General features: G+C 37.8%; 45 protein-coding genes, 1 tRNA gene and 1 pseudogene (1 of these 47 running past the window's edge). 12 read left to right on the top strand and 35 right to left on the bottom strand.

Annotated features, from left to right (window positions below):
* Positions 1–1,357: the 3' portion of a DEAD/DEAH box helicase gene (locus tag ACFIK0_RS06435; protein ID WP_273790690.1), read on the top strand. It extends 47 nt beyond the left edge of the window; 1,357 of the gene's 1,404 nt are visible here — the last part of the coding sequence; its start codon lies beyond the left edge, outside the window; the stop codon is at positions 1,355–1,357.
* Between the two features lie 59 nt (positions 1,358–1,416).
* Here the strand turns inward: ACFIK0_RS06435 and gltX (ACFIK0_RS06430) are convergent, their stop codons facing one another.
* The 7 genes from gltX (ACFIK0_RS06430) to ACFIK0_RS06400 all read right to left on the bottom strand — a co-directional run bounded on the left by gltX (ACFIK0_RS06430) (position 1,417) and on the right by ACFIK0_RS06400 (position 11,752).
* Positions 1,417–2,790 (bottom strand): glutamate--tRNA ligase, encoded by a 1,374-nt coding sequence (gene gltX, locus ACFIK0_RS06430; RefSeq protein ID WP_273790689.1) that lies wholly within the window; start codon positions 2,788–2,790, stop codon positions 1,417–1,419.
* Between the two features lie 10 nt (positions 2,791–2,800).
* The gene (locus ACFIK0_RS06425) at positions 2,801–4,462 is read right to left on the bottom strand and encodes an NAD+ synthase (protein ID WP_375663671.1); all 1,662 of its coding nucleotides are present in this window, start codon (positions 4,460–4,462) and stop codon (positions 2,801–2,803) included.
* Positions 4,463–4,586: 124 nt separating this feature from the next.
* Positions 4,587–5,966 (bottom strand): class II 3-deoxy-7-phosphoheptulonate synthase, encoded by a 1,380-nt coding sequence (locus tag ACFIK0_RS06420; protein WP_273790687.1) that lies wholly within the window; start codon positions 5,964–5,966, stop codon positions 4,587–4,589.
* Positions 5,967–6,034: 68 nt separating this feature from the next.
* Positions 6,035–7,426, bottom strand: a complete 1,392-nt coding sequence (gene gor / locus ACFIK0_RS06415) for a glutathione-disulfide reductase (RefSeq protein WP_273790686.1) — start codon at positions 7,424–7,426, stop codon at positions 6,035–6,037.
* Between the two features lie 203 nt (positions 7,427–7,629).
* On the bottom strand, positions 7,630–8,199 hold the full coding sequence (locus ACFIK0_RS06410) for a DUF2059 domain-containing protein (RefSeq protein WP_273790685.1): 570 nt from the start codon (positions 8,197–8,199) through the stop codon (positions 7,630–7,632).
* 107 nt (positions 8,200–8,306) lie between these two features.
* Positions 8,307–9,011: a ribose-5-phosphate isomerase RpiA gene (gene rpiA / locus ACFIK0_RS06405; protein WP_273790684.1), complete on the bottom strand. Its 705-nt coding sequence runs from the start codon at positions 9,009–9,011 to the stop codon at positions 8,307–8,309.
* Positions 9,012–9,493: 482 nt separating this feature from the next.
* Positions 9,494–11,752, bottom strand: coding sequence for a ComEC/Rec2 family competence protein (locus ACFIK0_RS06400; RefSeq protein WP_375663670.1), 2,259 nt, complete (start codon positions 11,750–11,752; stop codon positions 9,494–9,496).
* Positions 11,753–11,863: 111 nt separating this feature from the next.
* Between ACFIK0_RS06400 and gltX (ACFIK0_RS06395) the strand changes: the two genes are divergently transcribed.
* From gltX (ACFIK0_RS06395) to ACFIK0_RS06365, 7 genes are all read left to right on the top strand, one after another.
* Positions 11,864–13,294, top strand: a complete 1,431-nt coding sequence (gene gltX / locus ACFIK0_RS06395; protein WP_375663669.1) for a glutamate--tRNA ligase — start codon at positions 11,864–11,866, stop codon at positions 13,292–13,294.
* 262 nt (positions 13,295–13,556) lie between these two features.
* A complete protein-coding gene (gene gltA / locus ACFIK0_RS06390; RefSeq protein WP_273790681.1) occupies positions 13,557–14,852 on the top strand; it encodes a citrate synthase in 1,296 nt (431 codons plus the stop codon).
* 733 nt (positions 14,853–15,585) lie between these two features.
* Positions 15,586–16,338 carry a transporter substrate-binding domain-containing protein gene (locus ACFIK0_RS06385; protein WP_375631230.1) on the top strand — a complete coding sequence of 251 codons (753 nt, stop codon included), beginning with the start codon at positions 15,586–15,588 and terminating at the stop codon, positions 16,336–16,338.
* A 339-nt stretch (positions 16,339–16,677) separates the two neighbouring features.
* Positions 16,678–17,430 carry a transporter substrate-binding domain-containing protein gene (locus ACFIK0_RS06380; protein ID WP_375663668.1) on the top strand — a complete coding sequence of 251 codons (753 nt, stop codon included), beginning with the start codon at positions 16,678–16,680 and terminating at the stop codon, positions 17,428–17,430.
* A gap of 79 nt (positions 17,431–17,509) precedes the next feature.
* Positions 17,510–18,232, top strand: a complete 723-nt coding sequence (locus ACFIK0_RS06375; RefSeq protein WP_273790678.1) for an ABC transporter permease — start codon at positions 17,510–17,512, stop codon at positions 18,230–18,232.
* Positions 18,229–18,936 (top strand): ABC transporter permease, encoded by a 708-nt coding sequence (locus ACFIK0_RS06370; RefSeq protein WP_273790677.1) that lies wholly within the window; start codon positions 18,229–18,231, stop codon positions 18,934–18,936. The genes ACFIK0_RS06375 and ACFIK0_RS06370 overlap by 4 nt, the downstream gene beginning before the upstream one ends.
* A 79-nt stretch (positions 18,937–19,015) precedes the next feature.
* Positions 19,016–19,789, top strand: a complete 774-nt coding sequence (locus ACFIK0_RS06365; RefSeq protein WP_273790676.1) for an amino acid ABC transporter ATP-binding protein — start codon at positions 19,016–19,018, stop codon at positions 19,787–19,789.
* Positions 19,790–19,819: 30 nt separating this feature from the next.
* Here the strand turns inward: ACFIK0_RS06365 and lpxB are convergent, their stop codons facing one another.
* The 13 genes from lpxB to ACFIK0_RS06300 all read right to left on the bottom strand — a co-directional run bounded on the left by lpxB (position 19,820) and on the right by ACFIK0_RS06300 (position 33,901).
* Positions 19,820–21,007: a lipid-A-disaccharide synthase gene (gene lpxB / locus ACFIK0_RS06360; protein ID WP_375631233.1), complete on the bottom strand. Its 1,188-nt coding sequence runs from the start codon at positions 21,005–21,007 to the stop codon at positions 19,820–19,822.
* A complete protein-coding gene (locus ACFIK0_RS06355; RefSeq protein WP_375643547.1) occupies positions 21,000–21,872 on the bottom strand; it encodes an LpxI family protein in 873 nt (290 codons plus the stop codon). The genes lpxB and ACFIK0_RS06355 overlap by 8 nt, the downstream gene beginning before the upstream one ends.
* Positions 21,873–21,874: 2 nt before the next feature.
* Positions 21,875–22,699, bottom strand: a complete 825-nt coding sequence (gene lpxA / locus ACFIK0_RS06350; RefSeq protein ID WP_375663667.1) for an acyl-ACP--UDP-N-acetylglucosamine O-acyltransferase — start codon at positions 22,697–22,699, stop codon at positions 21,875–21,877.
* Between the two features lie 24 nt (positions 22,700–22,723).
* Positions 22,724–23,191, bottom strand: coding sequence for a 3-hydroxyacyl-ACP dehydratase FabZ (gene fabZ / locus ACFIK0_RS06345; RefSeq protein ID WP_273790672.1), 468 nt, complete (start codon positions 23,189–23,191; stop codon positions 22,724–22,726).
* A gap of 1 nt (position 23,192) precedes the next feature.
* On the bottom strand, positions 23,193–24,239 hold the full coding sequence (lpxD, locus tag ACFIK0_RS06340; protein WP_375663666.1) for a UDP-3-O-(3-hydroxymyristoyl)glucosamine N-acyltransferase: 1,047 nt from the start codon (positions 24,237–24,239) through the stop codon (positions 23,193–23,195).
* Between the two features lie 65 nt (positions 24,240–24,304).
* Positions 24,305–26,701: an outer membrane protein assembly factor BamA gene (gene bamA / locus ACFIK0_RS06335; protein WP_273790670.1), complete on the bottom strand. Its 2,397-nt coding sequence runs from the start codon at positions 26,699–26,701 to the stop codon at positions 24,305–24,307.
* 211 nt (positions 26,702–26,912) lie between these two features.
* Positions 26,913–28,061 (bottom strand): RIP metalloprotease, encoded by a 1,149-nt coding sequence (locus ACFIK0_RS06330; protein WP_375660834.1) that lies wholly within the window; start codon positions 28,059–28,061, stop codon positions 26,913–26,915.
* 15 nt (positions 28,062–28,076) lie between these two features.
* Complete coding sequence (locus ACFIK0_RS06325) at positions 28,077–28,892, bottom strand: phosphatidate cytidylyltransferase (protein WP_273790668.1); 816 nt, start codon at positions 28,890–28,892, stop codon at positions 28,077–28,079.
* A gap of 724 nt (positions 28,893–29,616) precedes the next feature.
* Positions 29,617–30,177 carry a ribosome recycling factor gene (frr, locus tag ACFIK0_RS06320; protein WP_273790667.1) on the bottom strand — a complete coding sequence of 187 codons (561 nt, stop codon included), beginning with the start codon at positions 30,175–30,177 and terminating at the stop codon, positions 29,617–29,619.
* Positions 30,178–30,214: 37 nt separating this feature from the next.
* The gene (gene pyrH / locus ACFIK0_RS06315; RefSeq protein ID WP_273790666.1) at positions 30,215–30,934 is read right to left on the bottom strand and encodes a UMP kinase; all 720 of its coding nucleotides are present in this window, start codon (positions 30,932–30,934) and stop codon (positions 30,215–30,217) included.
* A gap of 157 nt (positions 30,935–31,091) precedes the next feature.
* On the bottom strand, positions 31,092–32,015 hold the full coding sequence (tsf, locus tag ACFIK0_RS06310) for a translation elongation factor Ts (RefSeq protein WP_375660093.1): 924 nt from the start codon (positions 32,013–32,015) through the stop codon (positions 31,092–31,094).
* Positions 32,016–32,117: 102 nt separating this feature from the next.
* The gene (rpsB, locus tag ACFIK0_RS06305; protein WP_273788135.1) at positions 32,118–32,897 is read right to left on the bottom strand and encodes a 30S ribosomal protein S2; all 780 of its coding nucleotides are present in this window, start codon (positions 32,895–32,897) and stop codon (positions 32,118–32,120) included.
* Between the two features lie 167 nt (positions 32,898–33,064).
* Positions 33,065–33,901 carry a cell envelope integrity EipB family protein gene (locus ACFIK0_RS06300; RefSeq protein ID WP_273790664.1) on the bottom strand — a complete coding sequence of 279 codons (837 nt, stop codon included), beginning with the start codon at positions 33,899–33,901 and terminating at the stop codon, positions 33,065–33,067.
* Between the two features lie 145 nt (positions 33,902–34,046).
* On the opposite strand from ACFIK0_RS06300, the gene ACFIK0_RS06295 reads away from it, so the two are divergent.
* A complete protein-coding gene (locus ACFIK0_RS06295; protein WP_375607219.1) occupies positions 34,047–34,508 on the top strand; it encodes a RidA family protein in 462 nt (153 codons plus the stop codon).
* Between the two features lie 134 nt (positions 34,509–34,642).
* Positions 34,643–35,065, top strand: a complete 423-nt coding sequence (locus ACFIK0_RS06290; RefSeq protein WP_375631236.1) for an HIT family protein — start codon at positions 34,643–34,645, stop codon at positions 35,063–35,065.
* A 7-nt stretch (positions 35,066–35,072) separates the two neighbouring features.
* On the opposite strand, the gene clpA is transcribed toward ACFIK0_RS06290, so the two are convergent.
* Both clpA and clpS read right to left on the bottom strand, forming a co-directional pair.
* On the bottom strand, positions 35,073–37,424 hold the full coding sequence (gene clpA / locus ACFIK0_RS06285; protein ID WP_375663665.1) for an ATP-dependent Clp protease ATP-binding subunit ClpA: 2,352 nt from the start codon (positions 37,422–37,424) through the stop codon (positions 35,073–35,075).
* A gap of 6 nt (positions 37,425–37,430) precedes the next feature.
* Positions 37,431–37,802, bottom strand: coding sequence for an ATP-dependent Clp protease adapter ClpS (gene clpS / locus ACFIK0_RS06280; protein WP_375663675.1), 372 nt, complete (start codon positions 37,800–37,802; stop codon positions 37,431–37,433).
* 235 nt (positions 37,803–38,037) lie between these two features.
* Here clpS and ACFIK0_RS06275 point away from each other — a divergent pair, with 235 nt between their 5' ends.
* Together ACFIK0_RS06275 and ACFIK0_RS06270 are read left to right on the top strand one after the other, a co-directional pair.
* The gene (locus tag ACFIK0_RS06275) at positions 38,038–39,387 is read left to right on the top strand and encodes a D-alanyl-D-alanine carboxypeptidase (protein WP_375637729.1); all 1,350 of its coding nucleotides are present in this window, start codon (positions 38,038–38,040) and stop codon (positions 39,385–39,387) included.
* Between the two features lie 32 nt (positions 39,388–39,419).
* Entirely contained in the window at positions 39,420–39,698 is a 279-nt protein-coding gene (locus ACFIK0_RS06270) for a hypothetical protein (RefSeq protein WP_273790659.1), read from the top strand.
* A gap of 1,798 nt (positions 39,699–41,496) precedes the next feature.
* On the opposite strand, the gene ACFIK0_RS06265 is transcribed toward ACFIK0_RS06270, so the two are convergent.
* The 13 genes and pseudogenes from ACFIK0_RS06265 to ACFIK0_RS06205 all read right to left on the bottom strand — a co-directional run.
* Positions 41,497–42,888: an L-serine ammonia-lyase gene (locus ACFIK0_RS06265; RefSeq protein ID WP_375631239.1), complete on the bottom strand. Its 1,392-nt coding sequence runs from the start codon at positions 42,886–42,888 to the stop codon at positions 41,497–41,499.
* A 341-nt stretch (positions 42,889–43,229) separates the two neighbouring features.
* Positions 43,230–43,919: a nitroreductase gene (locus ACFIK0_RS06260; RefSeq protein WP_375631245.1), complete on the bottom strand. Its 690-nt coding sequence runs from the start codon at positions 43,917–43,919 to the stop codon at positions 43,230–43,232.
* Between the two features lie 206 nt (positions 43,920–44,125).
* Positions 44,126–44,512: a MerR family DNA-binding transcriptional regulator gene (locus tag ACFIK0_RS06255; protein WP_375663664.1), complete on the bottom strand. Its 387-nt coding sequence runs from the start codon at positions 44,510–44,512 to the stop codon at positions 44,126–44,128.
* A 545-nt stretch (positions 44,513–45,057) separates the two neighbouring features.
* On the bottom strand, positions 45,058–49,269 hold the full coding sequence (rpoC, locus tag ACFIK0_RS06250) for a DNA-directed RNA polymerase subunit beta' (protein WP_375663663.1): 4,212 nt from the start codon (positions 49,267–49,269) through the stop codon (positions 45,058–45,060).
* A 172-nt stretch (positions 49,270–49,441) separates the two neighbouring features.
* Positions 49,442–53,590, bottom strand: a complete 4,149-nt coding sequence (gene rpoB, locus ACFIK0_RS06245; protein WP_375663662.1) for a DNA-directed RNA polymerase subunit beta — start codon at positions 53,588–53,590, stop codon at positions 49,442–49,444.
* A gap of 289 nt (positions 53,591–53,879) precedes the next feature.
* Positions 53,880–54,251 carry a 50S ribosomal protein L7/L12 gene (gene rplL, locus ACFIK0_RS06240; RefSeq protein WP_273790654.1) on the bottom strand — a complete coding sequence of 124 codons (372 nt, stop codon included), beginning with the start codon at positions 54,249–54,251 and terminating at the stop codon, positions 53,880–53,882.
* A 101-nt stretch (positions 54,252–54,352) separates the two neighbouring features.
* Entirely contained in the window at positions 54,353–54,871 is a 519-nt protein-coding gene (rplJ, locus tag ACFIK0_RS06235; RefSeq protein WP_012755027.1) for a 50S ribosomal protein L10, read from the bottom strand.
* 361 nt (positions 54,872–55,232) lie between these two features.
* Positions 55,233–55,937 (bottom strand): 50S ribosomal protein L1, encoded by a 705-nt coding sequence (rplA, locus tag ACFIK0_RS06230; RefSeq protein ID WP_375631242.1) that lies wholly within the window; start codon positions 55,935–55,937, stop codon positions 55,233–55,235.
* A 4-nt stretch (positions 55,938–55,941) separates the two neighbouring features.
* A complete protein-coding gene (rplK, locus tag ACFIK0_RS06225) occupies positions 55,942–56,370 on the bottom strand; it encodes a 50S ribosomal protein L11 (protein ID WP_273723157.1) in 429 nt (142 codons plus the stop codon).
* A 149-nt stretch (positions 56,371–56,519) separates the two neighbouring features.
* On the bottom strand, positions 56,520–57,050 hold the full coding sequence (gene nusG / locus ACFIK0_RS06220; protein WP_273790740.1) for a transcription termination/antitermination protein NusG: 531 nt from the start codon (positions 57,048–57,050) through the stop codon (positions 56,520–56,522).
* A gap of 20 nt (positions 57,051–57,070) precedes the next feature.
* Positions 57,071–57,283, bottom strand: coding sequence for a preprotein translocase subunit SecE (gene secE / locus ACFIK0_RS06215; RefSeq protein ID WP_273790652.1), 213 nt, complete (start codon positions 57,281–57,283; stop codon positions 57,071–57,073).
* 200 nt (positions 57,284–57,483) lie between these two features.
* Positions 57,484–57,559, bottom strand: a tRNA-Trp gene (locus ACFIK0_RS06210).
* 47 nt (positions 57,560–57,606) lie between these two features.
* Positions 57,607–57,671, bottom strand: a pseudogene (locus ACFIK0_RS06205) (elongation factor Tu); the annotation flags it as partial.

Genomic DNA, 57,671 nt, shown 5'->3' with positions numbered 1-57,671 from the left:
GGTTATTAATGCGGTGAAATCAGCGGGGTATACAGCTCCAACACCTATTCAAAGCGAAACAATTCCGCATGTCCTTCAAAGAAAAGACGTTTTAGGAATCGCCCAAACGGGAACAGGTAAAACTGCCTCTTTCGTATTGCCTATGCTCACTCTCCTTGAAAAAGGTCGTGCAAGAGCACGAATGCCCCGTACGCTCATCTTAGAACCAACAAGAGAAATTGCAGCTCAAGTTGAAGAAAATTTCGATAAATACGGAATAAATCATCGTTTAAATGTTGCTCTTTTGATTGGTGGAGTTTCTTTTGAACTCCAAGATCGCAAACTTGAACGGGGAGCTGATGTTCTTATAGCAACACCAGGGCGCCTTCTTGATCATTGCGAGCGCGGTAAACTGCTCCTGATGGGCGTTGAAATCCTTGTGATTGATGAAGCTGATCGCATGTTGGATATGGGCTTTATTCCTGATATTGAACGCATCTGTAAGCTAACTCCTTTTACGCGTCAAACTTTGTTCTTTTCTGCAACAATGGCGCCAGAAATTACAAAACTAACGAAACAATTTTTACATTCTCCTGTATCTGTTGAAGTTACAAAAGCATCCTCAACTGCAACCACAATTACACAGCGGCTTGTCAAATCTGGAAATAAATCATGGGATAAAAGAGCGGTTTTACGAGAGCTTATCCAAAATGAAGGTGCAGAGCTTCAAAATGCAATCATTTTCTGTAATCGAAAGAGAGATATCTCTGAACTTTTTAGATCGCTCATCAAACATAACTTTAATGTAGGGGCACTTCATGGAGATATGGACCAATATTCGCGCATGAACACCCTAGCTGATTTTAAAAATAATAAACTTACACTTCTTGTTGCTTCTGATGTTGCTGCCCGTGGACTCGATATTCCAGCTGTAAGTCATGTATTTAACTATGATGTTCCTACACATGCTGAAGACTATATCCATCGAATTGGTCGTACAGGGCGTGCAAATCGCAGCGGAAAAGCTTTTACAATTGTCACAAAAGCTGATCAAAAATATATCAATGCCATCGAAGAAATGAGTAATGAAAAAATTGAATGGCTCAATGGAGATCTCTCAACTTTAATAGCTGATGATCAAACAGAAGATATTGTTGTAAAGAAAAAATCTTCAAAACCATCAAAGAAAACTGCTCCAAAAGAGCCTGTTGTTCACACTAAAAAATCTGTAGAAGAGAATAAAACAGAATATATCAAAAATGCAAATAATAAGGAGAAGCCATCTGAGCAACAACGCTCACGAAAAAATAAGAATTACACACCCATTGGATTTGGTGATGATATTCCTGCTTTCATGCTTATAAAAACGTGTAAATAAACCCGTTCTTTACTCTCTTTAAGAGTGAAATGAACGAAATACTTTTAAAAAATCCGCTCTTATTTCCTAGAGAGCCTTTCCGTTACCTTTTCACGCCCTAAAAGCTGCAAAATTTTTCCCATTTCAGGTCCATGATCCATGCCCGTAAGTGCCTGACGTAATGGCATAAATAAAGCTTTTCCTTTTCGACCTGTTTTTTCTTTTAATGCTGTTGTCCAAATTTTCCAACTTTCCTCATTCAAAGCACCTTCAGGTAAGAAATCGAGTGATTGGTGCACAAAAGCACGATCCTCTAGTGCTACTGTATCAAAATTCTGTTCATCATGAATGATTTTCCACCAAAAAACAGCATCATTGACTTTATTAATATTGCTTCTTATCGCGTTCCAGAAATATTCCGCCTTATCTCCCTCAATAGAAAGTTTTTTAAGGCGCATTTTTACTTCCTCATAGGTTAACTCATGGACAAGATGACTATTCAAAGCAAGAAGATCAGCAATATCAAATTTTGCAACGGATCTTGACGTATCTTGGAGATTAAAATGCTCTAAAAGCGCAGCTTGATTGGGATAGGGATGCACATTTTGCGATGTCCCAATCAAAACGGCAAGGCATTGAACAGCTATAGATTCAAATCCTTCTTCCCGTAGAGAACGAATAGAAAGATCATTATTACGTTTTGAAAATCCTTTTCCTAAAACTGTCGCCAATAAATTGGTATGAGCAAAAACCGGTAATTCTGCATTAAGAGCTTTAAAAAGAGCAATTTGAGCGCCTGTATTTGTAATATGATCATCCCCACGAATAATATGCGTAATAGCCATATCTACATCATCAACAATAGACGGCAATGTATAAAGATAGGTTCCATCTTCACGAATAAGAACAGGATCTGAAAGAGAAGCTAAATCAATCGTCTGCTTTCCCTTTATTGCATCATTCCAGCAAACTTCTGTTCGCTTTGTGTGTAAAGGATCACTTTCAAAATTAGGAAGAAGAAAACGCCAATGGGGTTTACGACCTTGTGATTCAAAGTTTTTTCTCTCTTCTGTTGTCAACTTCAATGCTGCACGGTCATAAACAGGAGGCAATTTGCGTGAAAGCTGGATTTTACGACGCCGCTCTAATTCCTCTGTTGTCTCATAACAAGGATAAAGAAGACCACGTTGTTTGAGAATTTCTGCCACTTCATCATATCGATTAAATCGCTTGGATTGGTAATAAATTGCATCTGGTTGAATACCAAGCCATTCAAGGTCAACAGCAATAGCATCGATATATTCTTGTTTAGAACGTTCAATATCTGTATCATCATAGCGTAAAATAAATTCTCCCTTATACGCTTGCGCATAAAGCCAGTTGAAAAGCGCAATACGGATATTGCCAATATGAATATAACCTGTTGGAGAGGGAGCAAAACGAACTTTAACCATAAAATAATACTCAATTTTTATCGCGAAAATGATTGACTATGGGATAGCGACGATCGCGTCCGAAATTTTTGTAACTGATTTTTACACCAGGCGCAGATTGACGCCTTTTATATTCGGCACCATAAAGAAGCTGTTCAACTTTCGCAACAGTTTCTCGTGAATGTCCACGTTTAACAATATCACAAATACTCATGTCATTTTCTACAAGAGATTGTAAGATATCATCTAGAATAGGATAAGGCGGAAGAGAATCTTCATCTTTTTGATTTTCTCGCAGCTCTGCAGAAGGCGCTTTTTCTATAATATTGGATGGAATGACAATCCCTTCTGGTCCTCTTAAATTGTGCAAGTGATTTTTATTGCGCCACTCAGCTAATGCATAAACCTGCATTTTATAAATATCTTTAAGAGGATTAAACCCGCCATTCATATCCCCATACAGTGTTGCATATCCCACAGCCATTTCTGACTTATTGCCTGTCGTTACCACCATTGAACCGAATTTATTTGAAAGAGCCATTAAAACTGTACCGCGTATACGACTTTGAAGATTTTCCTCTGTGACGTCAGAGGGTAACCCTGAAAAAACAGGTGCCATTGTTTCAAGAAAAGCTTCAACAGCTTGCTCAATCGGTATGATTTCATAACGACATCCCAAAAGATCAGCACATTCTTTAGCATCTTTTAATGATTCTTGCGAAGTATAATGATAGGGCATCATAATGGTGCGAACCCTCTCAGCACCAAGAGCATCCACCGCCATTGCCGTACACAGGGCTGAATCAATTCCTCCTGAAAGACCAAGAATAACATCCTTAAAGCCGTTTTTATTAACGTAATCTTTCAACCCCAAAACACAAGCTTGATAATCAGCCGCTAATCCATTGAGAAGACTTTCATTAGGACCTGAAATACAGTGCCATCCCGTCGTTGTTTTTTGCCAATGGCTTAAAGCAATATGGCTATCAAAGTGTTTCATTTGAAATATCTTTTTGCCTTGTCCATTCAAGGCAAAAGACCCACCATCAAAAACGAGCTCATCTTGACCACCTACTTGATTAGCGTAGATAATTGGCACTCCAGATTGTAGAGCTTGCGTATGAATAACATCTATACGTTTTAAAGTTTTATTACGATAGTAGGGAGATCCGTTAAGGACAAGAATAATTTCCGCTCCTTTATCTTTAAGCTCTGTACTCAGAGAGGAATCATTCCAAAGATCCTCACAAATGACTATTCCTAATTTGATTCCATGATAGACAATAGGCTGAGGACGTGGACCTGAAGAAAATAAACGCTTTTCATCAAATTCAGCATAATTAGGTAAATCAAACTTCAAACTTTCGGCTATGACTCTCCCTTCATCAAGAACCATGACAGCGTTGTAAATATTACCATTGCGCCTTAATGGAAGACCAATGACAATTCCTGGTCCGCCTACGGTTATCTTTGCTAATTTCTCAACAGTCTCTTCACATGTTTTTGTAAAAGCAGGTTTTAGAACAAGATCTTCCGGCGGATAAGCGCTTATAAAAAGTTCCGTGAATAAAACAAGATCAGCCCCCTCTTCTTTGGCCTTTTGATGCGCCATGACAGCTAAAGAAAAATTCCCCTCAATATCACCGACAATAGGATTTAATTGGGCAATTGATACCCGAAAATCATTTTTCATAAGCCTTTGTATCATTTCATCAGTTTAGCAACCACAACTTTATTCCTCATCATCGGAAATATCACTTTTTTAAAAATTCTCTTCTGCCATAATGACCTAAAAAAAATATTAAGTAAATTTTTGCCTACCCCTCAGCAGCAATTGCTAACGAGTCAGTCGCACGATTTTTTTTAAGGAGTTCAGCAACAAGAAAAGCCAATTCTAACGCTTGATCTGCATTTAGCCGAGGATCACATTGCGTATGATAACGATCAGATAGATCGTCCACAGAAATGGCATGCGCCCCTCCTGTACATTCAGTAACATCACGACCTGTCATCTCAATATGAATGCCCCCTGGATAAGTTCCTTCTCCACGATGCACTGCAAAAAAATTCTCTACTTCTTTTAAAACATAATCAAAGGGACGCGTCTTATAACCATTGGCAGTAATTGTATTGCCATGCATTGGATCACATGACCATATAACCGCACGCTTCTCGCGTTCAACGGCACGGATGAGTTTAGGCAGATAACGTTCAACTTTATCATAACCAAAGCGCGTAATGAGAGTAAGCCGCCCCAACTCGTTTTCAGGATTTAAAATATCAATTAATTTTAAAAGCTCATCAGACTCAATGGAAGGACCACATTTTAATCCTATAGGATTTTTAATGCCGCGACAATATTCAACGTGAGCATGGTCAATCTGACGCGTACGGTCACCAATCCATAGCATATGACCAGATGTTGCATACCAATTTCCTGAAGTTGAATCAATCCGAGTCAAAGCCTCTTCATAACCAAGCAACAGTGCTTCATGACTGGTATAAAAAGATGTTTCACGCAATGAAGAATGTGTTTTGGATGTAATCCCTATAGAACGCATAAAATCAATTGCTTCAGAAATACGCTCTGCCAATAATTCATAACGTTCCCCCTGCGGACTGTTAGAAACAAAACTCAACATCCATGTGTGAACATTTTCTAAATTAGCATAGCCACCTTGTGAAAAAGCACGCAATAGATTAAGTGTTGCCGCAGATTGGCGATAAGCCATAGACATCCGTTGCGGATCTGGAATACGAGAACCGGCTTCAAATTCAATGCCATTAATAATATCCCCACGATAAGCAGGAAATTCAACCCCCTCTTTTCTTTCTATATCAGAAGAGCGAGGCTTTGCAAATTGACCAGCAATACGACCAATCTTAACAACCGGTTTAGAACTACCAAAGGTTAAAACAATCGCCATTTGCAAAAATACGCGAAAAAAATCACGGATATTATCAGCTTCATGTTCTGCAAAGCTTTCGGCACAATCACCACCTTGTAATAAAAAAGCTTGGCCTTTCGCAACGGCTGCTAATTCATTTTTTAAATCACGTGCTTCACCGGCAAAAACTAAAGGAGGATAGCTTCTCAGTTTTCGCTCAACATCTTCTAACATAGACTTATCCGGATAAGTCGGAACTTGTTTAATTGGCCTTGTTCTCCAAGTGTCAGGCGCCCATTCTTTTATCATTACACTCTCTCTAAAGATTAAGCTTAAAGATTAGCATATCAAAAACTTTTTACCATAATATATGCTGTTTAACTTTCTATTTTCTTCCCATTTTCATATATATAACTTGGTTTATACATTGTTACCAATTCTTCTGCCATCGTTGGATGCACTGCCATCGTCTCGTCAAAGATATCCTTCGTCAGCTTACCCTTGAGAGATATCCCTATAAGCTGTGCCATCTCACCAGCATTTTCCCCTAAAATATGAGCGCCCACAACAATACGGCTTTCACCATCAACAATGAGTTTCATAAGCATTTTCTCTGAACTACCAGAAAGAACATTACGCATAGGACGAAAAACTGTACGATAAATTTCAAGACGCTTATAACGCTTTACCGCCTCTTCTTCTGAAAGACCCACCGTTCCAATCTCTGGCTGTGAAAAAACTGCTGTTGTAATTAAATCATAATCAGGTGTTGTGGGAATATTCTCAAATGCTGTCTTAACAAAACACATTGCATCATGAATCGCAACAGGTGTTAATTGAATATGACCTGTTACATCACCAACAGCCCAAATATGGGGGATATTTGTTGTCATTTTCTCATCAACAACAACTGCACCAAATTCATCCACTTGAACACCTGCCCTATCAAGTCTTAAACCCGTTGTATTTGGTACACGCCCCGTAGCCAACATAATCTGATCGGCACTGATTATTTTCCCATTTGATAAAACAACTTCATAACAATTTTCTGCAGCCTGCACTTTAGAAATTGTTATTCCGTAGAGAATAGAAATCCCTTTTTCAATCATTGCATCGCTGAGCAATTGCCGCAAATCATGATCAAAATTACGAAGGATTAAATCACTCCGATGGAGGAGTGTTGTTTTTACACCTAATTCATGAAAAATATTAGCAAATTCAACACCAATATACCCTCCACCAACAATGACTATTGATTTTGGGAGTTGATCAAGGTCAAAAATCTCATTAGAAGTAAGGCAAAATTCACCACCTTCTATGGGAGTATTTTGTGCAAATTTTGCTCCCGTTGCAATCAAAATTTTTTCTGCACTTACCCGCTCACCCGTGGCAGAAAGCTCTAATGTGTGATCATCTATAAAAGTAGCACGACTTTCATAAATATGCACATTGTTATTTTCTAATCCCTTACGATACAGCCCTTCTAACCTTGATATTTCTTTATTTTTAGCTGCAACCAACTTTTCCCAGCTAAAAATTGGATCCGCATATTCCCACCCAAAACCAACACTTTTCTTAAATTCTTTTACATATTGTGATGCATAAACATAAAGTTTTTTGGGAACGCAACCACGAATAACACAAGTGCCCCCTATACGATATTCCTCTGCTATAGCGACCCGCTTGCCAAGACCTCCAGCAAGCCGTGCTGCACGCACTCCACCAGAACCACTTCCAATAACAAATAAATCAAAATCAAAAGAGCCCACGAATTATTCCTTCTTATATAGCTGCAAGAGTAGGCTAAGGTCTTTTATTATCAAATGAAAGTCTTTTTTTCTTTTGAAGAAGCATTTTTTATAAAGCAGTATTCTAAAAAGACCTACTCTCATTAAAATATTAAAAACGGCGGGAAAACCGCCGCTATAAAAAAAATCAGAAATTGCCCATTGTTGTCATGATATCGATCAAGCTATTTTTTATTTTCTGAAGATTCTGATTTTATTGGCATATTTGTAGGCATAGTAGAATTATTCAAATTAAGTGTTTCAGACATCTCTTTTTTCACATTTTCTACAAGATCCCGCATAAGAGCAGTACGCCATATATCAAATGCTGAATAAGAATCACGTGCAATATTGGGGACTTCTGTCAAAAACTTTTTACCGGTATCAGAATTATAAAATGTTGTTATCGCATCAAGCTCTTTTTGAGTAAAATATTTTGCATATACATGAGCAATCTCTTTTTCTAGATCAGAGCGCCTTTTAATTAAAGCAAGCGCCTGCTTATCAACAATATCAGAAATAGCTGTTGCTAAATTCGGATCATCGCTGATCAGTTCATTTTTGAAATCATGGACCGCATTTGGTAAAAAACTATCAAATTGATCCGTTGCATGAATAGCTCTGATTGCCTTTCGCGCTGAATCCAAATGTTGATCACTCACACCTTGTGCATAAACCGTTCCAACATTTACAAAAAAAATAGCAATTACACCAAAATATACGACAAAACGCTGAAAAGAAAATATTATTTTCATTTAATGATTACCCCGATAGCTAATTATAATTTTAATTCGTTATTCTACCTAAAATCTTTAAGACCCTTTATTTACTGTGCTAACATATCATCATGTAAATGCCTTTTCTAAAAATCAAACGGTTCTAAAACTTTTATTTGACCATCAGCCATAGCGACAATTGCACGTGAAGCCAACCCCAAAAAAAGGCCATGCTCAACAACACCAGGAATAGCAAGAAGTGCATCCGATAATGGTTTTGGTTGCAAAATGCAGCCCCAAAATGCATCAAGAATAAAATGGCCACCATCTGTTTCAAAAGGATCTTTTCCATTCATTCGCAATGAAATTTTCCCAGAAAGCCCTAAATCATCAGCGACTTTTTCAATGGCTCTGCATGTTGTGTGGATACCAAATGGATTAACTTCAATTGGTAGTGCAAAAGCACCAAGTCTTTTTACCACCTTTGTTTCATCCGCAATGACAAGCATTGCACGAGATGCCGATGCTACAATTTTTTCATACAACAATGCTCCCCCTCCCCCTTTAATGAGCATCATCTCAGGACCAATTTCATCTGCTCCGTCAATATCAAGGTCCAGCTCAGGTATTTGTTCTAAAGTGCTAACAGGCACTCCAAACTTATGACAGAGTTGTTCAGAATATCTTGAAGTAGCAACACCAGTCACACGCAAACCATCCGCAACACGCTCACCTAGAAGACGAATAAATTCATTGACTGTCGAACCAGATCCGATACCAAGCCGCATACCATCTTCAACAAACTCAAGCGCTTTAATAGCTGCCATTTTTTTTAACTGCTGAACATTCATGAATGACTTTGCCTTCTATCCGTATAAGCAGCATTTATCACCCCTATTACCACCGATAATAATGATAATAAAAGATAACCTCTTGACGCAATCTATTTAAATTTACCATCATCTTTTGCTTGAAGAGATGTTACCCGTTATAGAAATATATGATAAGAATAAAATAGAATAATCAACAATTATCTTTTTTATTTCTTTGAGAAGATTTGTTAGCATTTTTTTCATTCAATAAGAATTTTTGATTTATCTTGTGCTATCAATAGGATGCACAAAGATGCACATATCAATTTTTTTGAAAAAATTAAAATGATCAGATATAAAAAATCATCTATTTCTAGAAAACTGTAGATTATTATCTCGTTTCAATGACGTTGATAACATTACCAATCTAAATACCGTAAAATATTATGAGAAAAGTCTTCTGTTATTTTTTGTTTTGTCATTATCCAAATGTGAAGCAAAATATGACCGATTATATGTTTTTATGAATGCTGTCTGTGCATATTCCATGGTCTATGAAACCCTAGAGAAGACCAAATAATATCTCCACCTTTGGTCATCATAACGCTTCCTCGTGATAACAATTGTTGAGGCATAAATATTATTTTTGCCTTCTTGTAACAAGTTGGATTATGCATCACAAATGTCTGAATGAGAATATCTGCCTCTACACATTGATCTGTTTCTCTCTGTAAAACGATCACTTTTAATCCATTATTCAATAAAGATGTACATACATGATAATCACAAATAAATTGTCCGTGCAACGAAGGACCATATTTTGTTGGTTTAATCGTTTCATTCACACGAAATGACTTTTTCCATATGGATGTCGTGAACTTAGAAATATGGTAACGATCGATATATAATTTTTTATCATGGATAACGCCCACGAGACGCATATTATCTGCTATAATCAGTTGTACAGGTGAATGCATTACACAAATAGAAATACCTGTCAAAATAAACAAACTAAAAAAGAGTCGGATGGGTGTTTTGAAAAAAGTCAGTCCAACCAAGCCTATACTCAATAAAACTAACGCTGATAACGGCATAAAACCAGGATTCAAATCAGGAGAAATAGCCTTGATAGCATGTGCAATCTTTATTACAAGATCAACTCCAAAACCCATAATTTGAAGAGGAAGCCATTCGAATCCTCCTAACATTGCAAGAACTGCGATTAATCCAAAGGGAATGACAAAAATTGAGATGACAGGCAAAGCAAAAGCATTACTAATAATGCTCAAAGATGCCATATTAGAAAAATGATAAGCAGCATAAATTCCACTTGCACTCCCTGCAACAAAGGAAGAAGCACATGTTGAAAGCATCGATGAGAAAACAAAATTTATCACTCCTCCTCCAACATAAGAGGGTGTTGTTTTTCTTTTACGAAAAAATGATCTTCCACTCCACCAATCAAAAAAAGCGATCAAAGCAGCAGTCGCAGAAAAGGACATTTGAAAGCTAGGACCTAATATTTCATGGGGTGTCATCGCTAGAGTTATCAACCCTGCAATGGAAAAATTACGCATTGTTATAGCAGAGCGATTACACAATATAGCAACCAACATAACAGCAATCATCACAAAACTTCTTTGCGCTGATATTGCTAAGCCCGACAATAACAAATAAAAAGCTGTTATCATAAAAGCAACGATAGCAGCAAATTTTTTACTGGAATAATAGGAAGAAAAAACTGGAAAAAATGCTAAAAAACTACGGATACTCAAAAGAACTATGCCGCTTAACAACGCCATATGTAAACCTGATATTGATAAAATATGAGCTAATCCAGCTGTACGTAATGCTTCATTTGTCTCATTTGAAATACCAGCACGCTGCCCTGTTATGAGGGCAGCTGCAACACTCCCCTTTTCTCCTTCAAGGGCTATATGGATTCTTTGTGTCATCTTCGTGCGTAAATTTTCAATTTTCTGTAGAATGATAGCGAATATTCCATCAGGCTGCGAAACGAATATTTTTCTTGGTTTTTCTAAATAAACGCCTTGTGCTCCAATTCTTTTAAAATAATTATGAAAACTAAAATCGTAGCCTCCTGGACGCACAGGCCCAGAGAATGCACGAATCTTAACTTTTCCATGCAGTCCATCACCAATCGCTAAGCCAGATGGCAAATATCTTGCCGATAAACGAACACGATGAAGACTATGGCGTAATACAGGATTTTCTGTATTCAAAATCTCCAAAACTAAACGAAATCCTCCTTTGGCACCTGACTCAATAGAAACAATTCTTCCCGTCAATGTAGTGACAATGTCACTGCTTAGCATGGGTGTTGCAATACGCCATGTTTCTATTTTTGCCGCTAAAGCACCCAATATAATACAAAACAGAAACCCCACGGGAATCCATATTTTTCGATAAAAACGTGCAACATAGAATATTCCCAGAAAAATACTGACCAACGCCCCCAATTGTCCCCAACTTGGTTCCCACTCTAAATGAAAATAGAAAATGATTCCTAGGGCAAAAAAGACTAAAATCAGCGAAAAAAGGATACCAAAAGAAACTTCTTTATTGATACAATCTTCTAACCATTTGCGAAAAAAAATGATTACTTCTTTTAAGAGTGTCAATAAAAAAAGTTTTTGTTGGTTATAGCTACCGTTCTTTGCATCATCATATCTAGAAAAAACACTCTGCCCTATCTGACATGGCTTTTTTCCTTCTGTAACAGATTTTTCGGATAAACCCTCTTTACTTTTATAAAACATCAGTCCCCCACTTTAACTCGCAATACGGCTATTGCACGCCCCATCACTTATGCTAACATGACTTTTCTATAAAATTCCATAAGTAATATCTTAGTTTAAAGGAAAATATTCGTGTCTGTTATTACTCGTTTTGCCCCTTCACCCACTGGCTTCCTTCATATTGGTGGTGCTCGTACTGCTCTTTTTAATTGGCTTTATGCAAAACATACCGGTGGAAAAATGCTTTTACGAATTGAAGATACAGACCGAGAGCGTTCAACAGAAGCAGCTGTAAAAGCCATTATAGATGGCTTGCACTGGATGGGTCTTAGTTATGATGGCGCCCCTATTTCGCAATTCGAACGAGCAGAACGTCACCGCCAAATCGCTGAACAGTTGGTCAAGAATGGCAAAGCATATTATTGTTATGCTTCACCTGAGGAGTTAGCTGAAATGCGTGAAAAAGCCCGTTCAGAAGGGCGCCCACCACGTTATGATGGACGTTGGCGCGACCGTGATAGTTCTGAAGCTCCTAAAGGTGTTAAGCCTGTTATTCGCATCAAAGCCCCTCAAGATGGAGAAACGATTGTACATGATCGTGTTCAAGGTGATGTCCGTTTTCCTAATAAAGATCTCGATGACTTCATTATTTTGCGTTCTGATGGTTCGCCTACCTATATGCATGCTGTTGTCGTTGATGATCATGATATGGGCATCACACATATTATACGTGGTGACGATCATCTTACCAACGCAGCCCGACAAACGATTATCTTTAAAGCAATGGGATGGGACATTCCTGTTATGGCCCATATTCCTCTTATCCATGGTGAAAACGGTGCAAAATTATCAAAGCGACATGGTGCGCTCGGTGTTGATGCCTACCGAACAATGGGATATCTTCCTGCTGCTTTGCGCAATTACCTTGTCCGTTTAGGTTGGAGTCATGGTGATGACGAACTGATGTCACTTAAAGATATGATTTCTTGGTTTGATATTGAGGATATTAACAAAGGTGCTGCTCGTTTTGATCTCAAAAAGCTCGATTCCATCAACGGACACTATATGCGTATGAGTAATGATCAAGAACTTTTTGATGCCGCTCTTAATATTCTACCAGAAACCGATAGGGGAGCACAAATTATTGAAAAACTTGATGAAAAACGCCGTGTTCAATTTTTAAAAGCAATCCCGCATTTGAAAGAACGTTCAAAAACACTGTGCGAACTGATTGACAATGCCTCCTTCATTTTTACGCAACGACCTTTACAACTTGATGAAAAAGCTCAAATGCTCTTAGATAAAAATGGACGAACCATTTTAAACGATCTTTATCTTGCTCTGAAAGCGTGCCCCTCTTGGGATACAAAAACTCTAGATGAAACACTTCGCTCTTTTGTCCAAACACAGAATCTCAAATTTGGATCTATCGCCCAACCACTTCGCGCAGCTCTTACAGGATGTGCAACATCACCAGGTGTTTTGGATATTCTTATTTTATTAGGACGCGATGAATCCCTTCATCGCATCAAGGACCAACTTATCACAACAATATGCCCATGATGTGCACTGAGTATATTTCCTCAAATAAGGATCTATACAGATATCTCAACGCGCCCTAAAAGAGTTTTTTATGTTATATCATTGAAATACATTTCTTATTGAGTAATAATGATCAATAAGGAAATATTTTTAGATTGCATGTACTCACTTTTAGAGGCAATCTACCCTTAATATAAGTAAGAAAAGCTTCAGTTATACATCCCCCACTCTGATGAAGCAGAGTCTTAATTTTTAGAAGTGAAGGATCTGAAAGGAATACCGAATGTCTGAGAATAACGCATATATTATTGTGAATGATAAAAAAGTAGAGCTTCCCTTGCGTAAAGGCACGAGTGGACCTGAAGTCATTGAAATTGCTTCTCTCTACAAAAAAACCGATATTTTTACTTATGATCCTGGTTTTACTTCAACAGCTTCTTGTGAATCAAAAATTACTTATATCGATGGTGATAAAGGTATATTGCTTTATCGTGGTTATCCTATTGATCAATTGGCTGAAAAAGGAGACTTTCTCGAAAGTTGTTATCTTTTACTTTATGGTGAACTCCCAACACAGCAAGAAAAAAATGAATTTGATCGATGTATTATGCAGCATACCATGGTACACGAACAGTTTGCACGCTTCTTCCATGGCTTCCGTCGTGATTCTCATCCTATGGCCGTCATGGTTGCCTGCCTTGGCGCTATGTCTGCGTTCTATCACGACTCTATTGATATTACAGATCCTCACCAGAGAATGATTGCTTCTGTTCGTCTTATCTCAAAAGTTCCAACGCTTGCTGCTATGGCCTATAAATACAGTATCGGACAAGCATTTGTTTATCCACGTAATGATCTTAATTATGCTGCAAATTTCCTCCATATGTGCTTTGCAGTTCCTTGTGAAGAATATAAAACAAACCCTGTGCTTGCTCGGGCGATGGATCAAATCTTTATCCTTCATGCAGATCATGAACAAAATGCTTCTACATCTACGGTACGTCTTGCTGGATCCTCGGGTGCTAATCCGTTTGCCTGTATTGCAGCAGGAGTTGCATGCCTTTGGGGACCAGCACATGGTGGTGCCAATGAAGCATGTCTAAAAATGCTACAAGAAATAGGTTCTATTAAAAGAATTCCTGAATTTATTGCACGTGCAAAAGATAAAAATGATCCTTTCCGCCTTATGGGCTTTGGGCACCGTGTCTATAAAAATTATGATCCACGTGCAAAAATCATGCAAAAAACCTGTCATAAAGTTTTAAAAGAACTCAACATTCAAGATGACCCTCTTCTTGATATTGCAATAGAGCTTGAAAAAATTGCCTTAAGTGATGAATATTTTATTGAGAAAAAGCTTTATCCCAATGTTGATTTCTATTCCGGCATTACATTAAAAGCTCTAGGTTTTCCAACTGAAATGTTTACTGTCCTTTTTGCATTGGCGCGCAGTGTCGGGTGGGTGGCACAATGGAAAGAAATGATTGAAGACCCTGCACAAAAAATTGGTCGTCCTCGACAACTCTACACAGGCTATGCTATGCGTGACTATGTTCCTATAGATGAACGTGCAAATTAAAAAAAGAGATCAATAAAGCTTCAATTTACTGAAGCTTTATTGAGAGTAATCAAAAAACATCCTTTAAGAATTTTTATAAAACGTGATTTTAAAACTCTTTCTACAGAGATAACATCATCATAAAAATTTACTAAAAAATTCTAAGTTTTAGCTCTGTAAAGAAATTGAGAATACTTTTCTGCGAATTAGCCAAACATTTAGCAAAAAGAAATTGAAAATTTTACCTTATAATCCTCATTATCTTTAATAGAAATGTATTCCCTATCATTCCCCCATGTTTAAAAGCCCTATTACATATTAAAATCTAGCAATGTCAGAATTTTTCTTTCTATCTTCTTCAGATAAAATTGCAAAAGGCTTACATTAAGTGCTTTTCTAAGATGCCAAAACTTCTTATCCCTCTTCAAATAGATTCGAATAAAAATACTTTACATTTTGTCCTGTTAAGAGCTGAAATTTTCTTTGTATTTAAGTTAATAGTTTTTCTTTTAAAGATAAATTATTGATTTTTTAAGTAAAATCATTAAATCATATAATCAATAGAGGTGTCCTTCTTTCCTGTATTTTTTATTCCCATACTTGATAAAAAGAAATTATTTTTTGACAATGATATTCAGCATAATGATAGCAAAATGACCACAGATAAATTTTTTACATTGCTCCAAAAGAGCTTACAGATTATAAAAATTCATGATGGTTTCATATTTGCCAGCTTATCTAATAGGAGAACATAATGAAATTATTAGCAGGAGCTCTTATAATAAGCGCGACACTATTTACCCTATCGGCCAATTCTCAAACGCTGAAAATTGCAAGCGATGCTTCTTATCCGCCATTTAGTTATATTGACTCAAATAACGAACTTCAAGGGTTTGATATTGATATATCTTATGCTCTTTGCAAAAAAATGAATGTTGAATGTACTATTGTCACACAAGACTTCGAGGGGATGATTCCCGGTCTTCTTGCCAAAAAATACGATGCTATTGTTTCTTCCCTTTCTCCTACAAAAGAGCGCTTACAAAAAATTGATTTTACAGATCCTTACTACAATACAGCACTCGCTGTTATTGTTACCAAAAATTCGGAAATTAAAGAAATCTCAACACAAGCCTTTAGAGGTAAAAACCTTGGTGTACAATCAAATACAACACAAGCTGCATATGCGGAAGATCATTATGCCTCTGAAGGAGTTAATATCAAACTTTATCCTACAGCAGCAGAAGTTAATCGTGATCTTTTAAGCCATCGGCTTGATATCATCATCTTTGATAAATTAAAAGCATTAAATTGGCTTGAAAATGAAGGAAAAGACTGCTGTCTCCTATTGGGAACTCTAGAAAAAACAAATTTTCCTATTGCAATTGCACTCCGTCAAAATAATAATGATCTTAAAAACAGTTTTAATAAAGCAATAGAAGAAATCCGCGCCGATGGAACCTATGAGAAAATTATGAGAAAATATTTTACTTTCGATATCGATTAGATCTCACTATGAATTAAAATTCAATCTGTATATTTAAGGAGTATCTTTAACTCTTTATTGGACATGCAGGTATAATTGGAAATTCGGCATTTCTATAAGAAAATTTACATTTATCAAAATAATTTTTAATTGTTCCTCAATATTTAAACACTTTATAGAATCTAATGACAACGATAAAGTTGTATTTTTATCGTATCAAAATCTAATTTTTTGATAATAATGCCCAACATAATGATCTAAAATAAGCATCAATAAATTTTTGAATTGCTCCAAAAAAGCTTACAGATTATAAAAACATAATGATTTCATATTTGCCCGCTTATCCAATAGGAGAACATCATGAAATTATTAGCAGGAGCTCTTATAATAAGCACCGTACTATTCACCCAATTGGCTGATGCGAAAACATTAAAAATTGCGAGTGAAGGCACCTACCCTCCCTTTAGTTATATTGACTCAAATAATAAATTGCAGGGACTTGATATTGATATATCTTATGCACTTTGTAAAAAAATGAATGTTGAGTGTACTATTGTTACACAAGACTTCGAGGGAATGATCCCTGGACTTATTGCAAAAAAATATGATGCTATCATTGCTTCCCTCTCTCTCACACAAGAGCGCTTACAAAAAATTGACTTCACAGATCCTTACTACGATACAGCACTGGCTGTTATCGTTACCAAAGCTTCGGGAATTAAAGAAATCTCGACACAAGACTTTAGAGGTAAAAATCTTGGTGTGCAATCAAATACAACACAAGCTTTCTATGCAGAAGATCATTATGCTTCTAAAGAGGTGAAAATCAAACTCTACCCTTCCACAATAGAAGTGAATCGTGACCTTTTAAATCATCGACTTGATGTGATTATTGTTGATAAATTACAAGCATTAAATTGGCTTAAAAATGAAGGAAAAGATTGCTGTCTCCTCTTGGGAACTCTAGAAGAAACAAGATTTCCTATTGCAATTGCAGTCCGTCAAAATAATAATGAACTTAAAAATAAGTTCAATAAGGCGCTAAAAGAAATCCGTTTGGATGGAACTTATGAAAAAATTATGAGAAAGTATTTTACAGGTGATGTTTATTAAATATCGATATGATATTTAAATGAAACCTACTGGTTATTGCTAAAAAATATTATCGAACTCTTTCATGAGGAACACAGGAATGATTGAAAATTTAGCATTGCTATCATTTAGCAATGGTGGATGGGGAGTGGTTATACTTTCCAGTGCAGGAATGACTTTGTCATTGGCATTATGTTGTGGCTTTCTAGGATTTCCTCTAGGACTTCTCAATGCAGTGATGATTCGATCCAATATTAAGATGGCCAAAGCTATGGCACGCCTCTTTTCAACAGTATTCCGTGGGCTACCAGAGCTTTTAACTTTGTTTTTAGTTTACTACGGATTACAAAGCCTTATTCAAAATTTATTTGACTATTTTAATTTTGAAATCATGTTCAGTATCAATGCATTTGTTGCTGGTGTTCTTGCACTTAGTATGGTTCTTGCAGCTTTTTCTTGTGAAGTTTGGCTTGGAGCATTTAATATTTTTGATAAAGGTCAATATGAAGCGGCTAAAGCTTTAGGACTTTCACGGTCAACCACATTTTTTCGTATTGTCTTCCCTCAGCTCATCCGAAATGCCTTGCCAGGACTTTCTAATAATTGGCTTACTTTACTGAAAGATACATCCCTTGTTTCTACCATCGCGCTTGTTGACCTCATGCGACAAACGAATTTAGCTGTCGCTGCTACCAATAAACCCATGCTATTTTATTTTGTAGCATGCTTACTCTATTTGTTATTTTCAGCGGTTTTTACTGCAATCTTACGCCATTTGGAAACATACACTCAAATAGGCTATAAAAAGGTGCTAGGTCAATGATTCCTGAGTGGCTTTATTTCCTTTTTAATCCTGATCTTTTAAGCCATTATGGACCCAAATTTATTAATGGCTTTATTGTTACTGTTGAGCTTGTTTCTATCTCTTGTTCTCTAGGTCTTTTTCTTGGTATGCTTATCGCTTTTGCTCGTCTATCAAAGAATACATTTTTACAATATTTTGCAAATGCTTATGTCTATTTTTTCCGTGGCTCTCCTTTATTAGCTCAACTCTTTCTTTTTTATTATGGGCTTGGGTCAATGAATAGTTTTTGGCAACAGGTGGGACTATGGTGGTTTTTTCAAAACGCGTGGTATTGTTGTCTTTTTATTTTTACACTCAATTCTGCTGCCTATCAATCTGAGATCTTTAAAGGAAGTTTTTTATCCGTAACAACTGGACAACGTGAAGCATCAAAAGCTTTAGGTTTAAGCAACTCTGTCACATTTTTTAGAGTTATTCTTCCACAAGCAATGATTGTAGCATTACGCCCCCTAGGAAATGAGTTGATTTTAATGATTAAATCCAGTGCTGTTGCCTCACTTATTACTGTTTATGATTTAATGGGAGTTGCTAAACTCACTTATTCACGGACTTTTGATTTTCAAGTTTACGTTTGGGCTGCTCTTATCTATCTCTTTATCGTTGAACTCATTCATCGTTTTATTGTTTTTATCGAACAGCGCCTCACTCGATATTTACGTTAAATAAAATGATCATAAAAAACTTTACCAAACCAAAATGTTGAATTAATCACGTTATTCATCAATGAAAGAATAAAATAAGATGAATTTGAAAAATAATAAATCGATCTCTCCCAATAAAAAACCAGTGATCTCTATTCAAAATCTAAATAAATGGTATGGAAACTTTCAGGTCCTACATGATATCAACTTTAATGTTCAAGCTGGTGAACATATCGTTATTTGTGGACCATCCGGATCAGGAAAATCAACGTTAATTCGTTGTATTAATCAATTAGAACAAGCACAAAAAGGTTCAATCTGTATCCATAACGTTGATATCCATACCGCTCCTATACAACAGCAAAAAAAAGTTCTTCGTAAGATAGGAATGGTCTTTCAGAATTTTAATTTATTTCCCCACATGAGCGTTATACAAAATTGTATTTTAGCACCTATGACCGTTCAAGGGCTTTCCAAACAACAAGCACAAGAACGGGCAATTCGTTACTTAACACATGTTGGTATTGAAAAACACTGTGAAAAATATCCTTTACAACTTTCTGGTGGGCAACAACAACGTGTTGCGATTGCCCGTGCACTTTGTATGGAACCTGAAGTCATGCTTTTTGATGAACCAACCTCTGCTCTTGATCCAGAAAGTGTGGGAGAAGTTTTGGAAGTGATGGCTCGATTGTCCGACACAGGGATCACAATGCTTTGTGTTACCCATGAAATGGGCTTCGCACGTAAAGTCTCAGAAAGAATACTCTTTCTAGAAAATGGAAAAATTGTTGAAGATACAGCCTCTGAAGAATTTTTTACCAATCCTAAAAGCCAACGTGCTTGTAATTTTCTTGCTAAAATTAAATATTAATCATTAAAATATTGCTTTATTTATACAATTTTATTCCTGTTTTTTTAAAAGAGCGATAATTGTTTGTGCGCCAACAACCCCTGATGGTACTTCAGTTTTCATTTTCTGTTCTACCATCTCAAAGGCATCAAGTTGTGCCTGTCGCAATAAAGGATTAGCCAAAAGTTGTTCTACTTGTCTTGCTAACATACCAGGACGGATTAATTCATTCAAATATTCCGAAACAATAGGCTTATCAGCAATAATATTTGGAAGAGCAGCACTCCATAACATCATTTTAGGAAAAATAAATAATTTAGAAAAACGATCAAGTTTATAGCAAAGAACCATAGGAATTTTTGCTAAGGCTAATTCAAGTGAAACAGTTCCATGTGCCGCAAGAGCAACATCTGCTTGTGCAAAAGCACGCCATTTTTCATCTTCACCAACGACAATTTCTATCTTGCTTTTCCAGCCTTGCACAAAATCACGGATTCTATCTACCAAATGAGGTAAGGTTGGTAAAATAATACGTAAATGAGGAATACGTTGTACAAGAATCTCTACTGTTTCTCGAAAAATAGGCATTAAGGAACGAATTTCTAAATTGCGTGATCCTGGCAAAATAACTAATGTAGGCGATGATATTTGTGTATCGATCAAATTTCTTTGTTCTAATTGGCTTTTTTTTTCTGACTGAACTCTCAAAAGGGGAGGATATGTCAAAAGACGATGTCCAACATAGGTCGTGGCAGGGCCTCCCAAATCTTGCATAATCTTTTCTTCAAAAGGAAAAACCGCTAAAACATGATCAACAAATCCACGCATAGCTTTTGCACGCTCTGGCCTCCATGCCCAAACGGTTGGTGCAATATATTTAATAATAGGAATAGAAGGCGCTAAAGCACGTACCTTTTTTGCAATACGATGTGTGAAATCAGGACTATCAATAATAATTAAACAATCAGGTTGTTCTTGTGCAATAAATTTGGATAAATTGCGAATATGTAGCAACAACAATGGTAGTTTTTTCAATACTTCCTTTAAACCTATTAAAGCAATATCATGGGAATCAAAAAAGCTTTTTAAACCTAATGCCTTTAAATGCCTCCCCCCAACACCAATCAAATGAATATTGCATCCTATCTGTTGTGATAAACAAGTAATTAAATCGGCCCCAAGTAAATCACCAGATTCCTCACCTGAAACCACAGCAATCTTTAAGAAACAATTATTCATGACCAAACCTTTCAAATGTCTCTATAAATAGAGAATATTTGTTGGCTTTTTCTATTGTTGTTTTCACCGATAATATTAGACTTCTATTTGCCTCCACCGCAACACCAGATAAACCACTCTTTGCAATATTCATTATTGTCGCTGGCCCAATTGATGGCAAATCAACGCGATTATCCTGTTGTGGTTTTGCACATTTTACAAGAATGCCACCTTTAAGGGGAATTTGCCCTCTTTCTCGCATTTCACAAACACGCCACAACATATTATCAGTTCCCTCAGCACCCTCCAGAGCAACCACCCTTCCTTGGACAACGACAACGGCTTGCCCGATATCTAATTGACCTAAAAGCTTTGCTGCTTCTACTGCTAAAAAAATATCTTTTTTCTCTTTTGGAGTAGCGCGCCGTACTGTTAAATTAAATTCTATGGGAGCTAAAAGATCTGGGACTATTTCGTGAGCACCGATAACACAAAAACCGTGTGCTTCAATAACCCGTATAAAAGCTTTTAATAACGCATCGTCCCCCCTCTTCAAAGCTCCGATTAACTTAGGAAGAGCTAAAAATGTTGTCCAGTCCAGTCGCAATTGTTTAAGAAGTGGACGCTTTTTCACACCACCTGCCAAAACAACATTATATACACCAGCCTCTTTTAAAATTTTAACGAGTCGCGCTAACTCTACAATTGATAGCTCGCAATGCTCATAGCGATAAAGAACAGAATCTGCCTCACCATGCAAAAGCACAAGAAAAGGATTTTCTCCATTCTTCTCAAGAGTCTGCGCAACAGTAATCGGTAGAACACCATTTCCTGCTATAATAGCAGTACGGCCGGAAAGAAAACTTCTGGCTCCCCAAATAGGCATTTTTAATCCTTATGTTCTTTTATTCTATCACCTTCAAATTTTGGTGTACAATAAAAACGCTTTCCTTCTTCTTTAATAAAATTAACAACTTCAGAAACAGACTGAGAAGAAGAATAGAAAGAAGCAACATCACTAACACGCTCTTTAAATGGTTTGCTATGATCAAAAAGCATGGCAACTGCATGACGGAGTGCATGAATATCTTGACGCTCAAGTCCTGCACGCTTCATGCCAATAATATTGAGGCCGGCAAGTTTTGCCTGCACACCAACAGCTGTTCCATAAGGTATCAGATCACCAACCAGTGCAGATACGCCGCCGATAAATGCATGATGTCCAACACGAACAAATTGATGAACAGCAGCACCACCACCAATAATCACATAATCACCAACAGTGACATGACCAGCAATCATTGCGTTATTGGCAAATGTTACATGATTGCCTACATAACAATCGTGAGCGATATGCGCATAACAAAAAAATTGGCAATTATCACCAACAACTGTCATTCCTACACTCGAATCGGAACCCCTATGCATTGTTACACCTTCACGAATCGTACAATTCTTACCAATAAAAAGAGTTGTAGCTCCTCCTTTATGTTTATTATTTTGCGGATCTGCCCCCAAAACAGCATGAGAAAATACTTTACTCTTGGCTCCTAATGTTGTCTTTCCCATTATTACAACATGACTTGTCAAACTACATTCATCACCAATAACAGCCTCTGAACTAATATGGCAAAATGGTCCAACGCGTACATTCTCACCAAGCTGCGCTCCCTTCTCCACAAGAGCAGTTGGATGGATTTTCGTACCGGACATTTTTAAATTCCCATCAAATATCGTTTATTCTTCTTCGACAATCATTGCAGCAATTTCTGCTTCAGCGACGCGGACATCTTCTACTTTTGCAACACATGAAAAACGTCTCATACCAGATCTTTTTTTCAAAAGCTGAACATGAATCTTGAGCTGATCACCAGGCATAACCGGCTTACGAAATTTCGCATTATCAACCGTCATAAGGTAAACTAAATTTGTTTGCTTATTGCCTAAATTTAAAAGTGCTATTGCTCCTGCCGTTTGTGCCATAGCTTCTAAAATCAAAACTCCAGGCATAACAGGCTTTGCGGGAAAATGTCCCGTAAAATGTGGCTCATTAATCGTTATATTTTTAATACCAATCGCTTCTTGTTCACCATCAATATCAACGATACGATCAATCAATAAAAATGGATAACGGTGCGGTAATATTGATAATAGTTTTTCAATATCGACAGCCTCTAAGTTTTTAGTTTTTTCACTGCTGATCATATCAGCGTTTCTCCTTTTTAACTTTTCCCATACTGCGCAACGCCGCTACTTCACGAAACCATTGTTTAAATGGTCGCGCTGGACTACCTCCCCATTTTTCGCCATCCGGAATGTCATTCATAACACCACTACGAGCAGCAATCTGAACAGATTTACCTATTATGATGTGATCAGCTACTCCCACACTTCCGCCAAGCTGAGACATATCCCCTATAGATGTACTTCCCGCAATGCCACATTGAGCGGCAATAAGACAATAGCGTCCAATTTTTACATTGTGGGCAATTTGTACAAGATTATCAATCTTGCTTCCTTCACCAATAACAGTATCTTGAAATGTCCCACGATCAATTGTCGTGTTCGCACCAACTTCTACACCATCCTCAATAATAACACGACCAAGCTGTGGAATTTTCTCGATTCCAACTCCGCCTCCAACATAACCAAAACCATCTTGTCCAATGCAAACGCCAGGATAAAGCTGAACCTTATCACCTATTATAGAACACTGAACTGTTACCTTAGGAGCAATATAGCAGTCACATCCAATACGGCAATTTTCACCGATAACAGCTGTGGATGAAATAAGAGTTCCTGCACCAATCTCAACATTTTTACCAATAACAGCTCCCGCTTCAATACACACATTATGTGCCAACTTAGCCGTTGGATGAATATGCGCATGTAATGAAATCCCCTTCTGCCCCAACCAAGGCATTGGCTTGACAGAATCTGGAAACAAAATACGACCAATCTGAGCAAAGTCACGCTGTGGTGTGGATGTCACCAAAATTGCCATAGTTTCAGGAACTTTAAAAACAATCTCATTCGTACACAAAACAGCAACAGCAGAACTGTCCAGTAAAGCATCAGAAAACTTCCGATGCTCTACAAAAACAAGCGAACCTTCCACAGCACTCTCAAGTGAAGAAAGAGTATTGATAACTTTATGAGAAAACTCTGGATTAAGAAGCTTTGCACCCGTCAACTCAGCAGCATTTGCAACTGTCAATCGTCGGGACGGCGTAAAAAAAAATGTATCCGCCATCAAAACACTTTCTCTCCCAGCTTAAGCTATTCTCTTCAAATTTTTCCTTCTTAAAATCGCTCAAATCAGAACTTCGTAGAAATACCAAAATTCAATTGTTGCAAACGATCACCTTCCTGCTTCGTTATTGGCCAAGCATAATCAAAACGCAAAGGACCAAACGGAGAATCCCACATCAAACTCACACCTGCAGATGAACGCCAAGCACTTTTGGTATTGGTAACAGACGGTTCACCCTGAAAAACGGCTTTATAATTATTGCCATAAAGCGTGGCAATATCCGCAAATAAAGCACCGCGCAACCCGAATCCTTCAGGCACAACAGGGATAGGAAACTGTACTTCAGCAGTCGCATTCATATATGTCGTTCCCCCCAAGAAATAAACCTCACCCTTACTGGAAACCTGGCGCGGACCTATTCCATTATATTTGAACCCTCGAATCATATCAGAATTTACTTTAAACATATCGAAAATACGAACACCTTCTTTGCCTACTTCATGGATATAACCACCTCCAAAGGAAAGCAAACCAACGATATCCTTCTGGTCAGAAAGAGTCTTGTACATCATCGCCTTACCCGTGGTCTTCAAGAACTTTGCACTCCCACCAAGCCCTGCATATTCCTGAAGCAGATGCACGTACCACCCATCATGGGGGGATCTCATATCATCAATCGTATTATAGGTGAAACCATAACTAATTGATGAACGTTTCCAAGGGCTGTGTTTTGCAGCTTGAACAATCGCACCAGAATATTTCCCATATAATTCTATTATGTCACCCTCTTTGTCAAAATCATACTCTCCGCCAAAATCATATTCTTCCTGCACATAAGAATAAGCTACATTAGCAGATAATTGATTATTAATAGGTAACGAAAACCGCAACGATCCACCTGTCTGCCGTACATCATAGGCTTTATCAGCACGATAAGTACTACGAAAAACATCAACGCCAGCAGATAAACGATATCCTAAGAAATAAGGATCAACAAATGATAAATTATAATTACGAGATTTTTCTTGCCCCGCACCTAATCCTAAACGAACATATTGACCACGTCCCCCAAGATTACGTTCAGTAACAGAAACTTCAAGTGACATACCAGGACTTGTTCCCCCTGTTGTATACCCTCCAGAAAGAGAGAGATCTCCTGTTGAAGCTTCAACGACATCTATTACCAAAACAACTTGGTCAGATTGATCTGTGGGAACCATTGAAATATTAACGGCTTTGAAGAAACCTAAACTTTCTAGACGACGTTTCGCCCGCTGTAGTAAAGTTTGATTGTAAGCATCTCCTTCATTTAAATCAATCTCACGGCGAATGACGTAATCACGCGTTTTCTCATTGCCACGTATATCAATACGTTGAATATAAGCACGTGTACCCTGTTCAATATTATATAAAATTGAAATTGTATGATTTGCTAAATTACGATTTCCCCGCGGTTCAACTTTAGCAAAAGCATATCCCGAATCAGCAACTTTGTTATTAATAGTTGCAACAGACTGTTCAATATCTTCTGCACTATAAACATTACCTGGCTGGGTTTTAAGCACCCTTTTCACAGATTGAACGTCAATTCCATCAACATCACTTTCAACCTGAATATCGCTAATTTTATAGAGCGCACCCTCATCAAGAACGAAAGAAATTTTATACGTATTGCTTGCTGCATCAAAAGTTGCTTTAGAAGAGACTACACGAAAATCTGCATAACCACGGTTATAATAAAAGCGACGTAAAGCTTCTTCATCAACAGCGAGGCGCTCTTCACTGTAAACATCACCTCCCAACAACTTCGAAAAAATTCCTGAAGTTTTTGTTGAAATCACATCACGCAAACGGCGACTTCCAAAGACACTATTGCCCTTAAAAGTGATATCACCAATCTTTGTTTTTTTCCCTTCAACGACATTAAATACCACATTAACCCGCCCTTTTCCAAGGTTAATCGTTTGAACGTTAACAGTGATATTATTACGACCAAGAGTTTTATAAGCCTCACGAATTGTATTTATATCAGCAGAAAGCTTAGCAGAATTAAAAGGCTCATTCGGTTTTAAAGAAATAAACCGCTTAAGATCTGGGTCTTTAAAAGATTTATTTCCTTGAAACAATATTTGATTGACAACCTCATATTCTTTTACGAATACAACCAATTTATCACCCACCGGATTTATTTTAACATCATAAAATAAACCCAATTCGAAAAGGTTCTTCACAGCACTATCAACATCACCACTGGAAACACCTTGCCCAACCTTAATCCCCATATTGTCTCGAATCGCCTGAGAACTTACAAACTTATTCCCACGAACCTCAATAGAGCGGACTACAGACGCTTGTATTTCTCCGACCGCAGCAATTGACATAAAAACCGTTGCTGGGGCAATCATCCCCATCTTTAACACCAATACAGATGCTGCATTTAAAAACTTTGAATTCGTAGTCATTGGCTTTTTTACCTTACTCTCGTTCCTTGGACATGATGCCTTAAAAAGCTAACTGCCATAACAACCTTTTTACAGCTTTACAGCGAGACTTTTCATTCCTTAATTACTCATTATAATCTACAACGCCACAACATTTTGTAGACATGGTAAACAACCTTAAATTTGTTTTTGCTATTATTACTTAATTTATAAAGCGTTTTCCATAATTTAATTAGCTAAACCAACAAAAATAATCATTAAAAAAGACAAAGATCATAAAAAGGAGAAGAATGGAAAAACCTAAACGAAAAACGATTCCCTGAATTTTGGCAGATATTTTTCTCCCAGTAATGACCTCAATGACATGCAATAAAAGATGCCCACCGTCAAGCGGTAGAATCGGAAAAAGGTTAATAAGCCCAACACTTATTGAAAGAAAAGCTGCCAAATTCAACAAAGAGATAAAACCTGTCTCGCTCACTTTCCAAGCAATTTTAACGGTTTTAGAAGGTCCACTTAGCCGACAACGATCCTCTTTGCCTCCTATTAAACGACTCATAAAAAGAACGGTTTGAGTGGCGATAAACACAGTACGGTCTGACGCTTCTCTTACAGCTGTTACAAAACCATAGCGAATATGTTTTATATAAGTTGGATCTAAATGTGCTGGATTATTTAAATCAACAGGAACACCTACACCTATCATAGCACTTCGTGTTCGATTACCAAATCCATCATCTCGCTCAACGACTTTCGGGGTAATCATGGTTGTAAAGACTCGCCCCATGCGTTCTATTTTAAACTCTATGGGTTCTCTTCCGTGAAAAGCTACATAATTCATCAAATCTTCAAAGCTTTCAACCCGTCGTCCATCCATTTCAACAAAACGATCACCTAATTCCAAACCGGATTGAAGAGCAGGGCTATCTTTTACCAAAGAACCAACAACGGGCTCAATGGCTACACGACCATAGATAAAGAAAAAAAATGTTAGAATAACAACAGTAAAAAGGGCATTGAAGAAAGGACCGGCAAAAACAGTTGCTGCTTTTTTCCAAGCATGCGCACTAGCAAATGAACCATCGACAATCAGAGATGATTGGAATGATTCCGTATCGATTTTTTCCTCATCCCCAACAAATTTTACATAACCTCCTAAGGGGATAAGTGCTAAACGCCACTTCGTGCCATGCTTATCTGTATAACTCGCTATTTCTGGTCCAAATCCAAGCGAAAAAATTAACGCCTTAATACCACACCACCGACCAATGAGATAATGCCCAAATTCGTGCACAAAAATGATAATCATAATGATGAAAAGAATACTCAAACTTCTTAAAAGAAAATCACCCATAGTGACGATATGATTTAAAAGTTCCAAACGATCTTCTCCCAATTAGATCATACTAAAAAGATTAAAAGGCGCATCCATATCAGACATAAATGAACCAATTAAATAAAGAAGAAAAGCTGCCCCTACCAATCCATCTATACGATCCATAAAACCACCATGTCCAGGCAATAAAGAACTAGAATCTTTAACAGAAAACCGTCTTTTGAGCCACGATTGCCCTAAATCACTCAATTGTGAAACAATTGATAAAACAAGTGTAAGGAGTGGCACAAAAAAACTAGCTAAATTTATATCAAAAAATCCAAAAGCAACCCATATACCACCGAAAACTCCGACAAATGTACCACCAAGTGCTCCTGACCATGTTTTATTAGGAGAAAATTGTGGTGCTAATTTAGGGCCCCCTAATGCACGTCCGATAAAATAACCACCAATATCTGTTCCCCACACTATCGTAAATAAGAAAATAACAACTTGGAACCCCAACATTTCATGATCCCGTAGAAAGCATAAAGCAACAACAGGAAAAGATGCATATAAAAAACCACAAAAAACCCAACCACTCTTTTTTATAGATATAATAGCCAACACCGCAGCCAAAACGATTAAAACACAAAAAATCAACGGAGCAGATACACTCAACACTAAAAAAAAGCCAAAGATCAAGTAAAAGATACTTGCTAATATTTTTTGTAAAACACACCACTTCTCTTTAGTAATACTCATCCACTCATAAAGAACAAAACCGCCAATACACCATACAAATAAAAAAAAGAAGTTTCCTCCCAACCATGTTAGATACAACGCAATAACGCCAAAAACAAAAGCTGTCAGAATACGATAAACCAAATTAGACAAAACAACATCCAAACAATAAAAATAGAAAATACAAGCCCTGAAATTAACGCAAGAAAAATTCCCCTACGCAGTGTTTTTATCTCATACCTGTATAATTTCTCTTATAATTTATCATAAATAATTCAGTCTACTAAGATAGCGCTTATGAGACTAATAATCAATGAAAACAGCTTCAAAAATCTCAGTCAAGATTAATCCTAAATATTTTTTTAATATTTTCTCAAATATAAAATGAAAAAGCAGCTACCTCTGCCCCATACAAATTAACTAATATAGGTTTCGTATAAAAACACTTTTCTATCAACTATTCGTCATTAAAAAACGAATTATGCCACATAACATCTGCTTGATCGATCATACCCACATGTTTTATAATGAGAAATAAGAGAAAGGTTAGGCTTAATATTCTTTCCCCAACCTTCATCTTAGAATATTTGAATAATTTCTAATAATGCTTTCATTATGCAGTTTAACAAAGACGTACTCAACTAAAAGCCCACACTATGCTGTTAAATAGTGTCTTCCAGCAAAGGGCATGATTTACCACGCAGATTAAAAAATTTAAACATCTGCCCTTTCAAATCAGTCTCTCCCATATCAAAATGATAGAATACCTTCCTGCATCACACCTTGCTATCACAGAACACACCACCCCTCCTATTATCCCTAGAAACAATTTACAGGCTTGGGAGTATAACATCCTTTTTCTAGCGACAAAACCGTCTTAAACGTGCATAATTTCAGATTCTTTTACGGCTAAAATTTTATCAATATCAGCAATAGTTTCATCTGTGAGTTTTTGAACTTTTTCAGACAAACTATGGGCTTCATCTTGTCCAATTTCACCATCTTTTTCTAACTTTTTCAAATTGTCCAGACCATCCCGACGGACATGACGTGTAGCAACACGCGCTTGCTCTGCATAGTGATGCGCAATTTTTACAAGTTCTTTACGGCGCTCTTCATTCAACTCAGGCAAAGGAATACGTAGATTCGTACCATCAGTTATGGGATTTAAACCAAGACCAGAATCGCGAATAGCGCGCTCTACAGCTCCGACCATCGTTTTATCCCATACAGAAACAGAAAGCATCCGAGGTTCGGGAACAGAAATATTAGCAACCTGATTTATATGCACAACAGAACCATAAGATTCAACGGTCAACGGCTCTAATAAACTGGCCGATGCACGTCCAGTCCGCAAACCACCTAATTCATGTTTAAAAGCCGTAATGGCACCATCCATGCGACGTTTCAGATCATCCATAATTGATGTAACATTCATATTTCTGTCTCCTTCAATTGTCCTTTGAAGCTTACCCTTATTCCGATACTATTGTAAAGCGTCCTGTTCCATTCAAGACCTTAGCCAAACCGCCTTTTTCATGAATGGAATACACAATAATCGGTACATTGTTCTCACGTGCTAAAGTGACCGCCGTTGAATCCATAACAGATAATCCCCATTGCAAAACTTCAACATGTGTTAATTGGTCAAAACGCTTAGCCGTAGGGTCTATTTTTGGATCTGCTGAATAAATACCATCAACTTGTGTTCCTTTAAGAAGGACATCCGCACCAATTTCTGCTGCACGTAAAGTAGCAGCAGAATCAGTGGTAAAAAATGGATTTCCTGTACCACCTGCAAAAATAACAACTTTTCCCTGATTCATATAAGCTATTGCTTTACGTTGCGAGAAACTTTCACAAATTTGTGGCATAGCAATCGCAGAGAGTACAACAGTTTCAACCCCTAATTTTGTCAAAGATGTTCGCAATGCTAAAGAGTTAATAGCAGTTGCAAGCATTCCCATATGATCACCTGTCACTCGGTCCCCACCATGCGAAGCAACAGCAACGCCACGAAAAATATTTCCCCCACCGATAACAACCGCAACTTCTATCCCCATTGTGCGCACTTCTGCAATATCAGCGGCAATACGGTCTACAACAGAAACATCAATGCCAAAATTCTGCCCTCCCATAAGAGCTTCACCAGAAGCCTTTAAAAGAATACGTTTATACGGAAGTGCTAATGCCATTAATAATCTCCCCAAAAGCCCATTTACTTTTTGCTTTTGACATCACGAAGGGCACCACTTTTTTCACGTGACGCCCTCTCAACAATTACATTGTTCCCCTCAGAGATTCTACAACCACCGATATGACTTTAAATCTCTGTTCAAGAGTTTGCAATAACTAGCCTTTTACAGCAGCAGCAACCTCTGCAGCAAAATCAGACTCCTCTTTTTCCACACCTTCACCTAATGCAAAACGAATAAAGCCTGTAATTTTTGCTGGAGCACCAATTAATTTCTCAGCATCCTTTAAAGCGGCCTCAACAGTTATATCAGGATTCATAACAAAAGCTTGAGAAAGCAAAACAACCTCTTCAAAAAACTTACGCATACGTCCTTCTACCATTTTTTCAATGATATTTTCAGGTTTTCCAGACTGACGTGCTTGATCTGAAAAAATTGCTTTTTCACGCTCAACAGCAGCAGCATCAACATCTTGTGCTGTAAGTGCTAATGGATTGGTTGCCGCAATATGCATCGCGACCTGCCGACCAAAAGCAAGAGCAGCTTCCTTATTTCCTGTTGTTTCAATCGCAACCAAAACACCAAGTTTTCCAAGCCCATCAGCCACACTATTGTGTATATAAGTCGCAACAACACCATTCTCAACAGACAATTTAGCGGAACGACGAAATGTCATATTTTCGCCAATTGTACCAATTGCATCTTTAATCGTAAGCTCTACAGTCTTCTCAGAGCCTGGATAAAGAGAAACAGAAACAGATTCAACATCCCCTGGCGTATCTAAGGCAGCAGTTGCTACTTTACGCACAATGTCTTGGAATCCATCATTGCGTGCAACAAAATCTGTTTCAGAATTAATCTCAACCAAAACTGCATGTGAATCTTTTGATACGACTCCGATTAATCCCTCAGCTGCTGTACGACCAGCCTTTTTATCTGCTTTAGCTATTCCTTTTTTACGAAGCCAATCAACAGCAGCTTCCATATCACCATTGGTCTCTGCTAGAGCGGCTTTACAGTCCATCATACCAGCGCCAGATAGTTCTCGAAGTTCTTTTACTTGTGCAGCAGTAATGCTCATATTTGCCTCTTTATTTTGTAACAGTGAAAGCGTGCAAAATCCCTCTGCACGCCTATAACTTCTTTTTTAGACAATAAAAGTACCTTAATTAGGCGTTTTATATTATTCAGAAACTTCTGAAACTGCATTTTCTTCCAAAATAGGCTCCACAGGTGCATCAACTTGAGCTCCTAAATCGATACCCATTGCTCCTTGCTGGCGTGCAATACCATCAAGAGCAGCACGGGCAAAAAGATCGCAATAAAGAGAAATTGCACGTGAAGCATCGTCATTACCTGGTATTGGATGTGTTACGTCATCGGGATCACAATTGGTATCAATAATAGCAATCACTGGAATACCTAAACGTTTTGCTTCTTGGAGTGCAATATTTTCTTTATTCGTATCGATAACAAAAATAAGATCTGGAACAGAACCCATATCTTTAATACCACCAAGCGCACGATTAAGCTTTTCACGATCACGTTCAAGATTTAAACGTTCCTTTTTGGTAAAGCCTTGCGCTTCAGCAGCAAGAATTTTATCAAGCTTCCGCAAACGATGGATCGAATTGGAAATCGTTTTCCAGTTTGTGAGCATGCCGCCAAGCCAACGTGCATTAACGTAATACTGGGCGGAACGATTCGCCGCATCTGCGATAATGTCAGATGCTTGCCGTTTCGTACCAACAAAGAGAATACGACCACCACGCGCTACAGTATCTGAAACAAGTTTAAGCGCTTGGTGTAAAAGTGGAACGGTCTGAGCAAGGTCAATAATATGGATATTATTACGCTGACCATAAATATAGGGAGTCATTTTGGGATTCCAGCGATGAGTCTGGTGACCAAAATGCACACCGGCTTCTAAAAGCTGGTGCATAGTAAAATCGGGTAGTGCCATAAATCTTATCCTTTCCGGTTCAACCTCCGCGGAAAAAGCAGAAAGACCTGCTACCGGCGGATGCTTGCTAGAATTTTCTCACAGATCATTTGCAAACACCCAGACTCCGCGTGTGGAATAGCGCAAACATACTAATATTTGATTCTTTTTCAAGTTATTTTCTTTAATCATTTAATATTTGCATTTTCACATTGATTAAGATCTTTTCCAAGTTCCAAGAATTCGAGACTGTTCAATTTTGCACGCACTGAAAAAGTTCCATAATCTATATGAAGATCACGCATGACACCATTCTCATGTAAGAGAAAACTGCTACGATAAACCGGCAAACCATCTTTATTTTCTCCATCATCAAAATAAGAAATTGTAACAGGCCAATATTCTTCTTCATCCAATTTTCTTACTTTTTCCGTTTCGCTATCAGATAAAAGCGTCTTCTTTTCCCCTATGACGATACTTTCTTTTATAACTTTATCTGCTTTATTTGTCCCATCAAATACAGTAACATTGTAAAAATGATCTCCTGCTTTTGCATGGCGGATAATATTTTTTAGTTGCATTATTGGAAATTCAGCCATTGCAAGCTTATACTCTTTTTCCTTTGGCTTTTTTAAGGTAACTGTAATACCATCTTGAGTACGCTCCGCAACCCCCTCGGCACGATGCACAACCTCTTCTCCCTCTTGATCTGTGATATTAAAACGAAATGTACGGCTGTCTCCTGTCTCATAACTCGTCGTCTGTTGATCCGTCAAACGTACTGGCATATCTTCAATGTGAACACGGCTAATGAAACGAAAACGTGTGCTATAGCCTTGGCATGCCGAACCAGTAAGCTCGTAAACCATTCGTCCTGACATCGCAGAAATTGTCATTTCATGAGAAACACTATCGAGATGAAAATCATAAATTGCTCGATGAGGCACAATAAAAATGGGCTCTTCAGCTCTCGCAGTACATAAAAAAACAATATATAAAATTATTATAAATAATGATCTAATCATTCCCAACTTCCGAACTTTATCCCCGTTGCATAACATCATACAATAAGGCAAAAAAGGCTAATTTCTCAATTAACCACACATTTTCTTAAATCAAAAAATAGATTATGCAATGAATATATTATAGAGTAGCTATGGAGTTAACATTATGACCAATATGATTGAAAAAAACTTAGAGAAGTTCGGAATCACTCTTCCTGAAGTAATCTCCCCCCTTGCCAATTACATCACCACTTCACAAAGTGGCAATCAGCTCTTTATTTCTGGACAACTCCCCCTTATTAATGGAAAACCAATAGCCATCGGTAAAGTTGGTGCAACTGTGAATACCGAACAAGCCCAAAAAGCATCCGAAGCTTGCGCTCTCAATATTCTCGCGCAACTCAAGGCAACTCTGGGTGACTTAAATAAAATAAAACGTGTGGTAAAAATTACTGTTTTTGTGGCTGTAGATTCTCATTTTACCGATATTCCTTTTGTTGCCAATGGAGCTTCTAATTTATTCGTCAATATCCTTGGTGAAATTGGAAAACACGCCCGTTCTGCTATTGGTGTTGCCTCTCTTCCTATGGATGTTCCTGTAGAAGTTGAAGCTATCATAGAAATCTAAACCTTCATTAAGACAGTGCACCATCCTAAATATAACTGAAGTCAAAATACTTCTTTGTCTTACACTCTGATAAACCTTGCATTTTTTCGTTTTTAAATTAGAATCTTAAACTTACAATAAAAGGAAATATTTGTATGAAACAAGCTTACGACAATAACAATATTTTTGCTAAATTGATTCGCAATGAAATCCCTTCTGTTCGTGTCTACGAAGATGATGATGTTATTGGATTTATGGATATCATGCCACAGGCACCAGGTCATACGCTAGTCATTCCTAAAAAAGGCTCGAGAAACTTACTTGATGCGGATACTGAAACATTATTTCCTGTTATTAAAGCTGTTCAAAAAATTGCAAATGCCGTCAAAAAAGCCTTTCAGGCAGATGGCATAACTGTCATGCAATTTAATGAAGCAGCTAGTCAACAAACCGTTTATCACCTCCATTTTCATATTATACCACGTATGGAGGGAATAGAACTTACCCCTCATAATGATATGATAACGCCTACAGAAATACTTGAAGAGAATGCAAAAAAAATCCGTGCTGCCTTATAACACACTCTTAAGTTGTTGAGCTTTTTTTTCCTACACGTTTTTTTGTAAAATTTTCCATTTTACTTTTCTTTGAACTTACAGATATATCGGAAGATGAAATTTCTAACTGTAAGCTTTCTTTTTTACCATTTGATTTTTGTGTCAATACGCGAACGATACCACCATTGCGTAACTTTCCAAATAAAATTTCATCAGCTAATGGCTTTTTAATATATTCTTGTATAACACGCCCTAATGGGCGTGCTCCCATCTGAGAATCATATCCTTTATTGGAAAGCCATAAAGTTGCTGAAGGGCTTAATTCAAAACAAATTCCCCGATCAGCTAATTGTGCTTCAAGCTGAAAAATAAATTTTTGCACTATCTGATTGATGATTAAATGAGATAAAGGTGCAAACGGAATAATTGCATCTAACCGATTACGAAATTCTGGTGTAAATAACCGATTGATTTCTTCTATATCCTCACCATCACGATGTACTTTCCCAAATCCAATAGCTGATTTTGCCATATCTGAAGCACCCGCATTGGTCGTCATAATCAAAATAACATTGCGGAAATCAATTTTCTTACCATTATGGTCTGTTAATCTACCATAATCCATTACCTGCAATAAAATATTAAATAACTCTGGATGCGCTTTCTCAATCTCATCTAGCAATAGAACTGCGTGAGGTTTCTGATCAACGGCATCTGTAAGGAGACCTCCTTGATCAAACCCTATATAACCTGGAGGTGCTCCGATTAAACGTGCTATCGTATGCCGTTCCATATATTCTGACATATCAAAACGCAATAATTCAATGCCTAAAGATGATGCAAGCTGTTTTGCAACTTCAGTTTTTCCTACACCTGTTGGTCCTGAAAATAAATAACTTCCTATTGGTTTATCCGGTTCGCGTAAACCTGCTCGCGCCAATTTTATGGATGAAACTAAGACGGAAATTGCCTGATCTTGACCATAAACAACATGTTTGAGTTCTCTTTCAAGCTTACTCAGTATCTTCTGATCATTCCGAGAAACTGTTTTTGGTGGAATTCTTGCAATTGTAGCAACAGTCGCTTCAATTTCTTTAACACCTATACTCTTCTTGCGTTGTTTTTGTGGCAAAAGCTTTTGCGCTGCGCCACTTTCATCAATAATATCAATTGCTTTGTCAGGTAACCTACGATCAATTATATAACGTGAAGATAATTCTACAGATGCCTTCATCGCCTGATCTGTATATTTAATCTGATGAAAATCTTCAAAGTAAGGCTTCATCCCTTGCAAAATCTTAATCGCATCTGTAACAGAAGGTTCATTAATATCAATCTTCTGAAAACGACGCTCTAAAGCACGATCTTGTTCAAAGAATTTGCGATATTCTCTATAAGTCGTCGAACCAATACATCGCATAGTTCCAGAAGATAATACAGGTTTCAAAAGATTTGCTGCATCCATATTTCCCCCTAATGTCGCTCCTGCTCCAATTAAGGTATGAATTTCATCAATAAATAAAATAGCATCGGGATACAGCTCAAACTCTTTAATAACTTGCTTTAAGCGTTCTTCAAAATCACCGCGATAACGTGTACCTGCAACAAGTCCCCCCATATCAAGAGAAAATATTGTTGCATTTGATAAAACTTCAGGCACTTGCCCATCAACAATGCGCTTTGCCAATCCCTCAATTATAGCGGTTTTCCCCACTCCAGGATCACCAACCAAAAGCGGATTGTTTTTCGACCTTCGACATAAAATCTGAATCATGCGTGAAATTTCTATTTCACGGCCAATTAATAAATCAACTTTTCCATTACGTGCTTTACAATTGAGATCAACACAATAATTCGTTAAAGCACTTGTTCCTCTTTCACCATTATCCGAAATCTGCTGATCTAATTGCTCTTCAAGTCCTTCAAGTAACATGGATAACCCATCATCACGCGTGACACCCTGTGAAATAAAACGTACAGCATCATAGCGTGTCATTCCCATCTCTTGAAGAAAATATGCTGCATGGCTTTCACGTTCAGAAAAAATTGCAACAAGAACATTTGCCCCCGATACTTCATCTTTTCCAGCCGATTGTGCATGAATCACCGCACGTTGGATAACACGCTGGAAAAAAGCTGTAGGCTTTGTATCCTCATCAGCTCTAATCTGTTCATCTAACTCTGAGCGAAGATAATTGGTTAAGCGCTCTCGCAATTCCTCCACATCTACTTGGCAAGCCTGAATAACGGAATTTGCATCGGCATCATCTAACAGCGCAAGTAGAAGATGCTCTAATGTTGCATATTCATGCCGTGCTTGAGTAGCAATTGTTAATGCACGATGCAAAACCTCTTCAAGACTAGGTGTAAAAGATGGCATAGCTCCTCACTTCCATTCCATTACACATTGTAACGGATGTTCATTTTGACGCGCACATTCTCTCACTTGTAATATTTTCATTTCAGCGACTTCATAAGTATAAGTCCCACATTCTCCTATCCCATTGTGATGAACATTTAACATTATCCGCGTTGCCTCTTCGAAACTTTTTTTAAAAAAGTTCTTCAAAACAAAAACAACAAAATCCATAGGTGTGTAATCATCATTAAGCAAAAAAACTCGACATAATTTAGGTTTTTCGAGTTTTTCTCTAGCCTTAGGCATTATAACCGCACCATGCCTACCTTCATCCCAATTCTTGCCCTTTTCATTATGTATAATATGAGCTATAGAGTTTATTATGAGCGTCTGTCCCATTATCGTTTTCCATGCAGCACATTTTTTATTAATTTTAAATTCTTTCATAACTATTGCAATACCTGTTTGTATTAGAAAAAAATTTCCCTCTATGGTTAGACTTCAATCACTCACTCATAAAATAACTTCTGTAAACAAATTAGTAATACCATTCGTCTAAACTGCATCAACAAATTACAGAAAAGGAAGCTTTATAGAAGTTTTTCAGGATAAATGGAGAAATAGGATACTGCAAGTGTATATTAATTATCAAAAAATTATGCGCTACTGTAAAACAATAGCAATTTCTTTTGTTGTGTTAGCTCTTTCTTACTGTTGGGCATCAGCCACACCTCAAGGCGCCTATCCTGATAAGTATGCAGCTATTGTTATAGATGCTACTACGGGAAAAACTCTATTTCAAGCCAATGCAACACTGAAACGTTATCCTGCTTCTTTAACAAAAATGATGACATTGTACTTACTCTTTGAAGCTATGCAGATGCGTCGTGTGACACCCAATACACCAATTCCTGTTTCACATTATGCAGCAATGCGTCCACCGACAAAAATTGGGTTTAAAGCAGGCCAAACAATTTCTGCAGAATCAGCAGCTAAAGCACTCATTACAAGATCTGCAAATGATGTTGCTGCTGCCATTGCAGAATATCTTGGAGGTAGTGAAAAAAAATTCGCTCAAATGATGACAGCAAAAGCTCATAAACTTGGCATGAAACATACACATTTCGCAAATGCTTCAGGACTTCCGGATGTGCGCAATTATTCTACAGCACGAGATATAGCGACTTTGTCCTTAGCTTTACGTAAACATTTTCCCAAACAATATAAATTGTTCAAAACAAAAAGTTTTAATTTCCGTGGACATAAAATTAACAGCCACAATAAACTTGTTAAAATAATGAAAGGTGTCGATGGAATTAAAACAGGATACACACAAATGTCAGGTTCTAATTTAGCAACTTCGATGCGTCTTGAGGGGCGCTCTATTGTCGCTGTTGTTATGGGAGGTAAATCATCTACTGCACGTGACGAGCATATGGCTAGCTTATTGAATCAATATTTGCCCAAAGCAAGCCAAATGAAAAGTGGTGAACGTTTAATAGCTTCTGTACGCTATCACTTACCCACTGGCGCCAATACTCCTATACCAACCATTAAAGATGATTTAAGTAATTTTGACGATGAAATTTCGACTATGTTGACAGCATTTGCAGAACAACCTAAAAACTCCAACATCGCAATAACGGCTGTAAATAAGGTAATTATACCAATACCGAACCCTCAAAAAACTATACCGGTTGAGACTCATAAAATTGTAACAGCCTCTTTGTCCGAAAATGCCGGATGGGCTATCCAAATAGGTTCTCTTCCTAGTGAAGAACAAGCAAAAACTCTACTTTTAAAAGCAAAAAATATAGCTTTTTCTACTTTAAAGCACGCATCTTCACATATGCAACTGTTTGAAAAAAATGGGCAGCGTTATTACCGAGCACGCTTTACAGGGTTTCAATCAAAAAAAGCTGCATTTGATGCTTGTTCTACATTAAAGAAAGCAAATTTTAACTGCTATACTGTAGCCTACTAAAAAATTTTGAATTCTGCGTTAAGGATAGTATTATGACAGATAATGCTTTTGCTTCATTCCATAAAAAAGAAATTTTATTGAAGCAATCATCCCTCCTTTCATTGCGTTCTCTTCACGATGCTGCTGCAAAACTTACTGGTTTAAAATATAATTCGACTGCATTAGATACCCAATCTCTTGTTAACCTTCTCATTTGCCAAACAATGCGCAACCGTCGTCTCATAATGCCTCCTGTACGCATTCATTTACGCGTTGCGAGCCAAACTGGTAATGTGCCTATTAAAATCCGTCTAGGAGCAACAAATATTTAATTCTACAGACCATCTCTAAAAAACTATTTTATTATTAACCATTATCTACAGCCTTAGAAAACCCTTTGATAAACATACTTTTTTCTTAAATTGTGGAATTGTTCTGACAGCTTTTCCAACTATCCAATATCTCCAAGCCTTCAATAAAACCATTGTTAAGAACATAAAAAACATCCAATATTTTTCCACTTTTGGATTTGATATAAAAAATCATCCTTGATATCTTTTTGAAAATGAATAGCTTCATTGGATGAAAGCTTATCATTTTAGGAATTATTCTAAACGTTCAATAAAGAAAGTCCCTCTTACTAATGCTCCCCTGACAACATAAACGCTGTAAAAAATAATCTCACTCCTCTTACTTGCATTTCTTTCAACAGACAAAGCAAATTGGAAAATACAAATACTATTGATGAAAAAACGTAAAAGAAATTATCAGATTAAATATCATGATAACGATTTCCATAAGATTTTAATTTATAATTATAATTTATTTTTTGCATATTGAATAAGAGATTTTCGTAAAATTCTCTTATTTTCCTTCTTATATTGAATCAATCAAAATCGTCCGCCTGCTCATCACGAGAAAGATTGGCATATAAACTATTTAAAAAAGGAATCAAATATCCCTTATGAATTATTTCAAGTACGAGGATCTTTTGTAACATTGATCGTTGAAAAAAGGATGATAGTGCTGGTTTTCTCCCTTTATAAATAAAGATGCTAATACTCTATAGATTTTATACCATCCATGGAATGACTTACATTATACTATTCATATTCAAGATGCTGATTTATAAAGATAATTCATTATTTTGCATGTTAGATGATAATCTCGAATATCGTAAGATTCTCTCATTTGAAACTTGTTTATGTTGAATTAATAAAAACCGTTCTCTTGCATGTTATGGGCGAGATTAGTGTGTGGCGTAAAACTGTACCCAAAATACTCAAAATACCTATAATGAACCATTTCAAATGCTAAGGGCTTTGATCCCTGTACGGGGGGGCTTGGCAAAGTGTGCAATCATGCCCAGCGTACTCTTTTTATTAAGCATAAAGATGGGACAGCTCAATGGATTTACCGTTATTATATCATTCACGGGTGCCATCGCGAAATGAGCTTAGGAGCGTTGAGAGATATTTTTTAAACGAACTCACGAACAAGTAACACGATAATGTTCTATCGTGTGCATTCTATTCTCATGAAAATTTTTATAAATATTTCCTAATGTATACGTTATTATTTATTTTAATTTTTTTGTCGGTACAGAATTTATAAATAAAAAAGATATTCCCAATATATCTTTAATTATTGTAAATTAGTGTTTCTTTTCAAGATATTTTTTTACCATATAGGTAGCAAAAAACTTCACTTTTAAAAAATTAAAATCTTTAAAAATCTCTCTTTATCATAATTATTCAGATTTAAAATAAATTTTCCTTGGATACTCAGGTATAATCTTCCATTACTTAAAAGATATGGCTATGGAAACTTTTTAAAACCATAAAACCCAGCTAAAAAAATAATGGTAAATTGATCACTAATTTTACTTTACGCTTTTTTATTTTTTCCATTTTAGGACAAATCAAACATAATCAACAATACGCTCTCTCCAAACTTGTATCAACAGCTACTATTCGTTAAGAAAGCACTGAGCCATCTCAAATTTATTTTAAGCATGCTGCTGAATTAATTTGGAGTTTTGATTTATAAGGAACAAAAAACATAAGCTTTATCAGGAAATACGATTCTTCTCCAAAACGTCCAGTTATGGATTGAAAAATGTTCTAGCTCTTAACAAGATATTGCATTGACTGCAAGACCACCTTTACTTGTCTCTTTATAGCGTTCACTCATATCATGACCAGTCTGGCGCATTGTTTCTATACAAGCATCAAGAGAAACAAAATGATCTCCATTACCATATAATGCAAGAGAAGAAGCCGTTACCGCCTTAACAGCTCCCATTGCATTACGCTCAATACAAGGAACTTGTACAAGACCTGCAACAGGATCACATGTCATTCCCAAATGATGTTCAAGCGCAATTTCTGCCGCATTTTCAATTTGAGCTGGTGTTCCACCTAATGCTGCGGTCAACCCTGCTGCGGCCATTGAAGATGCCGTTCCAACTTCACCTTGACACCCAACTTCTGCACCAGAAATAGAGGCATTATGTTTGATAACACCGCCTATAGCTGCTGCCGTTAATAGAAAATTATGTATTCCCTCTCGATCTGAATCATCATTAAATTGAAGATAATAACGCAAAACGGCTGGGACAACACCAGCTGCGCCATTTGTTGGTGCTGTAACAACACGACCACCTGCTGCATTTTCCTCATTGACTGCTATAGCATATACCGAAAGCCAATCATTTGCCCAAAGTGGATAATTGTGATTTTTCCTTTGATTTTCCAAAAGCGTTTCATGCAGCTTTTTAGCACGCCTTAGAACACGCAATCCACCAGGCAACTCACCTTCTTGTGAAAGACCTCTATCAATGCAATTTGTCATCGCTGAAAAAATTTCATCAAGCCCTACATCAAGAGAAGAACGCTCTATCTTTGTTTCTTCATTTAAGCGCTTCATTTCAGCAATTGAAAGTCCTGATTTTTCTGCCATTGATAACATTGTACAAGCAGAATCGAATGGATATGGTACCTCAAATGCTTCTGGTTGTATATTATCATTCATATGGCTTAATTCATCCTCAGTCACAACAAAGCCACCACCGATAGAATAATAAATCTGCCGCAACAGAACATTCCCATCAGTATTAAGTCCTTCAAAGGCTAGTCCATTTGTATGTCCAGGGAGGATTTGCTTTCGTTCAAAAATAAGATCACATTGCACATCAAACTGATAAGCGGGATGGCCTTCTGGTTGCACTTTTTTTTCACGTATAACTTTTTCTAACAGAAACCCCATGCTATCAGGATCAACAGTAGAAGCTTTTTCTCCTAAAAGTCCTAATATGATAGCCCTATCTGTTGCATGACCAATACCCGTGAAAGCTAACGAACCATAAAGATAAACACGTATACGAGAAACTTGAATATCAGACGACTGAGAAAAATCTCCTATCTTTTGCAAAAACATATTAGCAGCTGTCATCGGTCCCATCGTATGTGAGCTAGAAGGACCAATCCCAATTTTAAAAAGTTCAAAAACAGATAGAAACACGTATCACCTCAAAACTATAGTACAGTTTGAGCATATATGCTTTTTCATAACGTTTCTCCCGTTTAAAATCAAATTGCGAGATAAACTAAAAAAATAACAGCAATAAACACGAATGTCGCTCGTCTTGCTACCACCCAACACTTTCTTTCTATAGTGTTTTCCATTAGCCAACCTTCAAAACGGGCAATGCCCCTAGAGTCACCACTCCTAATGTTCCAAGCGTAGTAAAATAAGTGTTAATATGCAATATTAAAATTCAATAAGGATGAGAAATCTTATCGGAAATATTTTTCATAATGCACTAAGTTCTTCAAAACGTATGCTTAATTGTATGAAATATTTTATGGGTATGTTTCAATGAAACGTACAAAGTTTTCTAACGATTCTCGTTCTGTCTCAAACTTGTTTTCTGGAGCACTCATATCGCGATAACCAAGTGCCATACCACAGATAATATGGCGATCAGAAGGAATAGATAAAAGCGTACGAATCTGTTTATGATAATCAGCAAAAGCAGCTTGAGGACAGGTATCTAATCCAAATCCACGTGCAGCTAACATAATGGTCTGCATAAACATACCCAAATCAAGCCAACTCCCCATTTCCATGTCGTGATCCATTGTAAATAAGAGTCCTACAGGTGCATCAAAAAATAAAAAATTTCGCGCCTTTTGATGAAGTATTTTTTCTTTATCTCCTTTTTGAATTCCAAGACTCTGATAAAGATCCAAACCAACTTTTCGACGCCTTGAAATATAAGGCTCACGCCACTGACGTGGATAATAACTATATTCACGCTCTCCTTTTACACCTGAAAGCACAAGTTGTGAAAGCTCTTGCCCTACTTTCTGTAATACACTTCCTGTAAGCACAATCACTTGCCATGGCTGAATATTTGTTCCAGATGGTGCACGTGCTGCAAGTTTTAAGATTTCTTTGATTGTTTCCAAACTAACTGGCTGATCAGTAAAAGCGCGAATTGACTTTCGTGACAAAATAGATTGAAAAACACTCATAGGAGAAACTGTCATTGTTTTTACTTTCTTTATGAAAAATAATTTTTTCTTATCAAGGACAATATACTGCGAAAATACCTTTGCAGCTTTTTCAAACACTCTATTTCTTTAAATGACTTACACATTTCACGCAGTGTTAAATATCCCCCTTAGAGATAGTATAACCTATCCCTTTTAAGAGAAAGAAAATTGTCTAAAAGTAGACAAAATAAATTTTATAATCAATAACTAACCCCCAACTCCGCTAAGCTCTCAAAAAAACTCTCCTCAATTCGTTCTAAATCCTGTAGAAGATCATCAACATCATGCTGCATCTGCTTTAAATCAGCTCGTTTTTTATGAATTCCTGCAATTAATTTCTTAAGCTTTTTCTCATCATCTGGTGGTTTTCCAACTATTGTCAACATATCAGATATTTCAGACAACGAAAATTTAACTCTTTTAGCACGCAGTATTTGCTTTAACTTATGACGATCCGTTTGTGTATAAAGCCGTGTACTTCCACGCCGAAAAGGACTAAGAAGTCCCTCTTCTTCATAATAACGCAAAGTTCGAGCTGTTATTGAAAACTCACGTGTTAATTTTCCAATTGAATAATATTCGTACATTTTATCATTCTGTCTGCATAGATCACATTGTTATAAGAAATGTGTCTATTTTTTATAAAAAACTTAGTAAGCACCCTAATCTCTACTTTCCTGCATTCTAATTTATAAGAAAATACATTCTTATCATACAAGCATTGTATAGTAGAGAATCAATTATTTTTTAGATTACAGAAAAGACTATTGACCTTTCATTATAAGTCCTTTTAAATCTTTATAGAAGATATCAATCAAAAATTTTCCTAAAATTCAAAATCAATCATTATTTGATTTGTAGATAATCACTCTTTTCCTTGAATATGGCTTTTGAGTTTTACATATTTTGAAAAAATTCTATACTGCTTTTAGAAATTAAGAAACTTTAAAATAAAGTAACAAAAAAGATAAACATCATTACAAAATAATAAGCTACTAAAGACGTTCCCAATAACTGTCGCCTTATAATTTTTGACATTTTCAAGAAAATATGTAACTTTTGCATTTTGAGATAAAAAAACGTCTGAACTTTCTATTCAGACGTTTTTATATTATGTGATGTTGTATTTAAATTATTCAGCAACGGCCCCAGTTGTCATATTTGTCAACATAGCCTTAGCCACTTCGTTATTACTAGACTTACGCTGCTCATCTACAATCAAATCATCACGAACCGCAGCAATACGACGGATTTGAGAAATCGTACCACCTGTACCTGCTGGAATAAGACGACCGACAATAACGTTCTCTTTAAGTCCTTGCAAAGTATCAATTTTACCAGAAACTGCTGCTTCAGTAAGAACACGTGTTGTTTCCTGAAACGATGCCGCCGAAATGAAAGAAGGCGTTTGAAGAGAAGCTTTTGTAATTCCAAGAAGAATGGGATTACCAGATGCTGGTTTCTTCCCTTCTGCAATCAAATTATCATTGATTTCATCAAGTTCAATACGATCAACATTATCACCTGGAATATAACCAGAATCTCCAGATTCAGTAATTTCAACTTTTTGCAACATTTGACGAACAATCACTTCAATGTGCTTATCATTAATAAGAACTCCCTGTAAACGATAAACCTCCTGAATCTCATTAACAAGATAAGATGCCAAAGCTTCAACCCCCTTAATCGCCAAGATATCATGAGGTGCTGGATTACCATCAAGGATATAATCTCCCTTTTCAATTTGATCGCCTTCTTGGAAATGAAACAACTTACCTTTTGGAATCAAATATTCTACTGCCTCAAGAGTTTCATCATTTGGTTCAATAATGATACGACGTTTATTCTTATAACCACGGCCGAATCGAATCGTGCCACTTACTTCAGCAATAATCGCATGATCCTTTGGACGACGCGCTTCAAAAAGCTCAGCCACACGTGGTAAACCACCCGTAATATCTTTCGTCTTGGCACTTTCCATTGGCAAACGAGCAATAACATCACCAGCCTTAACATGAGCACCAAGCTCAACAGAAAGAATAGTTTCCACTGACATCATATAACGGGCTTCACCTCCCTTATACAATTTAGCAATGGATTCACCTTCTTTATCTGTGTAAATAATAATGGCTGGTTTAAGATCCGCACCACGTGGATTAGCGCGCCAATCAATCACTAAACGCTTCGTAATACCCGTAGATTCATCAGCTGTTTCAGTGACAGATAAACCATCAATCATATCTTCAAAACCCACATAACCTTCAACTTCCGTTAAAATTGGACGTGTATAAGGATCCCATTCTGCTATACGTTGGCCACGTTTAACCACATCACCATCATCAACAAAAATATGAGCACCATAGCTAACACGATGTACAACGCGCTCTTTTCCTAACTCATCCTTGATAAGGATAGCCATATTACGCCCCATAACAACCAATTGGCCTTCAGAGTTACGAACCACATTACGATTACGAATCTCCACCTTACCTTCATAAGATGCCTCTAAATACGATGAATCAACAACCTGCGCAGTTCCTCCTAAGTGGAAAGTACGCATAGTAAGCTGTGTTCCCGGCTCACCAATGGATTGAGCAGCAATAACACCAACGGCTTCTCCCTGATTAACAGGTGTTCCACGCGCCAAATCACGACCATAGCATTTTGCACAAACACCAAGACGTGTTTCACATGTTAAAGCAGAGCGAATTTGAACAGATTGAATCCCAGCTGCTTCAATCTTCGCAACATCAGCTTCCTCAATCATTGCTCCACCTTCAAGGATAACCTCTCCAGAGACAGGATGTAGAATATCAACAAGCGCTGTACGACCAAGAATTCTTTGCCCAATGGAGGCAACAATTTGTCCTGCATCAACAATCGGCTGCATGGTAAGCCCTTTTGCGGTACCACAATCAACTGCTGAAATAATAGCATCCTGTGCAACATCAACAAGACGCCGTGTTAAATAACCAGAGTTCGCCGTCTTTAACGCAGTATCAGCAAGTCCTTTACGTGCACCATGCGTGGAATTGAAGTACTCATTAACAGTTAGACCTTCTTTAAAATTTGAAATAATGGGCGTTTCAATAATTTCACCCGATGGTTTTGCCATTAATCCACGCATACCGGCCAATTGTCTCATCTGGTTAGCAGAACCACGAGCACCAGAGTGCGACATCATATAGATCGAATTCATCGGCCGTTGACGACCTGTTTTAGGATCAAAATCGACGGCTTGAATACGTTTCATCATTTCATCTGCAACGCGATCTGTACATTTACCCCAAGCATCTACAACCTTATTGTATTTTTCACCTTGTGTAATCAAACCATCATTATATTGCTGTTCGTACTCCTTAGCCAAAGCTTCTGTTTCTGCAACTAAACGAGACTTACTATCAGGAATAACCATATCATCCTTACCGAATGAAATTCCTGCACGACAAGCATAAGAAAAGCCAAGCTGCATAATACGGTCACAAAAAATAACCGTCTCTTTTTGTCCACAGTGCCGATAAACATGATCAATCATTTTAGAAATATTCTTTTTCGTCATCTCTTGATTGACAATATCAAATGAGATATCCGCACTTCTTGGCAAAAGCTCACCGATAATCAAACGACCAGGTGTCGTATCATAAAGTTTAGAAACTTCTTTTCCATCCTTCCCAATATTCTTAACACGGCCTTTAATCTTCGTATGAAGCGTTACAACCTTATTTTCCAAGGCATAATGAAGCTCACCTATATCAGAAAAGGCCATTCCTTCACCTGGTTCTTTTTCAGAAACAATTGAAAGATAATAAAGACCAAGAACCATATCCTGTGAGGGAACAATAATGGGAGCACCATTGGCCGGATGAAGAATATTATTGGTGGACATCATCAAAACACGGGCTTCAAGCTGCGCTTCAAGAGAAAGCGGAACGTGAACCGCCATCTGATCACCATCAAAATCTGCATTAAAAGCAGTACACACCAGTGGATGAAGTTGAATAGCTTTGCCTTCAATTAAGATAGGTTCAAAAGCCTGAATCCCCAAACGGTGCAATGTTGGCGCACGGTTGAGTAAAACAGGGTGTTCACGAATAACCTCATCCAAGATATCCCAAACTTCTGGATGTTCTTTTTCAACAAGCTTCTTTGCCTGCTTTACCGTTGATGAATAGCCTTTTGCATCAAGCCGCGCATAAATAAAAGGCTTAAATAATTCAAGAGCCATTTTTTTAGGAAGACCACATTGATGCAATTTTAATTCAGGACCCGTCACGATAACAGAACGCCCCGAGTAATCAACTCGCTTCCCAAGTAAGTTCTGACGAAACCGTCCTTGCTTGCCCTTCAACATATCTGATAGAGACTTGAGAGGACGTTTATTGGCTCCAGTAATCACACGCCCACGCCGTCCATTATCAAACAATGCATCAACAGCTTCTTGTACCATACGCTTTTCATTGCGCACGATAATTCCAGGAGCACGCAATTCAATCAGCCGTTTCAAGCGGTTATTACGATTAATAACACGCCGATAAAGATCATTCAGATCTGATGTCGCAAAACGCCCACCATCAAGCGGAACCAATGGACGCAAATCCGGTGGAATAACCGGAATTGTTTTCATTATCATCCACTCTGGCTTATTCCCAGATTCAAGAAAATTTTCAACGATTTTAAGTCGTTTAATCAATTTTTTCTGCTTTAACTCTGAAGTTGTTTCAGCTAATTCGAGACGCAAATCATTAGCGATTTTATCTAACTCCATACTAGCTAAAAGCTCGTAAATAGCTTCAGCGCCAATCATAGCTGTAAATTGATCTTCTCCGAACTCATCAATAGCAAGCATATATTCTTCTTCAGAAAGAAGCTGATGGAGCTTAAGAGATGTCAATCCTGGTTCGGTTACAATATAATTCTCAAAATAAAGAACCCGCTCAATATCTTTTAAAGTTAAATCTAAAAGTGTAGAAATACGACCTGGTAATGATTTAAGAAACCATATATGTGCAACAGGTGCCGCAAGTTCAATATGCCCCATACGCTCACGACGTACGCGCGAAAGAGTAACCTCTACACCGCATTTTTCACAAATAATGCCCTTATACTTCATGCGTTTATATTTGCCACATAGACACTCATAGTCCTTAATAGGGCCAAATATACGTGCACAAAAAAGACCATCACGTTCTGGTTTAAAAGTCCGATAATTAATAGTCTCAGGCTTCTTAATCTCACCATACGACCAGGACAAAATTTTCTCAGGACTCGCAATAGAAATACGAATAGAGTCAAATGTCTGCGCTGGCGCTTGAGGATTGAAAAGATTCATGACCTCGTGGTTCATGCTGTTCTCCTTCAAAGATTCTTAGAACCTGTTGTAATATCTCATTTATTTTATAACAGATCTTTTTTAAAATACATTTACTTTTAAAAACGACCTGTATAGCCTTAATAAGGTTATTGAGCCTCTTAAAGTAATAAGAGCGCAGCCTTTTTCCAGTGCGCTCCTTGAATTATTACTCTGCCGTATCAGACAATGCCCGCTGTGCAATAAGTTCACGCGCATCATCAAGCTCCACATTAAGAGCAAGTGAGCGCATTTCTTTTACCAACACATTAAAGCTTTCGGGTATCCCTGCCTCAAATGTATCATCACCACGCACAATTGCCTCATAGACTTTTGTCCGCCCAGCCACATCATCTGATTTTACTGTTAGCATCTCCTGCAAAGTGTATGCAGCACCATAAGCTTCAAGTGCCCATACCTCCATTTCACCAAAACGCTGACCACCAAACTGTGCCTTACCTCCTAATGGCTGCTGCGTAACAAGTGAATAGGGACCTATAGAACGTGCATGAATCTTATCATCAACAAGGTGATGCAATTTCAACATGTAAATATATCCCACCGTTACTGGACGATCAAAAGGCTCCCCAGTACGACCATCATAAAGCGTAACCTGCCCTGAACTATCTAAGCCTGCGTCTTCCAGCATCATGTTAATATCAGACTCATGTGCTCCATCAAAAACAGGCGTTGCAATTGAAACCCCTTTTTTCATCTGTAATGCCAATTTGTAGAGGCTTTCATTATCATACTGACGGACTGGTTCATTATGATTATCATCAGGCATAAGATTTTCAATACGCTGACGCAGCGGCAATATATCCCCAGTCTCTTGATACAACTCTAACAAATCACCAATCTTCTTGCCCATCCCCGCACATGCCCAACCAAGGTGCGTCTCAAGAATTTGTCCAACATTCATACGACTAGGCACACCAAGCGGATTCAAGACGATATCAGCATGGGTCCCATCTTCAAGAAATGGCATATCTTCTACGGGAAGAATACGTGAAACAACACCCTTATTTCCGTGACGTCCCGCCATCTTATCACCTGGTTGGATTTTGCGCTTCACAGCCACAAAAACCTTCACCATTTTCATGACACCAGGAGGCATTTCATCACCTCTTTGGACCTTTTCAACTTTATCCATAAAGCGACGTTGTAATGCTTCCTTTGATTCATCATATTGCTTGCGCAAAGCTTCAATTTCATTTTGAAGTTTTTCATCCTCAACAGCAAATTGCCACCACTGGGATCGTGGATAATGCCCCATCACTGTACTATCAAGCTTTTTGCTGCCCGAAAAGCCTTTCGGACCTTCTACAGCAACTTTACCTGTCAACATATCGGTGAGGCGCGAATAAACATTGCGATCAAGAATAGACTGTTCATCATCACGGTCTTTTGCTAAACGCTCAATTTCTTCACGCTCAATTGCCATCGCACGTTCATCTTTTTCCACGCCATGGCGATTAAAAACGCGAACTTCAACAACAGTACCAAAAGTCCCAGGAGGCATACGCATAGAAGTATCACGAACATCGGATGCCTTTTCCCCAAAAATCGCACGCAGAAGCTTTTCTTCCGGCGTCATGGGACTTTCACCTTTTGGGGTAATCTTTCCAACTAAAATATCACCCGGTTGAACTTCAGCACCAATATAAATAATGCCAGCTTCATCAAGATTTCTTAACGCTTCTTCCGCAACATTAGGAATGTCGCGCGTAATTTCCTCAGGCCCAAGTTTTGTATCGCGTGCCGCAACTTCAAATTCCTCAATATGAATTGAAGTAAACACATCATCAGCAACAATGCGCTCGGATAACAAAATAGAATCTTCATAATTGTATCCATTCCAAGGCATAAAGGCTACGAGAACATTCCGCCCAAGAGCCAAATCACCAAGATCCGTGGATGGACCATCTGCAATGATATCACCTTTTTCTACCCTATCACCAACATTTACAAGAGGACGCTGATTAATACAAGTGGACTGATTAGAACGCTGAAATTTCTGTAAGCGGTAAATATCAACGCCTGATTTTGAAGGATCTAAATCTTCTGTTGCACGGATAACAATACGGGTAGCATCAACTTGATCAACAACACCACTACGTTTTGCACTCACAGCAGCTCCTGAATCGCGCGCAACTATGGATTCCATTCCCGTCCCAACAAATGGTGCTTCAGCGCGTACAAGAGGAACTGCCTGACGCTGCATGTTCGATCCCATAAGTGCACGATTCGCATCATCATTTTCCAAAAAAGGAATAAGCGCTGCTGCAACTGAAACCAACTGTTTTGGTGAAACATCCATCAAATCAACATGATCACGCGGCGCCATTAAAACTTCACCAGCATGACGGCAAACAACAAACTCTTCTATAAAACGACCTTCGCTATCTAATGAAGAATTAGCCTGAGCGACATAATGCTTTGCTTCTTCCATCGCTGAAAGATAAATAACTTCTTTTGTAACTTTTCCATCAATAATTTTTCGATATGGACTTTCAATAAAGCCATATTTGTTAACTCGCGCAAATGTTGCTAAGGAGTTGATTAGACCAATATTGGGGCCTTCTGGTGTTTCAATCGGACAAATACGACCATAATGCGTAGGATGTACGTCACGGACTTCAAAACCCGCACGTTCACGAGTCAAACCGCCTGGACCAAGAGCAGAAAGACGGCGCTTATGGGTAATTTCCGACAATGGATTGGTTTGATCCATAAACTGCGACAATTGTGAAGACCCAAAAAACTCACGAACTGCTGCTGCAGCAGGCTTTGCATTGATCAAATCCTGTGGCATAACTGTATCAATTTCAACCGATGACATACGCTCTTTTATCGCACGCTCCATACGAAGAAGACCAATGCGATATTGATTTTCCATCAACTCCCCAACGGAACGAACGCGACGGTTGCCAAGATTATCAATATCATCAATTTCACCACGTCCATCACGCAATTCAACCAACATCTTAACAACAGCAAGAATATCCTCTTGGCGTAAAATGCGAACTGTGTCTGGACAATCAAGATCCATACGCAAATTCATCTTAACACGCCCAACAGCAGAAAGATCATAACGCTCTGGATCAAAAAACAATGAATGGAACATTGCTTCTGCTGTATCGATTGTTGGAGGCTCACCTGGACGCATTACTCGGTAAATATCAAATAACGCATCCTGCCGACTTTCATTTTTATCCACCTTCAAAGTATTGCGGATGTAAGCGCCAATATTCATGTGATCAATATCAAGAATATTGATTTGATCAGCACTAACATCAAGCAAAATTTTTAATACTTTTTCGTCAATTTCATCACCAGCCTCAAGGTAGATTTCACCTGTTTCGTAATTGACGATATCTTCGGCTAGATAACAACCTAATAAATCATCTTCACTAACTTTAACCGCTTTAAGTCCTTTTTCTGCCAAAGACTTCGCAGTACGAACTGTTAATTTTTTACCAGCCTCCGCAACGACTTCACCACTATATGCATCTATAAGGTCAGAAATGAGCTTCATTCCTTTAAAGCGATCAACAGAATAAGGAACTCGCCATCCTTCTCCATCACGCTCATAAGTCACTTTATCATAAAACGTTGATAAAATATCTGACGCATCCATACCTAATGCCATCAAAAGACTTGTAACAGGAATTTTGCGCCGTCGATCAATACGCGCATAAACGATGTCCTTAGCATCAAACTCAATATCAAGCCAAGAACCACGATACGGAATAACACGAGCAGCAAAAAGAAGCTTTCCTGATGAATGGGACTTTCCTTTATCATGGTCAAAAAAGACACCAGGAGAACGATGCATCTGAGAAACAATAACACGCTCCGTACCATTAACAACAAAGGTACCATTCGTCGTCATTAAAGGCATATCGCCCATATAAACGCCTTGCTCTTTAATGTCTTTGATATCTTTGGAGCCAGTATCCTCATCAACATCAAAAACAATCAAACGCAATATGACCTTTAATGGGGCAGCATAAGTTAAATCACGTTGACGGCACTCTTCAACATCAAATTTTGGTAAATCAAATTCATAACCTACAAACTCAAGCATAGCTGTACCGGAAAAATCTGAAATAGGAAAAACAGATTTAAAAACAGCTTGCAAACCTTCATCTGGTCGTCCACCTTTCGGTTCCTCAACCATGAGAAACTGATCGTATGACGCTTTTTGAACCTCAATAAGATTCGGCATTTCTGCTACTTCAGGAATCTTACCAAAAAATTTGCGTACGCGCTTACGACCATTGAATTGAGACATCATTGCGTGAGTCTGAGCCATCGTCGCTCCTTGATCTTTACTCTTCAAGGTAGACCAACCTTGAAAGCCTTATATCATTAACCTGCATATGCAGACCAGTTCACTTGACACTCAATAATGAGCATCATTAACTTTCCCCACCAACATAAGCCATTTATCTCTTTGACTCTATGATGAAGGAGTAAGTAATCTAAACCTATCCCATTCCTGTTACGAAACCATTAGGAAAAGGTTTTTTACTCATTATTTTCCCTCTTTGTATTAAGAGAAAGAAATCGGCGAACATAAATGCCCGCCGATAAAATTAAATTTACTTAAGTTCCACTTTAGCACCAGCAGCTTCAAGTTGAGATTTAATTTTTTCTGCTTCTTCTTTAGAAGCAGCCTCTTTAATAGGCTTAGGTGCACCTTCAACCAGATCTTTAGCTTCTTTAAGACCAAGTCCAGTAAGAGCACGAACTTCCTTAATAACATTAATTTTTTGTGCGCCACCTTCAACAAGAATAACATCAAATTCTGTTTTTTCTTCAGCAGCTGGAGCAGCAGCACCAGCAACAGCAGCGACAGCTACAGGAGCAGCAGCCGAAACTCCCCACTTTTCTTCAAGTAACTTAGAAAGCTCAGCGGCTTCCAAAAGGGTTAGATTAGAAAGGTCTTCTACGATCTTCTCTAGATCAGCCATTTTTAAATTCCTTCAATTAAAAGATTTGAACCATTATTAAATTTTATCCAAAAAAACAGAAAAGCATTAAAGCTCTTCCATAAACGTGAATACAAACAGCCTTAAGCCGCCTTATCCTCCTGAGCATATGCTCCAATGACACGTGCAACCTGACCAGCAGGGGCATTAACAACCTGTGCAATACGGGTCGCAGGGGTAGAAATCATACCCACAAGTTTTGCACGCAACTCGTTTAATGAAGGCAATGAAGCCAATGACTTCACAGCATCTACAGTTAAACTTGTTGCACCCATTGAACCGCCAAGTATGACAAATTTGTCATTGCTTTTCGCAAAATCAACAGCAACTTTCGGTGCTGTGATTGGATCTTCTGAATAAGCAATAAGTGTTTGTCCAGTAAACAAACCCACTATCGATTCAGATTCCGTGCCCTGAAGAGCGATTTTAGCAAGACGGTTTTTGGCGACTTTAACGGCACCGCCAGCTTCACCCATTTTCGAACGCAGATCATTCATCTGTGAAACTGTCAGACCGGAATAATGTGCAACAACAACAGAACCAGACTTCCGAAAAGCCTCGTTAAGCCATGTAACAAATTCGCGTTTTTCCGCTCTATTCACTGTCTCTCTCCATTTAACAGATTTACTTAAAACAAACCTGTTGGTTACCTTTGATAACATAAAATACTTCATGTCACCGATGAGGATCCTGTCCCCTTTTTCACGCACAGCGTTCAAAGGCAACCTTGGCTCAAACCCTTTAAGTCTTTTAACTCTCAGTTTTTACCCCAGTCTCATGCAGGTTTTTTTTGATTAAGATACTTAAAAGTATCACCTACAATCTCGGACAGGATATTCCGGAATTTCTCCCGGCACAACCTAAGCCCTATAAAGCTTAGATAGCTAAATGCTGATCAAAACCAGCACTTTAAAATACAATTTTGATATTCCCATACCCCAAAAAACAAAATCATAAATCAGCTTACATTAACTCTGAACGAACCGTTGCTGGATCAACTTTAACACCAACTCCCATAGTCGACGAAACAGCAACGCGTTTAATATATTCACCTTTTGCACCTTGCGGTTTGGCTTTAATAACTGCACTTGCAAAGGCTTTTATATTTTCTACGATTTTTTCAACACCAAAAGAAGCCTTACCAATACCAGCATGCACAATACCAGCTTTTTCCACACGAAACTCAACAGCACCACCTTTAGAAGCTTTGACAGCACCGGCGATATCAAGTGTTACAGTACCAACCTTCGGATTTGGCATCAAACTCCGTGGACCAAGAATCTTACCAAGACGACCAACAAGAGGCATCATGTCTGGCGTTGCAATACAACGATCAAAGTCTATAGTCCCTCTATTAACGCTTTCAAATAAATCTTCGGCACCCACAATATCAGCTCCTGCCGCCTTAGCTTCCTCAGCCTTATCCCCACGAGCAAAAACGGCAACACGAATATTTCTCCCTGTCCCATTAGGCAAATGAGCAACACCTCGAACCATTTGATCAGCATGACGAGGATCAACACCCAAGTTCATTGAAATTTCGATTGTTTCATCAAACTTAGCAACTGCACGCTCCTTAACCATTGAAACGGCATCTTTTAAAGCGTAAAGTTCATTAAAATCAATATCTTTCCGGATATTTTTTATTCTTTTTGCTACTTTTGCCATAATATTAGCCCACCACTTCCAAGCCCATCGAGCGAGCAGAACCTTCAACCATACGCATTGCTGCCTCAATGTCATTCGCATTAAGATCTTTCATCTTTGATTCCGCAATCGAACGAATTTTATCGCGAGAAATGCTTCCTACAGACACTTTACCAGGCTCTTTTGAGCCAGATTTCAGGTTTGCTTCCTTCTTTAAAAAGAATGATACAGGAGGCGTCTTGAGAGAAAATGTGAAAGACTTATCTTGATAATACGTAATAACAACTGGAATCGGCGCTCCCTTTTCCATTTCTTGTGTAGCTGCATTAAACGCCTTACAAAACTCCATGATATTAATACCACGCTGCCCAAGAGCTGGACCAATCGGTGGAGATGGAGTAGCAGCTCCTGCAGGAACCTGCAACTTAAGCTGACCTATACTTTTTTTTGCCATAACAATCTGCCTTTAATTTCACTGGTATACTGACAATTCACCTTGCCCGTTACCCGCTGCAGTCACGTGGTTCGGATCATTAAGCCGACAAAAGCTATAAATCACCTCCCACTCCTTCCTTAAAGTAATTAAAACTACTCTAAGTTTAATCAGAGTTTTTCAACCTGACCAAATTCCAAATCAACAGGCGTAGGACGCCCAAAAATAAGCACTTCAACCTTAAGACGAGAGCGCTCTTCTTCAACCTCTTGAACAATTCCATTAAACGAAACAAAAGGACCATCAGCAACGCGAACTTGCTCTCCAACCTCAAACAATACAGAGGACTTTGGAGACTCAACCCTTTCCTGAACTTGTTTGAGAATTTGCTCAACCTCTCGATCAGAAATTGGAACAGGACGCGCATCCGATCCTAAAAAACCTGTCACTTTAGGCGTATTCTTAATAAGATGATAAACTTCATCTGTTAACTCAGCACGAACAAGAACATAACCAGGAAAAAATTTTCGCTCAGTATCAACTTTGCGTCCACGACGAACCTCTACAACACGCTCTGTTGGAACAAAAATCTTTTCAAAAAGATGATCAAGTCCCTTTTGCTTTGCCTCCTTATCAATAGCTTCCGCTACTTTCTTTTCAAAATTTGAATATGCCTGAACAATATACCAACGAGCTGCCACAGTCACACTTCCTTACATTCTCAACTAAAAAGATATTTCAGAAGATCAATAACCCGCCAAACACCAAAATGCATAACCTGATCCACAATAAAAAAGAAAGCTGAAGCCAATGCAGTTACCAACAAAACCATAATAGTAGAAATAACCGTCTCACGACGTGTAGGCCATTTCACTTTAATTGTTTCTGCATAAACCTGCTTCAAAAAGGTAATCGGATTGGTTTTAGATGCCATCGTCACACTATACTCTCTCTAGTCCTATTGTGTTTTATAGAACAAAATAAACAGGAAAAAATGCAAAAGCCAACTTTCAGACTTATGCAATTTCCTTACTTTCTATTCAATACCGTTTCACACACAAAAAAACAAGCCCCATATCAAAAAAAGCGAAAAAGGCAGCAAAATCCACTCCCTTATATGTAAAATCCCCCCTTTGGCAGGGGCAGCAGGACTTGAACCCGCGACCTGCGGTTTTGGAGACCGCCGCTCTACCAACTGAGCTATACCCCTAACTCTCAAAACTAAAACACTTTTAACACCCCTTTAACAAGCATTATTTATTCAATGATCTTAGAGACGATACCGGCACCAACAGTACGACCACCTTCACGAATAGCAAAAC

It is taken from the genome of Bartonella sp. CL63NXGY (assembly GCF_042194905.1).
Lineage (GTDB): Bacteria > Pseudomonadota > Alphaproteobacteria > Rhizobiales > Rhizobiaceae > Bartonella.
This window is presented reverse-complemented; position numbering and strand designations above follow the sequence as displayed.

Bases quoted from the DNA above. Each gene is read 5' to 3' on its own strand.
- ACFIK0_RS06260 (WP_375631245.1), bottom strand. From the start codon at position 43,919: ATGACAGTTTCTCCTATGAGTGTTTTTCAATCTATTTTGTCACGAAAG.
- rpiA (WP_273790684.1), bottom strand. From the start codon at position 9,011: ATGAATGTTCAGCAGTTAAAAAAAATGGCAGCTATTAAAGCGCTTGAG.
- rpsB (WP_273788135.1), bottom strand. From the start codon at position 32,897: ATGGCACTACCCGATTTTACTATGCACCAGCTTTTAGAAGCCGGTGTG.
- ACFIK0_RS06365 (WP_273790676.1), top strand. From the start codon at position 19,016: ATGAATTTGAAAAATAATAAATCGATCTCTCCCAATAAAAAACCAGTG.
- lpxA (WP_375663667.1), bottom strand. From the start codon at position 22,699: ATGTCCGGTACGAAAATCCATCCAACTGCTCTTGTGGAGAAGGGAGCG.
- rplK (WP_273723157.1), bottom strand. From the start codon at position 56,370: ATGGCAAAAAAAAGTATAGGTCAGCTTAAGTTGCAGGTTCCTGCAGGA.
- ACFIK0_RS06270 (WP_273790659.1), top strand. From the start codon at position 39,420: ATGACAGATAATGCTTTTGCTTCATTCCATAAAAAAGAAATTTTATTG.
- gltA (WP_273790681.1), top strand. From the start codon at position 13,557: ATGTCTGAGAATAACGCATATATTATTGTGAATGATAAAAAAGTAGAG.
- ACFIK0_RS06425 (WP_375663671.1), bottom strand. From the start codon at position 4,462: ATGAAAAATGATTTTCGGGTATCAATTGCCCAATTAAATCCTATTGTC.
- ACFIK0_RS06370 (WP_273790677.1), top strand. From the start codon at position 18,229: ATGATTCCTGAGTGGCTTTATTTCCTTTTTAATCCTGATCTTTTAAGC.
- ACFIK0_RS06300 (WP_273790664.1), bottom strand. From the start codon at position 33,901: ATGATTAGATCATTATTTATAATAATTTTATATATTGTTTTTTTATGT.
- rplL (WP_273790654.1), bottom strand. From the start codon at position 54,251: ATGGCTGATCTAGAGAAGATCGTAGAAGACCTTTCTAATCTAACCCTT.
- secE (WP_273790652.1), bottom strand. From the start codon at position 57,283: ATGGCATCTAAAACCAATCCGATTACCTTTTTGAAGCAGGTTTATGCA.
- lpxD (WP_375663666.1), bottom strand. From the start codon at position 24,239: ATGGCGGATACATTTTTTTTTACGCCGTCCCGACGATTGACAGTTGCA.
- ACFIK0_RS06385 (WP_375631230.1), top strand. From the start codon at position 15,586: ATGAAATTATTAGCAGGAGCTCTTATAATAAGCGCGACACTATTTACC.
- fabZ (WP_273790672.1), bottom strand. From the start codon at position 23,191: ATGATCAGCAGTGAAAAAACTAAAAACTTAGAGGCTGTCGATATTGAA.
- rpoB (WP_375663662.1), bottom strand. From the start codon at position 53,590: ATGGCTCAGACTCACGCAATGATGTCTCAATTCAATGGTCGTAAGCGC.
- tsf (WP_375660093.1), bottom strand. From the start codon at position 32,015: ATGAGCATTACTGCTGCACAAGTAAAAGAACTTCGAGAACTATCTGGC.
- bamA (WP_273790670.1), bottom strand. From the start codon at position 26,701: ATGACTACGAATTCAAAGTTTTTAAATGCAGCATCTGTATTGGTGTTA.
- ACFIK0_RS06375 (WP_273790678.1), top strand. From the start codon at position 17,510: ATGATTGAAAATTTAGCATTGCTATCATTTAGCAATGGTGGATGGGGA.
- ACFIK0_RS06290 (WP_375631236.1), top strand. From the start codon at position 34,643: ATGAAACAAGCTTACGACAATAACAATATTTTTGCTAAATTGATTCGC.
- clpS (WP_375663675.1), bottom strand. From the start codon at position 37,802: ATGGGACAGACGCTCATAATAAACTCTATAGCTCATATTATACATAAT.
- ACFIK0_RS06410 (WP_273790685.1), bottom strand. From the start codon at position 8,199: ATGAAAATAATATTTTCTTTTCAGCGTTTTGTCGTATATTTTGGTGTA.
- pyrH (WP_273790666.1), bottom strand. From the start codon at position 30,934: ATGGCATTAGCACTTCCGTATAAACGTATTCTTTTAAAGGCTTCTGGT.
- frr (WP_273790667.1), bottom strand. From the start codon at position 30,177: ATGAATGTTACATCAATTATGGATGATCTGAAACGTCGCATGGATGGT.
- rplA (WP_375631242.1), bottom strand. From the start codon at position 55,937: ATGGCAAAAGTAGCAAAAAGAATAAAAAATATCCGGAAAGATATTGAT.
- gltX (WP_273790689.1), bottom strand. From the start codon at position 2,790: ATGGTTAAAGTTCGTTTTGCTCCCTCTCCAACAGGTTATATTCATATT.
- lpxB (WP_375631233.1), bottom strand. From the start codon at position 21,007: ATGAATAATTGTTTCTTAAAGATTGCTGTGGTTTCAGGTGAGGAATCT.
- clpA (WP_375663665.1), bottom strand. From the start codon at position 37,424: ATGCCATCTTTTACACCTAGTCTTGAAGAGGTTTTGCATCGTGCATTA.
- rpoC (WP_375663663.1), bottom strand. From the start codon at position 49,269: ATGAACCACGAGGTCATGAATCTTTTCAATCCTCAAGCGCCAGCGCAG.
- ACFIK0_RS06380 (WP_375663668.1), top strand. From the start codon at position 16,678: ATGAAATTATTAGCAGGAGCTCTTATAATAAGCACCGTACTATTCACC.
- ACFIK0_RS06295 (WP_375607219.1), top strand. From the start codon at position 34,047: ATGACCAATATGATTGAAAAAAACTTAGAGAAGTTCGGAATCACTCTT.
- ACFIK0_RS06400 (WP_375663670.1), bottom strand. From the start codon at position 11,752: ATGTTTTATAAAAGTAAAGAGGGTTTATCCGAAAAATCTGTTACAGAA.
- ACFIK0_RS06255 (WP_375663664.1), bottom strand. From the start codon at position 44,512: ATGTACGAATATTATTCAATTGGAAAATTAACACGTGAGTTTTCAATA.
- ACFIK0_RS06355 (WP_375643547.1), bottom strand. From the start codon at position 21,872: ATGCCTATTTGGGGAGCCAGAAGTTTTCTTTCCGGCCGTACTGCTATT.
- ACFIK0_RS06420 (WP_273790687.1), bottom strand. From the start codon at position 5,966: ATGATAAAAGAATGGGCGCCTGACACTTGGAGAACAAGGCCAATTAAA.